Source organism: Microvirga sp. GN3, from assembly GCF_055792825.1.
Genome location: NZ_JBVVAK010000052.1, coordinates 1 through 54,336 on the forward strand (window position 1 = coordinate 1; position 54,336 = coordinate 54,336).

At 59.0% G+C, this 54,336-nt stretch carries 54 protein-coding genes, 2 pseudogenes and 1 CRISPR repeat array; of the genes and pseudogenes, 27 read left to right on the plus strand and 29 right to left on the minus strand.

Annotated elements, in window-relative coordinates:
* Positions 1-136: pseudogene (locus ACS5Q1_RS23100) on the plus strand (IS481 family transposase); the annotation flags it as partial.
* 13 nt (positions 137-149) lie between these two features.
* Here ACS5Q1_RS23100 and ACS5Q1_RS23105 read toward each other — a convergent pair.
* A protein-coding gene (locus ACS5Q1_RS23105) for an IS5 family transposase (RefSeq protein ID WP_473100413.1) occupies positions 150-859 on the minus strand; the annotation gives its coding sequence in 2 pieces (ribosomal slippage) (positions 150-580 and positions 580-859; 711 coding nt in all).
* Positions 860-1,222: 363 nt separating this feature from the next.
* On the opposite strand from ACS5Q1_RS23105, the gene ACS5Q1_RS23110 reads away from it, so the two are divergent.
* Complete coding sequence (locus ACS5Q1_RS23110; protein ID WP_203443355.1) at positions 1,223-1,360, plus strand: hypothetical protein; 138 nt, start codon at positions 1,223-1,225, stop codon at positions 1,358-1,360.
* A 196-nt stretch (positions 1,361-1,556) separates the two neighbouring features.
* Here ACS5Q1_RS23110 and ACS5Q1_RS23115 read toward each other — a convergent pair whose 3' ends face one another.
* Entirely contained in the window at positions 1,557-2,006 is a 450-nt protein-coding gene (locus ACS5Q1_RS23115; protein ID WP_473100364.1) for a LuxR C-terminal-related transcriptional regulator, read from the minus strand.
* Between the two features lie 693 nt (positions 2,007-2,699).
* Between ACS5Q1_RS23115 and ACS5Q1_RS23120 the strand changes: the two genes are divergently transcribed.
* Both ACS5Q1_RS23120 and ACS5Q1_RS23125 read left to right on the plus strand, forming a co-directional pair.
* Complete coding sequence (locus tag ACS5Q1_RS23120) at positions 2,700-2,963, plus strand: hypothetical protein (protein ID WP_473100365.1); 264 nt, start codon at positions 2,700-2,702, stop codon at positions 2,961-2,963.
* 431 nt (positions 2,964-3,394) lie between these two features.
* Positions 3,395-4,414 (plus strand): M10 family metallopeptidase C-terminal domain-containing protein, encoded by a 1,020-nt coding sequence (locus tag ACS5Q1_RS23125; protein WP_473100366.1) that lies wholly within the window; start codon positions 3,395-3,397, stop codon positions 4,412-4,414.
* Positions 4,415-4,520: 106 nt separating this feature from the next.
* On the opposite strand, the gene ACS5Q1_RS23130 is transcribed toward ACS5Q1_RS23125, so the two are convergent.
* Positions 4,521-4,916 (minus strand): hypothetical protein, encoded by a 396-nt coding sequence (locus ACS5Q1_RS23130; RefSeq protein WP_473100367.1) that lies wholly within the window; start codon positions 4,914-4,916, stop codon positions 4,521-4,523.
* A gap of 95 nt (positions 4,917-5,011) precedes the next feature.
* The gene (locus ACS5Q1_RS23135) at positions 5,012-5,179 is read right to left on the minus strand and encodes a hypothetical protein (protein WP_473100368.1); all 168 of its coding nucleotides are present in this window, start codon (positions 5,177-5,179) and stop codon (positions 5,012-5,014) included.
* A 252-nt stretch (positions 5,180-5,431) separates the two neighbouring features.
* Between ACS5Q1_RS23135 and ACS5Q1_RS23140 the strand changes: the two genes are divergently transcribed.
* On the plus strand, positions 5,432-5,647 hold the full coding sequence (locus tag ACS5Q1_RS23140) for a NepR family anti-sigma factor (protein WP_473100369.1): 216 nt from the start codon (positions 5,432-5,434) through the stop codon (positions 5,645-5,647).
* Positions 5,648-5,777: 130 nt separating this feature from the next.
* Here the strand turns inward: ACS5Q1_RS23140 and ACS5Q1_RS23145 are convergent, their stop codons facing one another.
* A complete protein-coding gene (locus tag ACS5Q1_RS23145; protein ID WP_203443348.1) occupies positions 5,778-6,146 on the minus strand; it encodes a hypothetical protein in 369 nt (122 codons plus the stop codon).
* 122 nt (positions 6,147-6,268) lie between these two features.
* Positions 6,269-6,664, minus strand: a complete 396-nt coding sequence (locus tag ACS5Q1_RS23150; RefSeq protein ID WP_473100370.1) for a response regulator — start codon at positions 6,662-6,664, stop codon at positions 6,269-6,271.
* Between the two features lie 376 nt (positions 6,665-7,040).
* Here ACS5Q1_RS23150 and ACS5Q1_RS23155 point away from each other — a divergent pair, with 376 nt between their 5' ends.
* A complete protein-coding gene (locus ACS5Q1_RS23155; RefSeq protein WP_473100371.1) occupies positions 7,041-7,280 on the plus strand; it encodes a hypothetical protein in 240 nt (79 codons plus the stop codon).
* A 112-nt stretch (positions 7,281-7,392) separates the two neighbouring features.
* Positions 7,393-7,542 carry a hypothetical protein gene (locus ACS5Q1_RS23160; protein WP_203443345.1) on the plus strand — a complete coding sequence of 50 codons (150 nt, stop codon included), beginning with the start codon at positions 7,393-7,395 and terminating at the stop codon, positions 7,540-7,542.
* A gap of 735 nt (positions 7,543-8,277) precedes the next feature.
* Here ACS5Q1_RS23160 and ACS5Q1_RS23165 read toward each other — a convergent pair.
* The 5 genes from ACS5Q1_RS23165 to ACS5Q1_RS23185 all read right to left on the minus strand — a co-directional run bounded on the left by ACS5Q1_RS23165 (position 8,278) and on the right by ACS5Q1_RS23185 (position 13,036).
* Positions 8,278-9,486 carry a porin gene (locus ACS5Q1_RS23165; protein ID WP_473100372.1) on the minus strand — a complete coding sequence of 403 codons (1,209 nt, stop codon included), beginning with the start codon at positions 9,484-9,486 and terminating at the stop codon, positions 8,278-8,280.
* A gap of 270 nt (positions 9,487-9,756) precedes the next feature.
* Positions 9,757-10,047, minus strand: a complete 291-nt coding sequence (locus ACS5Q1_RS23170) for a hypothetical protein (RefSeq protein ID WP_473100373.1) — start codon at positions 10,045-10,047, stop codon at positions 9,757-9,759.
* Positions 10,048-10,167: 120 nt separating this feature from the next.
* On the minus strand, positions 10,168-11,724 hold the full coding sequence (locus ACS5Q1_RS23175; RefSeq protein WP_473100374.1) for an AMP-binding protein: 1,557 nt from the start codon (positions 11,722-11,724) through the stop codon (positions 10,168-10,170).
* Between the two features lie 18 nt (positions 11,725-11,742).
* On the minus strand, positions 11,743-12,249 hold the full coding sequence (gpt, locus tag ACS5Q1_RS23180) for a xanthine phosphoribosyltransferase (protein ID WP_473100375.1): 507 nt from the start codon (positions 12,247-12,249) through the stop codon (positions 11,743-11,745).
* Positions 12,250-12,289: 40 nt separating this feature from the next.
* Complete coding sequence (locus ACS5Q1_RS23185) at positions 12,290-13,036, minus strand: competence/damage-inducible protein A (protein ID WP_473100376.1); 747 nt, start codon at positions 13,034-13,036, stop codon at positions 12,290-12,292.
* A 120-nt stretch (positions 13,037-13,156) separates the two neighbouring features.
* On the opposite strand from ACS5Q1_RS23185, the gene sfsA reads away from it, so the two are divergent.
* Positions 13,157-13,876: a DNA/RNA nuclease SfsA gene (gene sfsA / locus ACS5Q1_RS23190; protein ID WP_473100377.1), complete on the plus strand. Its 720-nt coding sequence runs from the start codon at positions 13,157-13,159 to the stop codon at positions 13,874-13,876.
* A 241-nt stretch (positions 13,877-14,117) separates the two neighbouring features.
* On the opposite strand, the gene ACS5Q1_RS23195 is transcribed toward sfsA, so the two are convergent.
* A complete protein-coding gene (locus ACS5Q1_RS23195) occupies positions 14,118-14,945 on the minus strand; it encodes an FkbM family methyltransferase (RefSeq protein ID WP_473100379.1) in 828 nt (275 codons plus the stop codon).
* A 145-nt stretch (positions 14,946-15,090) separates the two neighbouring features.
* Between ACS5Q1_RS23195 and map the strand changes: the two genes are divergently transcribed.
* The 3 genes from map (at position 15,091) to ACS5Q1_RS23210 (ending at position 17,445) form a co-directional block, all read left to right on the plus strand.
* The gene (gene map / locus ACS5Q1_RS23200; RefSeq protein WP_473100380.1) at positions 15,091-15,906 is read left to right on the plus strand and encodes a type I methionyl aminopeptidase; all 816 of its coding nucleotides are present in this window, start codon (positions 15,091-15,093) and stop codon (positions 15,904-15,906) included.
* A gap of 444 nt (positions 15,907-16,350) precedes the next feature.
* Positions 16,351-17,037: a RadC family protein gene (gene radC / locus ACS5Q1_RS23205; RefSeq protein WP_473100381.1), complete on the plus strand. Its 687-nt coding sequence runs from the start codon at positions 16,351-16,353 to the stop codon at positions 17,035-17,037.
* A gap of 57 nt (positions 17,038-17,094) precedes the next feature.
* Positions 17,095-17,445, plus strand: a complete 351-nt coding sequence (locus tag ACS5Q1_RS23210; protein ID WP_473100382.1) for a hypothetical protein — start codon at positions 17,095-17,097, stop codon at positions 17,443-17,445.
* Here ACS5Q1_RS23210 and ACS5Q1_RS23215 read toward each other — a convergent pair.
* Positions 17,442-18,038 (minus strand): exopolysaccharide biosynthesis protein, encoded by a 597-nt coding sequence (locus ACS5Q1_RS23215; RefSeq protein WP_203443334.1) that lies wholly within the window; start codon positions 18,036-18,038, stop codon positions 17,442-17,444. The genes ACS5Q1_RS23210 and ACS5Q1_RS23215 overlap by 4 nt on opposite strands.
* Positions 18,039-18,122: 84 nt before the next feature.
* Positions 18,123-18,392, minus strand: a complete 270-nt coding sequence (locus tag ACS5Q1_RS23220) for an usg protein (RefSeq protein WP_473100383.1) — start codon at positions 18,390-18,392, stop codon at positions 18,123-18,125.
* Positions 18,393-18,709: 317 nt separating this feature from the next.
* On the opposite strand from ACS5Q1_RS23220, the gene ACS5Q1_RS23225 reads away from it, so the two are divergent.
* The gene (locus ACS5Q1_RS23225) at positions 18,710-19,558 is read left to right on the plus strand and encodes a methionyl-tRNA formyltransferase (protein ID WP_473100384.1); all 849 of its coding nucleotides are present in this window, start codon (positions 18,710-18,712) and stop codon (positions 19,556-19,558) included.
* Positions 19,559-19,577: 19 nt separating this feature from the next.
* Here ACS5Q1_RS23225 and ACS5Q1_RS23230 read toward each other — a convergent pair whose 3' ends face one another.
* Both ACS5Q1_RS23230 and ACS5Q1_RS23235 read right to left on the minus strand, forming a co-directional pair.
* The gene (locus ACS5Q1_RS23230) at positions 19,578-21,947 is read right to left on the minus strand and encodes a PAS domain-containing sensor histidine kinase (protein WP_473100385.1); all 2,370 of its coding nucleotides are present in this window, start codon (positions 21,945-21,947) and stop codon (positions 19,578-19,580) included.
* A 561-nt stretch (positions 21,948-22,508) separates the two neighbouring features.
* Positions 22,509-23,036 (minus strand): flavin reductase, encoded by a 528-nt coding sequence (locus ACS5Q1_RS23235; protein WP_473100386.1) that lies wholly within the window; start codon positions 23,034-23,036, stop codon positions 22,509-22,511.
* Between the two features lie 302 nt (positions 23,037-23,338).
* Between ACS5Q1_RS23235 and ACS5Q1_RS23240 the strand changes: the two genes are divergently transcribed.
* From ACS5Q1_RS23240 to ACS5Q1_RS23270, 7 genes and pseudogenes are all read left to right on the plus strand, one after another.
* Positions 23,339-24,259: a branched-chain amino acid ABC transporter permease gene (locus tag ACS5Q1_RS23240; protein ID WP_473100387.1), complete on the plus strand. Its 921-nt coding sequence runs from the start codon at positions 23,339-23,341 to the stop codon at positions 24,257-24,259.
* 13 nt (positions 24,260-24,272) lie between these two features.
* On the plus strand, positions 24,273-25,685 hold the full coding sequence (gene livM / locus ACS5Q1_RS23245; protein WP_203443328.1) for a high-affinity branched-chain amino acid ABC transporter permease LivM: 1,413 nt from the start codon (positions 24,273-24,275) through the stop codon (positions 25,683-25,685).
* Positions 25,685-26,497: pseudogene (locus tag ACS5Q1_RS23250) on the plus strand (ABC transporter ATP-binding protein); the annotation flags it as partial. The gene livM and the pseudogene ACS5Q1_RS23250, both read left to right, overlap by 1 nt.
* Positions 26,498-26,523: 26 nt before the next feature.
* Positions 26,524-27,300 carry an ABC transporter ATP-binding protein gene (locus ACS5Q1_RS23255; RefSeq protein ID WP_203443326.1) on the plus strand — a complete coding sequence of 259 codons (777 nt, stop codon included), beginning with the start codon at positions 26,524-26,526 and terminating at the stop codon, positions 27,298-27,300.
* A complete protein-coding gene (locus ACS5Q1_RS23260) occupies positions 27,300-27,662 on the plus strand; it encodes a DUF6867 family protein (RefSeq protein ID WP_473100388.1) in 363 nt (120 codons plus the stop codon). The genes ACS5Q1_RS23255 and ACS5Q1_RS23260 overlap by 1 nt, the downstream gene beginning before the upstream one ends.
* Before the next feature lie 126 nt (positions 27,663-27,788).
* Positions 27,789-28,916 carry a branched-chain amino acid ABC transporter substrate-binding protein gene (locus ACS5Q1_RS23265; protein ID WP_473100389.1) on the plus strand — a complete coding sequence of 376 codons (1,128 nt, stop codon included), beginning with the start codon at positions 27,789-27,791 and terminating at the stop codon, positions 28,914-28,916.
* Between the two features lie 90 nt (positions 28,917-29,006).
* Entirely contained in the window at positions 29,007-29,393 is a 387-nt protein-coding gene (locus ACS5Q1_RS23270) for an ACT domain-containing protein (protein ID WP_473100390.1), read from the plus strand.
* Here ACS5Q1_RS23270 and ACS5Q1_RS23275 read toward each other — a convergent pair whose 3' ends face one another.
* Positions 29,394-29,861, minus strand: coding sequence for a DUF1203 domain-containing protein (locus tag ACS5Q1_RS23275; protein ID WP_473100391.1), 468 nt, complete (start codon positions 29,859-29,861; stop codon positions 29,394-29,396).
* A gap of 71 nt (positions 29,862-29,932) precedes the next feature.
* Entirely contained in the window at positions 29,933-30,661 is a 729-nt protein-coding gene (locus ACS5Q1_RS23280; protein ID WP_473100392.1) for a cytochrome c biogenesis CcdA family protein, read from the minus strand.
* Between the two features lie 96 nt (positions 30,662-30,757).
* Here ACS5Q1_RS23280 and ACS5Q1_RS23285 point away from each other — a divergent pair, with 96 nt between their 5' ends.
* Positions 30,758-31,762 carry a P1 family peptidase gene (locus tag ACS5Q1_RS23285; protein WP_473100393.1) on the plus strand — a complete coding sequence of 335 codons (1,005 nt, stop codon included), beginning with the start codon at positions 30,758-30,760 and terminating at the stop codon, positions 31,760-31,762.
* A gap of 2 nt (positions 31,763-31,764) precedes the next feature.
* On the opposite strand, the gene ACS5Q1_RS23290 is transcribed toward ACS5Q1_RS23285, so the two are convergent.
* Positions 31,765-32,892 carry a hypothetical protein gene (locus ACS5Q1_RS23290; RefSeq protein ID WP_473100394.1) on the minus strand — a complete coding sequence of 376 codons (1,128 nt, stop codon included), beginning with the start codon at positions 32,890-32,892 and terminating at the stop codon, positions 31,765-31,767.
* 128 nt (positions 32,893-33,020) lie between these two features.
* Positions 33,021-34,262 carry an NAD(P)/FAD-dependent oxidoreductase gene (locus ACS5Q1_RS23295; RefSeq protein ID WP_473100395.1) on the minus strand — a complete coding sequence of 414 codons (1,242 nt, stop codon included), beginning with the start codon at positions 34,260-34,262 and terminating at the stop codon, positions 33,021-33,023.
* A 209-nt stretch (positions 34,263-34,471) separates the two neighbouring features.
* Between ACS5Q1_RS23295 and rpe the strand changes: the two genes are divergently transcribed.
* Positions 34,472-35,143 (plus strand): ribulose-phosphate 3-epimerase, encoded by a 672-nt coding sequence (rpe, locus tag ACS5Q1_RS23300; RefSeq protein ID WP_473100396.1) that lies wholly within the window; start codon positions 34,472-34,474, stop codon positions 35,141-35,143.
* Positions 35,144-35,441: 298 nt separating this feature from the next.
* Here rpe and ACS5Q1_RS23305 read toward each other — a convergent pair whose 3' ends face one another.
* Together ACS5Q1_RS23305 and ACS5Q1_RS23310 are read right to left on the minus strand one after the other, a co-directional pair.
* Positions 35,442-35,768, minus strand: coding sequence for a hypothetical protein (locus ACS5Q1_RS23305; RefSeq protein WP_473100397.1), 327 nt, complete (start codon positions 35,766-35,768; stop codon positions 35,442-35,444).
* Entirely contained in the window at positions 35,768-36,019 is a 252-nt protein-coding gene (locus tag ACS5Q1_RS23310) for a hypothetical protein (protein ID WP_473100398.1), read from the minus strand. Before ACS5Q1_RS23310 ends, ACS5Q1_RS23305 begins: the two co-directional genes overlap by 1 nt.
* Positions 36,020-36,232: 213 nt before the next feature.
* Between ACS5Q1_RS23310 and ACS5Q1_RS23315 the strand changes: the two genes are divergently transcribed.
* Positions 36,233-37,792, plus strand: a complete 1,560-nt coding sequence (locus ACS5Q1_RS23315) for a VapE domain-containing protein (RefSeq protein WP_473100399.1) — start codon at positions 36,233-36,235, stop codon at positions 37,790-37,792.
* Between the two features lie 270 nt (positions 37,793-38,062).
* On the opposite strand, the gene ACS5Q1_RS23320 is transcribed toward ACS5Q1_RS23315, so the two are convergent.
* The 5 genes from ACS5Q1_RS23320 to ACS5Q1_RS23340 all read right to left on the minus strand — a co-directional run bounded on the left by ACS5Q1_RS23320 (position 38,063) and on the right by ACS5Q1_RS23340 (position 47,559).
* Positions 38,063-38,662: a recombinase family protein gene (locus ACS5Q1_RS23320; protein WP_473100400.1), complete on the minus strand. Its 600-nt coding sequence runs from the start codon at positions 38,660-38,662 to the stop codon at positions 38,063-38,065.
* A gap of 2,428 nt (positions 38,663-41,090) precedes the next feature.
* Positions 41,091-41,532: direct repeats of the CRISPR family, unit length 33 nt; unit sequence AGTTTCAATCCACGCACCCGAGCGGGGTGCGAC.
* A 187-nt stretch (positions 41,533-41,719) separates the two neighbouring features.
* Positions 41,720-42,631: a type I-C CRISPR-associated protein Cas7/Csd2 gene (cas7c, locus tag ACS5Q1_RS23325; protein ID WP_473100401.1), complete on the minus strand. Its 912-nt coding sequence runs from the start codon at positions 42,629-42,631 to the stop codon at positions 41,720-41,722.
* Positions 42,618-44,531: a type I-C CRISPR-associated protein Cas8c/Csd1 gene (gene cas8c / locus ACS5Q1_RS23330; protein WP_473100403.1), complete on the minus strand. Its 1,914-nt coding sequence runs from the start codon at positions 44,529-44,531 to the stop codon at positions 42,618-42,620. The genes cas7c and cas8c overlap by 14 nt, the downstream gene beginning before the upstream one ends.
* On the minus strand, positions 44,528-45,214 hold the full coding sequence (cas5c, locus tag ACS5Q1_RS23335; protein WP_473100404.1) for a type I-C CRISPR-associated protein Cas5c: 687 nt from the start codon (positions 45,212-45,214) through the stop codon (positions 44,528-44,530). Before cas5c ends, cas8c begins: the two co-directional genes overlap by 4 nt.
* Positions 45,211-47,559, minus strand: coding sequence for a CRISPR-associated endonuclease Cas3'' (locus ACS5Q1_RS23340; RefSeq protein WP_473100405.1), 2,349 nt, complete (start codon positions 47,557-47,559; stop codon positions 45,211-45,213). The genes cas5c and ACS5Q1_RS23340 overlap by 4 nt, the downstream gene beginning before the upstream one ends.
* A 403-nt stretch (positions 47,560-47,962) precedes the next feature.
* Between ACS5Q1_RS23340 and ACS5Q1_RS23345 the strand changes: the two genes are divergently transcribed.
* A complete protein-coding gene (locus ACS5Q1_RS23345; protein ID WP_473100406.1) occupies positions 47,963-48,298 on the plus strand; it encodes a hypothetical protein in 336 nt (111 codons plus the stop codon).
* 62 nt (positions 48,299-48,360) lie between these two features.
* Here ACS5Q1_RS23345 and solA read toward each other — a convergent pair whose 3' ends face one another.
* Positions 48,361-49,503 carry an N-methyl-L-tryptophan oxidase gene (gene solA / locus ACS5Q1_RS23350; RefSeq protein ID WP_473100407.1) on the minus strand — a complete coding sequence of 381 codons (1,143 nt, stop codon included), beginning with the start codon at positions 49,501-49,503 and terminating at the stop codon, positions 48,361-48,363.
* Positions 49,504-49,679: 176 nt separating this feature from the next.
* On the opposite strand from solA, the gene ACS5Q1_RS23355 reads away from it, so the two are divergent.
* The 4 genes from ACS5Q1_RS23355 to ACS5Q1_RS23370 all read left to right on the plus strand — a co-directional run bounded on the left by ACS5Q1_RS23355 (position 49,680) and on the right by ACS5Q1_RS23370 (position 52,662).
* Positions 49,680-50,204, plus strand: coding sequence for a DUF6398 domain-containing protein (locus tag ACS5Q1_RS23355; RefSeq protein WP_203440611.1), 525 nt, complete (start codon positions 49,680-49,682; stop codon positions 50,202-50,204).
* A 38-nt stretch (positions 50,205-50,242) separates the two neighbouring features.
* Positions 50,243-50,569 (plus strand): hypothetical protein, encoded by a 327-nt coding sequence (locus ACS5Q1_RS23360; protein WP_473100408.1) that lies wholly within the window; start codon positions 50,243-50,245, stop codon positions 50,567-50,569.
* 641 nt (positions 50,570-51,210) lie between these two features.
* Positions 51,211-51,843, plus strand: coding sequence for an SGNH/GDSL hydrolase family protein (locus tag ACS5Q1_RS23365; RefSeq protein WP_473100409.1), 633 nt, complete (start codon positions 51,211-51,213; stop codon positions 51,841-51,843).
* Between the two features lie 471 nt (positions 51,844-52,314).
* Positions 52,315-52,662, plus strand: coding sequence for a hypothetical protein (locus ACS5Q1_RS23370; protein WP_473100410.1), 348 nt, complete (start codon positions 52,315-52,317; stop codon positions 52,660-52,662).
* Here ACS5Q1_RS23370 and ACS5Q1_RS23375 read toward each other — a convergent pair.
* Positions 52,593-53,837 (minus strand): esterase/lipase family protein, encoded by a 1,245-nt coding sequence (locus ACS5Q1_RS23375; RefSeq protein ID WP_473100411.1) that lies wholly within the window; start codon positions 53,835-53,837, stop codon positions 52,593-52,595. The genes ACS5Q1_RS23370 and ACS5Q1_RS23375 overlap by 70 nt on opposite strands.
* Positions 53,838-54,336 lie beyond the last annotated feature (499 nt).

A 54,336-nucleotide genomic window follows, 5' to 3' on the forward strand; every position in this document is an offset into this window, starting at 1 on the left:
GGCTTACAACTTCGGCCGAAGGCTGAAGACCCTCAGGGGCCTCACACCCTACGAGTTCATCTGCAAATGCTGGACACAGGAGCCCAAACGCTTCACCTTTGACCCGGTCCATCAAATGCCGGGATTAAACACCTAGAGCGCGTTGACATTCACTTGGTCCAGATGAACGCGCTGACGAGGCACAGGATTGACATGAACGCCCGTGGGGTCTGTTCGTAGCGGGTGGCGACGCGTCTGAAGTGCTTGATTTTCAGGAAGAAGTGCTCGACGAGGTTGCGCTCGCAATAAAGGGCGTAATCGCAGGAGACTTGCGGCGATGTTGCCCTGGGCGGAATGACCGGCACGGCATCCTGGCTTTCGATGAGGTCCCGCAATGGCTTGGCATCGTAGCCCTTGTCACCCAAGACATGGCCGGCGGGAAGATCAGCGATCAAGGCCTCAGCCTGAGTGATATCGCTCGCCTGTCCCGGCGTCAGGATGAAGCGGAGCGGATTGCCCAGAGCATCGACGACAGCATGGATCTTGGTGGTCAGGCCGCCGCGGGAGCGTCCGATCGCATGAGCTTCAGGCCCCCCTTTTTGCCCGCCGCATGCTGGTGCGCCCGGACAATGGTTGCGTCGATCATGACGTATTCGAAGTCGGGCTCATCGGCCATGGCGGCAAAAAGCCGATCCCAGACGCCGCTCTTGGACCAGCGCGAGAAGCGAATAAAGGCGCTGTTCCAGTTGCCGAAGAATTCCGGCAGATCTCGCCACGGTGACCCAGTTCGGGCCAGCCAGAGCACTGCTTCCACGAACAGCCGGCTATTGACCGCCGTTCTGCCAGGATCCCTGCGTTTGCCCGGCAAATGTGGTTCCATCCGGTCCCACTGGTGATCTTTCACAATCAGACGAACTCCGCTCACCCAAGCCTCCGCTCCCAAAAGGAGCTTGAATCAGATTTGCGAGTCCGTAGAAAGCCTGAATGTCAACGCGCTCTAGAGCGTAGAACCCAAAAGTGGATCCACTCTTACGCACGATGCTCTAGGCAATACTCTCACGATAGCCCGTGGCAGCATATGGGTACCCCAGTCACAATCGCATCCTGCATGTCCTGGTGCCTAACCTGTCGCTCTCCCTCACGGCCTCGCAGAAAGTAAGTGCAGCTGTGAAGCAGCTCACAGCATCAATGGCCAAATTGCTTCACCTTGCAGCCTCTCTGATAAGGCCGAAAGGAAGAAGCCATGAAGAAAGCGGACTATCTCCAGAGGGAAGGGAAACCAGAATCGCGGCGCATTCCCGTATCGGTTGCGCTGCTTTTTATCCTCGTCAGTATCAATATAGCAGCAACTGTCGCATTGCTTGCGTCATTGCCAGGATGACCATCCCCCTATTGTGGGCAAGCACACCAGAAGGTCAACAGACACTACTGCCCGAACGACAAAGGAGACTGTCAGAGGCTCTTTAACCATGTTTTTCAATAAGATCACCCGGGAATTGGGGTCCTTTGCCGTTCATATGAACCTTCTTGAAAACCCTTATGACGAAAGCCGCCAAAGGGCAGTTCCCGGTGATATTTCAGCTCAGTCGCCGCGCCTCGTGCATCTCTCCCGCAGATGGACCGATCTCTCTGAGATTTCCCGTTGCCCACATGGCAGCCTGAGTGCGGTTGGCGACGCCGATCTTGCGCAGGATCGCCTTGACGTGAACCTTGATCGTCGCCTCGGTGATATCGAGCTTCCGCGCGATGACCTTGTTCGGATCGCCGCCCATCAGCGATTGCAGGATCACGGTCTCACGGGGTGAAAGCTTCTGAACTTTCGGATCCGGCGCACGGCATTCTGCCAGTGGGATGATCTCGGCAGAATTGGAAAGCGCGAGTTCCTGGTTGAGGAGCTTTCGAATGAGCGATCCGGGCAGGATCCTTTCACCCAGCATCGTGAGTTCGAGAGTCTTGATCAGAACCTCACGGGCACTTGTTGCAAGACAGAAACTGTCGACGCCCGCAGAGACTGACGATTGGACCATCGGACAATCGAGCTGATTGGCGATCGCCACGACTCGAGCAGCAGGATACTGCCTCTTGGCGTCTTGGATGAAATCGAGTGCTTGCTCAGATGAGCCAGTGCCATCGACGATGCAGAGGGCAGGTTCCGTTTGAGCGTGTTCTTCCGCCCTCGCGATCCCTCTCGACGCCGGGTTGAGGACAGTGAAGCAGGTGGCCGACAAGAGCTGCTCGAGACCGGCCTGCAGCAGCGCGTTTCCGCAAAGCAACTTTGTTACTACAATTTGAGTAGAAGCAGCCACAGGATCAATTGCAGACATTCCAGACGTTGCGTCAGATTGAAAATGTTCCTTGAACATTACTTGCCCCCTTTTGAATAAACTCTACGACATCAGCCTCCTCCCTCTATCAGCACTCAAAGAATGGACTTGATCAAGGGATATACATACCGTTCTAATCACTAAGGAGTATATGCTACTCCCTAAGGGCATCGGCGAATAAAGCTTGCGTTAAGGATTTTCAGATCCAGGCGGCATGGCCCCTCATAGCGGCGATTGACTCCTTGACGTGAATATGAGCCTGAGAGTTCTCTTCCTCCTTGGGATTACTAATTCCGGGCCAGGCGCTTAATCCGCAAGCTTAGATTGCACTCGTTGCCGGCGAAGCTGCCGGAACGATATTATTCCCCCATGGACTCAGAAGGCTGGAGGGGGAACATGCCAGTCACCAAAGAACCTTTGACGCAACAGCTCCTCACGAACGAGCCACAGCGAGGCATGATAACCGAGAATGACTTGAAGATACTTTGGGTGGCGCGGACGCTCACCAATATAGATTTCCAGTATGGGGAGGACATCCTCAATCTCGACCGCAGTGGCATCGAAAGTGAGCAGAAGCAATACATCGAGAAGCAGTTGCTCCTGAAGTATCGCGAGCGGCGGGAGCCCTATCAGCGGCTTCTGGAGAGCCTCAGAGCTTAACGCCCTTGCCGAGATCCGTCCCAATAAAAGAGGCCCCGAAAGGGGCCTCAGTTTCTCAGAGGGAGCAACCAATGCTGTCGGCCACGCATCAGTCTCCCGCCGCCAGGCACAATGGTCAATTCACGTATCCTTACGGATCGTGACGATCGTGATCGTAAGCGCATCAGGCAAAACACAGATCCGATTGTTCGCGCCATGCTAGCGCATCATACGGAAAAGTGGACCCGGTTTTCGCTGACGCGGCCCTTCGGGTCCGCATCGAACGATGCGCTCTTCAAAGAGTGGAGCATCGGACCCAAAAGTGGGTCCACTTTTGGGTCCGATGCTCTAAGCGCGCAGGCGCCCCATGGAACAGCGAAGCCCCAGCAAAGTTGATGATGGAGGAACAAAAGCAGCCACCGGGGCAGTTCGATCTGCTCAAGGAGTCATCTATGCCGACTGTCATTGCCATCGAAGCCAAACCCCTCGAATTCGAAGACATCGACAGCGGCCTTTTTCATCTCTATCTCGTCAAGACGGAAACCGATGCCAGGGGTCGTATCTTATCCGAGAAGGTAATCAGGGGATCCCTCGAGGGCATCGACGATCTTGGAACGCTAGCAGGAGCTGATCTTGCTTCTTCACCCGACAGAAGAGGCTCTGACACGCCGGAAGACCGTCATCGCACATTGCTCGACCTCGGCTCAAGGAATGCCACCGATGTTTGGAAAGTGATGGTCCAACACGCAGCCAACATCGACAAGGCCGGCCTCCATTACAGCTTCGACATTTTTCGAGAGTTTTCTGGAGGCGATCTGAACAGCAACTCAGTCATTTCCTCGGTGATTCATACCGCTGGCCTTGATTGGAGGACGAGTCTTCCAGTCGGCGTCAGCAGATCGGAGGCGCCCCTTTATGGTCAGCTTCAGTACATGAACGTGAATGACACGCTCTCTGGCACCGCGAATATCGATCGCATGCGGGGAGGTGTCGGCAACGACGAGATCAAGGCTGGACAGGCGAACGACACGATCTTCGGCGAGGACGGCAACGATCGCCTGTGGGGAAGTTCAGGCAATGACAGCCTCTCCGGCGGAGACAATGATGACCGGCTCTATGGTGGTTGGGGTGCCGACATTCTGCGCGGAGGATCTGGGAAAGACGCCTTCGTGTTCTACGCGAGGCCTAACGGAACCACGAATATCGACACGATCCGGGATTTTTCTGTTGCGAGCGATACAGTGTGGCTCGAGAATACGATCTTCACAAGCGTCGGTTCGACAGGCCGCTTGAAGTCGGCGGCTTTCTGGACTGGCGATGCCGCCCACGATGTGACGGACCGTATCGTCTACGATCGCAACGACGGCGTTCTCTACTACGATTCCGATGGCACTGGTGCAACCGAACAAGTCGCCTTTGCGAAGCTCACGATAGGATTGAGAATGACCTCTGCCGATTTTCAGATCGTGTAGATCACTCCTGAATTGGTGCGACGATCGACAGTACCAGAGCGGAATGAGCGCGAAAGCACGCTGAGCAATCGCTCAACTGTCCTCTTCCTCATATCCTGAACTGCCTTCAGCGGTTAGCGGACGATTGCTCCGCCGTTGTCCCAGGTCGTTGAATTTTGTTCTCATGGAAGCGGCGAACCATGTCGGTACTCATGGTCGCTCTCACAGCACTCATAAGCTGATCACGGTTCGGAGCATGACAATCCTGCATGGCGAAGTTCTCATTGGCCTTCGGATTGTAGAACATCTTCTCCGTGCGGTTGTATGTCCATGGCTCATCGCCACAGTTACGTCCAAAAGCCCCGACTGTGTTCTCGACCGCTGTCCATTTGAGGCTGGAATTGGGGCATTGGCCTTCATATTGACCGCTATAGGCGCCTATGCGCGGGTAGCAGCTCGTCTGGGCTTGGGCAGCGCCGAGCCCCGACAAGAGGATTGCAGCAGACAAAATCACTCTGGCCATTGGTTCATCCGCAAACGTTACGGCTCAGATTAACAACATAATTGACGGAGGGAAAAGAGCGCGCCAGTCACGACTGGCACGAAAAAGAGCGCCTCTTAGCGGCTGGTCCAGGCTCGCAAGGCCAGGATCGGAGTTAGAATCGGCCAGCCGAAGCCAGCGATCAGGATATGGTCGAGGCCTATCCCTTCCTCGCCATCGATTGTGGTCGATACTGCCAGCAGCAGGATCACACCGCACAGATAGACCATGAGAACTTCACGCATGAACCCAGCCCGCCTTCGTCTTTAAGGTCGAGCTTTGGCGCAGTGTTCGAATGAATCCAATGCGACCGGCGGTCGCCTCATTCTTTGGGGTGGGATTTTCAGACGACGATCAATCTAGAAGGAAGCTCGCCCCATCGTAGGGAGCATACGCTCCGCTAGTCAAAAGAATCTTCTTTTTCAGAAACTTAACCGCAACCCAATCCAATTTTATCCGTTCTCAGGCTCAAGGATGAGCAAAGAGGGAGCGTGTGGATGCCAAAGCGGCACCATCCTTATGCCGCAGGGAGCCATAGAGGTTGGAGCATCGGATCCAACAGCCTGACTCCGACCGGTCAGTTCGAACTCTTGAAAGATCTCGGGAGGCAGCTGCAACAGAACTACCAGAATATCCTGAAAGAGCCGGCTCCCGATCGCATCAAGCAGCTGCTGGAGAGACTGGAACGAGCCCGGCACCACAAAGAGGATTAGGATCGCTAGAGCCTCGTCCGGTGCGAGCCGGCGACCTGCGTCAGTGAAACCTGGCTCCGCTTTGCCGCACGACGAGTTGGAGTCCGACCGACTTCTTGTGCGACCCCAGCCACTCTCGCAATGATGACCATCAGCGCCCGCGACGGCTCCCATGACCGGAATGGCCGTTTGTGGCCTCCCGCGGAATAAGATTGTAGATCAGAAATCCTGCCAGAATTCCCGCCCCAAACAGAATGAGTGGATAGGACTTGGCCGCATAGGCCACTTCGGACGCTTTCTGCCGCACAACGTATAACGGCGCGGAATCGTGGATCAGACGCTCGGCCCTTCTGAGGTTTTCGCGGCGGGTATGAATTTCCAGGTCATATCCGTCGTCCTCCTCGTGATGGCGGAGCGAGATGCTGTTGCGGGCAAACCCACTAGACACCAGACGCTGAACGGCCTGATTGGCCTCCTTGCGAGATGAGAAGGTGCCTGTGGCAATGGACGTATGCGGCATCAGTCAAATTCCTTTTCAAACTGCTGACGCCAATTCCTGGCAAGCGCCAAGGTTCCAGATTTCTGCTGGATAGCTGGGATGAGACGTTGGGAGTGAGACCAGTCTGCCTGTTTGATACCGCTTTAGTTCCTGCGGTAGGCCTGAGCAGCCCTCTCGGCTTCCATCAGGACTTCGAGCGCTCTCCAGGGCTTCTGCATGAACCGAACGTCACGGGGAACGTCAACGGCCCGCTGATCAAGAGGCTTGCCAGAGGTCAGCACTGTCCGAACCCATGGCCATTTGAGGCGCACGGAGCGGACCAAATCCAAACCGTCCATCAGGCAGGGAAGACGGACATCCGCAAACAGGAACGCGACCTCCTCGGAATGCTGCTTCAGATAGTCCAGCGCCTCTTCCGCGCTCGACGCCTCCACGACCTTGAGGTCGGTCTCCTCAAGAAGTGCTGCCGCTAAGCCCCTGACTTCAAAATCGTCCTCGACGATGAGGGCTATACGATAAGGCTCCATCCTCTCTCCCATCCGTCCATCTCCTCTATCCGGTTACTGTTCTTGGAGCCCATTGCGAGCGCAACGACCCTTGAGGCTCTGTGACCATTGAAAGACCGGCCCGGAAACGCAAAGCGGGTGGTCGGCATGATAAAGAAGGCGCAATACTTAGGCTGCCTCCCGTCATGCAGCTCTTCGAAATGGTTCGCCTTGAAACTATATGCAAAACCCACATCCCCCGATGGCGTGGCCATCGGGTGAAGGCCCTCATCACAGAACGGTGAACATTGAGCTCTGTTTCAGCTTGGCCGTTAAGAAATTTGCCGGAACCTCTTTTTGCCCTAGAGGAACCCGCCTTCACGCGGTAACCTAGGCTTGGAACTGACTGTTCTCATGTGAGACCTCTGCCGTGTTCAAGGAGACCCAGCTTCACCAAGAATTCTTGGATCTGGAGCACCATATGCGGCTTCTGGACCGACAGCTCGCGGATGCCCTTCAGCGCATTCGTCATGGCTCTTCCCCGGATCTCGTTGAAAAGGCCAAGCAAGACGAGAAGCAACTTCTTACGGAACTCGATCGCCTGATGACCCGGATGCGCGCCATCGAGGGACAGCTTCTGCAGATTCAGAAGGCCGCCACCCGACACTGAAATAAAGACGAAAGCAGGCTGCGCTATGTGTGGAAGCACACGTCACACGGCGCATTTGCGGTCCATGGTGGCGTGCAACTAACGCAAGGTCAGGCTACAAAGAGGATGAGACATGGCCATCAAGGGTTCTCATCTCAAATCGCATACCGAAGCCGCCTGCGATCGAGCGGCGCGGCGGCTTGGCATTCCTTTGGTTCCGACATTGCTCGGCGCATTGGCCGTCGTGAATGTCGCGTCGGTCGTCATGGTTCTGATGGAATAGGCCTCTTCACTGATAACCCTGCAGCACCGAGGTTACATGAAGGGATATTGGGAACCGCAGGGCGCCAAGCAGAAAGCCACCCTGCAGTTTCTAGATCATCGAGTGGGCGGAGAACCGAATCCGCTTTCGCTGTCGTGAGCCTTCGGTTCCGCACCATACGCTAGAATGGCTTAGCGCAACCCGAGGAACGACAAGATCGCGAGGACGACCACGATCGCCCCGATGAGCCAGATGATGTTGTTCATGATGATGCTCTCCTGACGGTGGAATTGACCCCATGCCAACGGTCAAGGTGAGCCTTCGTTCCTTCGGTCAAGGTATACGGGGTTAATTGGAAGCACAGGCAGTCACGTCTTCGCCGGCTGCGCTTCTCGATCGACCGATCCGCCTTCTCGATACGGTCGTGCAAGCCTCTCGCGTGAAGCCTTGGCTGGTATCCGCCTGAACGCGGCTGTCATAGACACGCTCCGTCTCATAGCCCGGCCCGGCTTGGTATTGCCAAGTGGAAACGCCGGCGGTTCCCACGCATCCGGTTAACCCAATGGCAAGAACGACAGCGGAAGCCAGATTTCTGACGGCTTTAGACATTGCTTTACCCGATCATTTTGAAACTGAACGATCAATCAATCGCGGGCGTATAGGTAGCCTTTTCGACGCAGCAATGCACCGGCCAAACTCCAAAAGAAAACCCCGGTGTTGCCACCGGGGTTTTCCGATTCAATCAGGACAAGCCGATTAGAAGTCGCGCTGAACGCGCAGACGGCCTTCCCAAGCGTCGTCGTCGTCATTGCCGATGACGCCGCGCGGGTCGAGGTTGGAGTAGAGAACTTCAACACCGATATCGAGACCGGAGACCGGAGACCAGATCAGGTTCGAACCAGCGCGCCACTCGTTGAAGTCGCTTGCAGGGGCCGGAGCATTGGCACTGTACTCGACGCGAGCATACGAACCGAAGACGCTCTGACGGATGGTCGGGGTCCAGTAGTGGTTCAGACCACCGGCAATCGACCAGCCGCGGCCGGTCTTGATGTCGCCATCGGTGCCGATGTAAGCGTCGACAACCGTGCTGGAAGCCGATCCTACCCCGACATCGGGATCGAAACCGAGATAACCGAGAGCGCCGTCCGCATAGGTCGCAGCAAGCCAGAGAGCATCGCCCTCGGCAAGCATCGGCAGGTTGACGGAGCCCTGAGCCGTAACGGCCCAGCCGAGCTCGCTGTCAGGAATTGTGCCAGCGAACGGAGCGGCGGTGAGCACATCGCTGCGCAGCTGATGGAGCGCGCCGCCGAGCTGAGCCGAACCCCAGGTGCCGGCGTATTTCACGTTGGCGACGAGGTCAGGCATCGTCTGGCCACCCTCGGGGAAGAGGCTCGTGGCATAGGTGCCCTCTTCAATCGCCAGCGTGGCCGAGAAGCCGTTGCCGAACGAGAAGGTGTAGGCGAATGCGTTCACCGTCGGGGCATCATAGAAGCGGAGCGTACCCCAGTTCTCGTTCGGAAGGTCGCTGTTCATGAAGAACGAGATGGTGCGACCGGCGGTGAGGCCGCCGAACTGGATGAAAGCCTGATCGACGTTGGCCGTCGTGGCGCTGAAGCCATAGACGCCGGTGTCGCGAGTCATCTCGAAGCGCACGAAGGTGCGGAGCAGACCGTAAGCGGTGGCGGTGCGGGCATCGAGCTGGATGCGGCCACGAGCACGGAAACCGATCGCGTCGTCTTCACGATCCACCGGTTCGAGGTACTGGAACTCGGCGCGAACACGGCCGCCGACGCGGAGGCAGGTTTCGGTGCCGGGGATGTAGAAGAAGCCTGCGCCGTAGGTGGAGCAGACGCGCACGTATTCGACAGCAGCGGCCTTCTTCGCGGGGAGATCGGCGGCCTGTGCCCCTGCAACAGCCGCGAGACCCGCGACCGATCCAAGGAAGAGGCTCTTAGCGAGCTTCATGGTTTTCTCCAAAATGCCTGAGTCCATGACCCATGTACAAGCGTGACCATAATCAAGCCCCTGTCTGACGCAACCGAGGCGAAGGCCAAGCCCGCTCAATAGACTCGCAATGTGCTGAAAAGATAAGCATTTTCGGCAAGGGCAAGTGTTTATCTGAGTCACTGTGACATAATTTCAACAAGCCTAGGCCACGCTGCGCAGAACATGACGAAACGTCAGGCGCCACTCGGGTCACCACTGCCAGGGAAGACTGACAGACCGCGCTAGAGCCTAATCGTTGAAGAAATAATCCGCATCCCGGCAGAGATATCCCACAGGGCATTGAGGCGTGTCCTTCGTCGGCACAAAACCGGGCTGGATCGTCTCGTTGATCTCGCAGAAGCTGCGGTCCCGGACGTAGCGGTCGTAGGTGTAGGTGCCTGTGCCAAGGACCACGGCGCCGCGCGAGAACACGATTCCGCGTGCCTGATTGCAGGTCATACTGGGCGTAAAGGGCCGGGACTGAGCCAGTGCGCTCGACGTGTAGGCCAGGGCGACCAGAACAAGAGCAATTCTTCTCATCTCTGAACCCTTTAGATAGACCCGGCCATAGGGGCTAACAGTCCAAAGAACAACGTGGAAAGCCGAGCTTGGTTACCGGCAAAGTTTAAGGCTGCTCTTCAAAGAAACGAGAGCTCGGGCCTAGAGCATCGGTTGCAACCTGCGGGCTAGTTCAACGGCGGCGGCGTAATCGGTCTTGCCAGAACCCAGCACTGGAATACCGGATACCAATATGGAACGGGGCATCCAAAGCTCGGGAAAACCCTGGGTCTTGGCATGAGCAATCAGCATATCCCGATCCGCATCGGCCTTGTCCGTAATGAGGACAATTTGCTCGCCCTTTCGCGGGTCCGGAATGGCCACGACCACATGGCTGTTGTCAGGCCACAATCCCTGAACGGTCGCCTCGATGGCGGCCAAGGATATCATCTCACCGCCGATCTTGGCGAAACGCTTCGCCCGCCCCCGGATGGTGACGATCCCGTCATCTACGGTGACGATGTCGCCGGTGTCGTGCCAGCCATCGGTGGGAGGACGGATGCCTCCCGGAGCCTCAGAATCGAGGTATCCCTTCATCACGTTCGGGCCGCGCACATGCAGGCGCCCGCCCTCATGGATCCCCTCGACTAGGTCGAGACGCCATTCGATCCCCGGGAGGATCGGCCCGACCGATCCCGGCCTGTTGCGATCCGGCAGGCTGACGGCGATCACCGGCGAGCATTCGGTTGCTCCGTAGCCTTCCAGGATTACGGTACCGTGCTTGGCCCAGAGCCTGCGCGTCTCATCCTTCACCCGCTCCGCGCCCGCGATGACGTAACGGACGCTCGCCAGATCGCTCTCGCCGGCCGCGCGGGCATAACCCTGCAGAAAGGTGTCGGTCGCGAGCATGATCGTGGCCCGTGTGCCGGCGACGAGCTTCGGGATCTGCCTGTAGTGAAGCGGGCTCGGATAGAGCACCGACTTCATGCCGTTGAGAACGGCTGTCAGGAGCCCTGCCGTCAGGCCGAAGGAGTGGAAGATCGGCAGAGGGTTGAAGAAGACGTCATCATCTTTCAGCACATCGCCCGCGAGCGCTTTGACCTGATAGGCATTGGCGATCAGGTTGGCATTCGAGAGCACCACGCCTTTCGGGACACCTTCCGAGCCTGACGTGAAAAGGATGACGGCGGGATCGTCGGGCTCGACTCTGGCTCGGGCATGAACGCGTCGAGCCATCCAGGAATCGAGCAGCCCGCGCAGTTTGTCGAGGCTCGTCAGCTTCGCGCGAACGTCCTCAAGCCACAGGATCCGCCGTCCCTCCCCCAACGCCGCGACGATGTCATCGAGCTTACCCTGCTCGACGAAGCGGCGGGACGTGACGATGGTCCTGATCTCGGCGAGATCGCAGGCCGCCTTCAGATTCTTGAGCCCGGCCGTGAAATTCAGGAAAGCCGGAACGCGCCCGAAAGCATTGAGCCCGAATAGGGTGACCGCAATGGCCTGGACGTTCGGAAGCAGCACCCCGACAGGCTCGCGCTCATCCGTCAGGCTCGCCAACTTGCGCCCGAGAACAAGCGAACCCAAGACAAGGCGGCCAAAGGTGATCGGTTGGCGTTCGAGATCCTCGAGCGCGACCTTGTTCCGGCCGAACCGATCCCTCGCATCGAGGAGAGCGCTGAAGAGGCTCTTGCGCGTCCGCGCGATATCGAACTCCGCCACGGGCGCTCCTCTATTCGTTCAGCCTGCAGAGCCTTCGCGGATCGGAGCCTGATAGGCCAGGCCCATATCCCAGGGGAAGTAGATCCAGGTATCCTGGCTCACTTCTGTCACGAAGGTATCGATCAGAGGTCGTCCGGCGGGCTTGGCATAGACGGCAGCGAAATGGGCATTGGGAAGCATGTCGCGCACGATCTTGGCAGTCTTGCCGGTGTCCGTCAGATCGTCAATCACGAGAACGCCCTTGCCCTGTCCGTCACCGATCGCCTTGATCGAGGGAGCGACGTCCTTGAGCACCATCAGTTCGCCCTGGTTCTTGTAGTCGTGATAGCTCGCGATGCAGACGCTCTCAATGAGCCTCAGGTCGAGCTCGCGCGCCACGATGGCCGCCGGCACGAGGCCGCCACGGGTGATGCAGACAATCGCCTCGAAGGGACCGGCCGAGGCCAGACGCCAAGCGAGAGCCCGGCAATCGCGGTGAAACTGATCCCAGGAGACGGGGAAGGCTTTAGGAGAGGTCGGGGACATCGTTTTGCTCTTCTATGCGTTCGGGTGAAGAAGATAACTCTCATAGGGGCGCTTGGTCACCCTTGAGGCGACCGAGAAGCTCACGAACTGCGGCACTGGCCTTCGCAACCGCATCCGGATCTTTGCCACGAACGACGATCTGGTTGCGGAAGCCGCTTGTCGAGAACGAGGGATAGGATCCGATGGAAACGCTGTCGTTCGACGAGGCGATCTGGCTCAAGCCCTCGGCATAGATGCCCTCGGCCAGCCCCTCCGCCTCAATGGTCTCGATGATCATGCGGGCGCCGGTCCGGAGAGATGGCGCGATGATGTCGAGCATGGCCTGCATGATCGACGGCACGCCTGCCATGACGAAAACGTTGCCGATCCTAAAGCCGGGAGCCTTGGAGATCGGGTTCTCGATGAGATCGGCGCCTTCTGGGATCCGGGCCATTCGAAGCCGGGCCTCGTTCAGTTCGCGCGGCTGATAGCGCTCCCGCAGCAGGGCGACTGCGCGCGGGTCGACGCCGATGGCGACGCCAAAGGCCTTGGCGACGGAGTCCGCAGTAATGTCGTCATGGGTGGGGCCGATGCCGCCGGTGGTGAAGAGATAGGTGTAGCGGCTGCGCAGGGCGTTGACCGCGGCCACGATCTCCTCTTCCACGTCCGGCACGATGCGCACTTCGCGTAGATCGATGCCGATCCCGGTCAGGTACTCGGCGATATAGCCGATATTCTTGTCCTTGGTGCGCCCTGTGAGGATCTCATCGCCGATGATGAGAAGGGCAGCCGTGACGGAGATTGCCATGTGCAGCGATCCTTTTGAGGGCCTTTAGCGTCAGAAACGGCAATTCTCAAGCAACGGTTCAGTTGAACCCAGGCCTTCTCCCCTGCTACCAGGGTTTCTTCGATCAAGCGTTGGAATTTGATGCGTTTTCAGGAAACCCTGCTCGAGGGCCGTCTCATCGAGCGCTACAAGCGATTTCTGGCGGATATCGAGCTCGACACCGGCGAGGTAGTCACGGCCCATTGCGCCAATCCCGGTGCGATGCTGGGGTTGAAGGAACCCGGCAGCCGGGTCTTTCTCTCCCGGGCGACGAACCCAAACCGGAAGCTCAAATACAATTGGGAATTCGTAGAAGTCGCGGCAGGTGGCGGTCCGCTCCAGCTGATCGGCATCAACACCTCCCGCCCCAACCTCCTGGTTGCTGAAGCCCTGCGGGAGGGACTCCTTGCGCCCTTCGCCCGCTATGACCGGGTCAGGCCTGAGGTGAAGTACGGCAAGAACAGCCGTGTCGACTTCCTGCTCGAAAAGGAGGGCGAGCCGCCCTGCTATCTGGAGGTGAAGAACTGCCACCTTATGCGCGAGGCAGGCTTCGCCGAGTTCCCGGATTGTGTCGCGGCCCGCAGCGCCAAGCACCTCTACGAGCTCGCCGACATGGTGGCGGCGGGAACCCGAGCAGCCCTCGTCTATGTCATCCAGATGGATGCCGAGCGTTTCGATGTGGCCCGCGACATTGACCCGGCCTACGACAAGGCCTTTCGGCATGCGTTGGCGGCCGGTGTGGAATCATATGCCTATGTCTGTCGGATTACACCGGAGGAAGTCGTCATCGACCGGCCGATTGAGATTGTGACGCCGCGATAGAACTACCCAACGGCTGGCTCATAAACCTACGTCCTAATCCTGAGAGACTGACCGGAAAAGCGCTGACAACCCTCCTCCCCCTTGTGGGGAGGAGTTGGAGGTGGGGGTGTGAGCGATCGCCTATGAAGGTCTGGCGCCGACACCCCCACCTGGTCCTCCCCACAAGGGGGAGGGAAGCCCGCGTTAATCTTTTCAGGCCAGACTTTGAGGGCTCAGGTGAATGCCGATTTGGGTTGGGCTTTCAGGAGCGCTCGAACGCGAGATTCATCTTGGTCTCGAGGATCTGCCGGTAACCCTTGTTCTTCAGGAGCTTCACCACATCGGTCTGCCAACGCTCCGGCACATTCGCGATGATCAGAAGCGAAGGATAGAGGGAGACAGGCGCATCCCGGAAGAACGGGTCGAGGACTAAGTCCTCGGCGCCTTCCACGTCGAGCTTGATTGCGTCGACGCGAGCCAGGCCTTCTCGATTCAGAAGTTCCAGCATGGTCACAGCCGGGACGCGAATCGCGTCCGTCTGGCTTGAGTTCACGATCTTCAGGCTCGCTTCGCCCCGGTTGAGGGGATCGAGGAACAGGGTGAGTTCGCCGGTCTTATCCGCCACCGCGCAATCCACGGCCTTGATCGTGCAGGAGGGGTTTTGGCGGATGTTGTAGATCAGGCGGTCGAAGATCTCCGGTTGCGGCTCCACAGCCAGGATCCGCGTCGGAACACCCCTCGCCTCCCGCGCGACGGAGAGGGCATACCAGCCGACATTCGACCCTACATCGATGAAAGTGAAACCATCCGTGATCTGGGAGATCAGGATCCTGATCTCATCAGCGTCGAAATATTGGGGGGTGAACAGGATCCGCCGCTCACAGACGTTCTTATAAGGGTAGAGCCTCATGCGGACGCCGAAGGTCTCCAGGTCGAGCGGCAGGCCCGTCAGGGTTTTCATCGCCAGGCGGCGCAGCATCAGGGCCAACCGGCGGCCGGCCCATCCCTCGGGCAGCCCGCGCGTGCGGTCGATCACCCAGCGGGCGAGTCCTGAAGGCGCAAAATCGCCAAAAGGGCGAGAATCATTCATTAAGCGGGAATCCAAAGCCGTCGAATGGGATGAACAGGGTTGCTCATGACACCCTCGGGCGCCATTCGCAAGCGGGGCATTAAGGTCTTTGCTTGCGTCGCGCGCAGCGATCCTTACATTCCGGGCATCAGATCAAGGATCGAAAATGACTGAAACCGACATTGTCGAGCGCAAGCGCGCCGCCGAGATCCCGCTCCACGGGTCGGAGGCCTTCGAGGCCATGCGGTGGGTATGCCGCCTGACGGCCGAGTGCCTCGACATGCTGACTGACTATGTGAAGCCCGGCGTCACGACGGAATTTCTGGACAAGCTCGCCTTCGACTTCATCCGCGACCATGGCGCCTATCCGGCCTGCCTGCATTATCGCGGCTATACAAAGACGATCTGCACCTCGATCAATCACGTGGTCTGCCACGGCATCCCCAACGACAAGCCCCTGCGCGATGGGGACATCATGAATATCGACGTGACCCTGATCCTCGACGGGTGGCACGGGGATTCGAGCCGGATGTACTATGTGGGCGAGGTTCCCCGCCGGGCCCAGCGGCTTTGCGAGATCACCTATGAATGCCTGATGCGCGGCATCGCCGCAGTGAGGCCGGGCGCGACCACGAACGACATTGGTGCGGCCATCCAGTCCTATGCCGAGGGAGAGCGCTGCTCGGTGGTCAGGGATTTCTGTGGCCATGGCCTCGGCCGCGTCTTCCACGATTCGCCGACCATCCTCCATTATGTGGAGCCGGCCTATAACGTGGAACTGAAGCCGGGCATGCTCTTCACAATCGAGCCCATGATCAATTTAGGGCGGCCCCAAGTGAAGGTGCTCGCGGACGGCTGGACCGCGGTGACCCGCGACCGCTCCCTCTCGGCCCAGTTCGAGCACACGGTCGGCGTGACGGAGACCGGCGTCGAGGTTTTCACCTTCTCGCCGAAGGGGCTGGACAAGCCGCCTTACAGCTAATTGTTGTCACTGAAGACCTGATGCGATTGCCCGTCGAAATCATGATGAACAACGCATCTCGCGTTCACCAAAATCTTCTCACCAGATAGCTGTAAGTGAGAAGAAAGGTCTTTAGGAAAACGAAGGCCAAACCGGAAACCACAATTACTGGTCCCAACCAGGAACTGAATATAGCGCGCAAGAACTCAGCATCAGAGAACGAAAGAAAAACTGACAGAGCGAAGACGACGAATTTTGCTGCAGCCAATGCCAGCAGGCCAGCTACCACAGCAAGTATGACAAATAGCCAGAATTTATATGATCTCACGCCTAGCTCGCATTCTCATGGCCTAGCTTGACTCTCGCTTCAGCAATGGCCAAGCCTACAAAGTAACACTTCAACTCTCAATGGCTCGGTGAAGCTCGGCCGATAGAGATTGAGGCTGCTAGACGGTACGGGTGGGCATGAGCGGCGACGAGACTCCCCATTATCACGGTCATCGCGACCGGCTGCGCGCCCGCTTCATGGAGGTGGGCGGCGATGCACTGCCGGATTACGAACTGCTGGAACTCGTCCTCTTCCGTTCGATCCCGCGCCGGGATGTGAAGCCCATTGCCAAGGAACTTTTGAAGCGCTTCGGCACCTTCGCCGAGGTGCTGGCGTCCTCCCCCGCCCGACTCATGGAGGTGGAGGGGATCGGCGAGAGCGTGGTCGCGGATCTCAAGATCGTGGAGGCTTCCGCCCGCCGGCTTGCCAAGGGCGAGGTGGCGAAGCGCCCCATCCTGTCCTCCTGGACCTCGGTGATCGATTACTGCCCCACCGCCATGGCTTTCATGGACAAGGAGCAGCTCCGGCTGCTCTTCCTCGACAAGCGCAACGCGCTCATCGCCGATGAGGTACAGCAATCCGGCACCGTCGATCACACACCAGTCTATCCGCGAGAAGTGGTGAAGCGCGCCCTCGAACTCTCAGCCTCTGCCCTGATCCTCGTCCACAACCACCCCTCCGGGGACCCGACACCCTCCTCCGCCGACATCAAGATGACCCGCGAGATCATTGACGTCGCCAAGCCTTTGGGGATCACCGTGCACGACCACATCATCGTCGGCCGCGAGGGCCATGCCAGTCTGAAAGGCCTGCGACTGATCTGAAGTGTGTCTCAGAACTAAAAACCCTTGCGTTGAGTTACCCTGTTCGTCGAGGCTACATTGAAACAATGTTTTACCTCGCATAAGCTCGAGGCCATGCATCTGAAGGCCTGCCTCAACACAATCGCTGGCATCTATATGCTGGTTGCTCTGCCGGCGACCACGGTGGCAGCAGAACTGCCTGCCAAGAATGTCTCAGCCGTAGCCTGGCATTTCGGCCCGGCCTGCCTGATGGCTGACGGTGTCCTTACCTGCCAATGGGACCGCCTCACGCACGGCTCGATTTTCATGGAACCAGCTCAGAAAGAGATCGAAGCCTTCGCGCAGCTTCGCCTGCGGAATTCCTACTCGGGCACAATTTCACACGGGATTCCGGTGCAACCCCTCACCTGCCCTGATCAGCTCTGCTAGATCAGCGTCTCGATCCCGGTGAAGATCGCGTAGACGAAACCCAGGCTCAAGGTCAGGCCGATGGAGCCGATGATCAGGCCGCCGATGATCACCAGGCCATCGCGCTCGACCAGCCCGAGACCCACCAGGCACACGGCAAGCCCCAACGGAATCTGCCCCACGAAAGGCGGCGCGAAGAGGAGGCCCAGGGCCAGGACCAGAATGATTGCGCCCATGAGCCGCATGGAGAAGGGCGTGTCGAGAAAGGTCATGCGCGGGCGCGAGATGCGCTCCAGCCGGCGGAAGACCGGTATCGCCCGCTCGACCGCCCGCTCCACATCAGTGCGGGCAACCGACCGGTTCATAAGCTGGCGCGGCAGCCAGGGGGCTTCCCGACCGAAGGCGATCTGAATGGCGACGAGCGCGAGCAGCAGGCCGCAGACCAACGGAATCGGCGGCGGCATGGGAAGGCAGTTGGGCAGACCCAGCAGGACGATTAGGAGCGCGAAGGCCCGATCTTGGAGCACCGCCATGATCTGGCGCACGGTCAGGCGCTCGCCTGGCTGGGAGGCAAGAGCGAGCAGGATTTGAGAAGTGCGCGCGTTGGAAAACAAGAAGCCCTGGCAGGTTCTGGGATGCTCAGGGCGCCTCTCTACCTGACTTAAGGTCCGGGGCCAAGGCACTGAGCCCCGCACAAATCAATGAATGTTGATCTCCCCCTGGATTGCCCGGAATTCCGCGGGCTTGATCAGCTGGGCATGGGTGATGGTGACCGAATGCAGCGGCCCGGCAAGCTCGCGTTTCCAGAAATCGAGAAAGCCTATGAGAACGGGAAAGCGGGGAGCCAGATCATATTCCTGCCAGATATAAGTTTGCAGGAAAGATGGGTGATCCGGCATGCGGTAGAGAATTTTGGCGGTCGTCAGCCCATAGCCTTCCATCTGCCGGATAAATTCCTTGGATACCATGCGAACTCCCTCTCTCAAGCTCCAGCGAGCCTTTCCGACAGGTATCCGCCCCAACGGCACAGGCGGTTTCCTGCCCTATGCTCAAGGCTAAATCTTGAGTGCACATCGAAGTTCCTGCAAGCGCATTGGACCCAAAAGGGAAGACTACTTTTGGGGTTAATCCGATGCTCATCTCGTAGTGAGCGCATCGTTTATTGCGGAAAACCAGGGCTACTTTTCCGCACGATGCGCTGGCGGACTTGCACATCCACGCGATCTTGCGTTGATTGCCTGGGCGAGAACCTGGACGGGAACATCGGATAAGGAGATCACCGGGAATGCGCTTTGCCTTCGCGGGAATCGATTTTCTCGGAGATGTTTTCGAGACGTTGCTCGCTAAAGGCTGGGAGCCGGTCAAACTCTTCAGCCGCCCCTGCGACAGCATCTACGACTTCAACGACATCACGGTTGCACGCGCACGCGCATTGCGGCTGCCGGTCCAGACGTCGCGGATCCATTCCGCGGATCTCGCGGGCCTGAAAGCCATGGGTTGTGAGGCTCTGGTGGTGGCGGGCTATCCCTGGCTGATCACGGGTTGGGAGCGGCATCTGCCCTACGCTGTCAACTTCCATCCGTCTCCCCTGCCGATGGGACGCGGGCCCTACCCGCTCTTCCAGGCCATCCTGGATGAGCTTCCCGAATGGGGCATGACTGTCCATGTGCTCGAGCCCGCCTTCGACACCGGGGCTATCGTCACCCAGAAACGGTTCTCCTTAAACGGCACGGAAACGCACGATACGCTGCTCGCCAAGTGCCAGATCGCCGCCAAGGAGATCTCGCTGCAGCTCGCCGACCACCTGCCCCGGCTCTGGGCCGAGGCAAGGCCCCAGGGTCCGGGGACCTATTGGCCGCGGATCACGCAGGCACAGCGGACCGTCGACTGGTCTGGAAGCATCCGGGATGTGCTGCGCACCATCCGCGCCTTCGGCTCCATCGAAGCCTTCGCCCAGATCGATTCCCGCTACATCTATGTGTGGGAAGCGACCGGCTGGCAGGAGCCACACCGCTACCGGCCCGGCACGCTCGTTCATAGGCACCGCAAGCACATGGTCGTCGCTGCGCGCGACGGCTTCATCCAAGTTACGGGCTGGAGTCCCTATGCCCCGGGACCGGCGCGAGGGTCTTAGACATTCGGCACGATCCGGTCTATGCCAGCGGCGCATCCACCGTGCAGACGATCCCTGTCGGCCGAAACTCGATCTGGGCTGCTCCGTTGAGCTCCTGAGCCAGACTGCGCTCGATCAGCTTAGAACCGAAGCCCCGACGGCTCGGCGCTTGCACGGGCGGGCTCCCGCTCTCCTCCCAGGTCAAATGAAGGCGAGGAGGATGAGTCTGCTCGACTTTCCAAGAGATCCCGATCTCACCGGTGGAATTCGACAGGGCGCCGTATTTCACGGCGTTGGTCGCAAGTTCCTGAAGCGCCATGGCGAGCGCCAGAGCCATGCGAGGCGACAGGCGAACTTCGGCTCCCTGCAGGTGCAGCCGGTCTTCTCCGCGGCCGGCATAAGGCGCAACTGCCTGGGCGACGATTTCCCTGAGCTCCGCCCCTTCCCAGCTTTCCCTTGTCAGTACGTCATGCGCTCGGGCCAAGGCGATCAACCGACCTTCGAGAGCCTCCTTCGCATCCCGCATGGTCGGAGCATTGCGCAGGGTCTGCGAGGCGATAGATTGGACCGTGGCAAGCGTATTCTTCACCCGATGGTTCAGCTCGTGGATCAGAAGGGTCCGCTGGTCCTCCGCCTGCCTACGGTCTGTGATGTCGCGCTGGATTCCCCAGAGCCGCTTGAGCTGACCGTTCTCGACAATTCCGGTCATGCTGTTGTCGAAATGCTTGTGGTTTCCTGCAGCGTCCAGCTCGACGGACTCCACGCCGGTCAGGTTGTAACCGGAACGAATGACCCCGGCGAGAAAAGCCCTTGCCTCCGGGTCAGACGAAGGCAATGAAAACTCGAGCGTCTTGCCGATCAGATCCTCCGCCCGCGCGAGGCCATACATTTCGGCCATGGCATCATTGCATTCGACGAAGCGCCCGTGGCGATAAGCGAGCTCGACCTGCCTCTCGACTGATAGGGACACGTCGAGAGGGGGATCGAATTCCAGAAGCCAGATCCCCTCCGAGCTGTGCGCGATGAACGAACGATAGCGCTCCTCGCTCTCGTGCAAGGCTGTCTGCGCGTCCTTTTCCGCCGTGATATCCCATTGGGCGCCGAGCGAACGCACGAAGCGTCCCTTGTCATCGCGAAGAAGTTTGGTTCGCGCGGTGATCCAGCGCATCTCGCCATTATCAGTACGAAGAATGCGGAATTCATAGTCGAGTTGATTGCGAGAGGGATCGGCGACGGCAGCCCGCGTTTCGGCTTCGATCCACGGCCGGTCTTCCGGATGCACAAGGGCGATCCAGTCGTCGTACGAGAAGAAGCCGGAGAGATCCTCGGGCAGTCCGTACAGTTCCAGGTATTCCGGCGAAGTGATGGCCTTGTTGGTTCGGCGGTCGAACTCGAAGCTGCCGATTCTTGCGGCCTCCTGCACCTGCCTGAGCCGCTCCTCGCTTTCGCGACGGGCGTTTTCGGCTAGTTTTCGCCCGGTGATGTCATCAAACAGAATTGCGACGCGGCGCTGTTCCGGATTGCCGATCCGGTAGGCGAAGACATCGTACCAGCGGTCCAGAGCAGCCGCTTCATGCTCGAAACGGGCCGGTTCGCCGGTCAACGCGACCCGGCCATAGATATCGAACCAGTAATCCTCGTGCGTGGGTTGCAACGAACGCATGCTTTTGCCGGCTGCATCATACAGACCCGTCTGTTCTTCGAAGATGGGATTGACCTCGACGAAGACGTAATCAACCGGTCGGTTCTGTTCGTCGAAGATCATTTCGACGATGCAGAAGCCTTGATCGAGCGCTTCGAAGAGGGCGTGATAGCGCATGTCGGTCTCACGGAGCGCGACCTCCTGACCTTCACGCAGGGCATCTTCGGTGAGGACCTTGTCCGTTGTCTCTGTTGCGGCGCAGTAGAACCCGGCAACGCCGCCGGCTTCATCCCTGATTGGTGTCCAAGAAAAGGTGAACCAGCTCATGGGCCGACCCGGACGGCCGGTCAGAGGAACCGGACGGTCGATGAAATGCTGCGCCTCGCCCGCCATCGTCGCCGCGGCGATGGGGCGGTATTCGTCCCAAATCTCCGGCCACACCTCAGAATAAGGCCTTCCCAGGGTCTCTGGGTGTTTGATGCCGAGAATTGGCAGGTAATTGTCGTTGTAAAGCGACGTGAGCTGGGCTCCCCAGGCAACGTAGACCGGCTGCCGTGAGGCAAGCATGAGATCGACGATAGTCCGCAGGCTCTGGGGCCAAGTCTGTATTGGTCCTAATGGCGTCACAGCCCAGTCATGAGTGCGGATGCGCTCTCCCATCTCGCCCCCCGTCGCGGGCCACTGGGATGCCCCGAGCGCCTGCGAAGCAGTGCTCTCCTGATATCCCGAACGCTGGGGAGAGGCCCCGTTCAAGGCGACATCGTTCATCGCACGGATGTCCGACGACAAGAGTTTACCGCCTCGGTTGCCTGACAGGAACGAACCCGATGAGCAGCGTCCGAGGTCAAGACAAGAATGGATCTTTGCGGATTCGCGGACATTCCCTGCCTCTTGGCTCGACGGATTGCGTCGTGATGCAACCTGGAAACATAAGGCCCATGGGTAGGCGATCAAGAGATGACGGGATTGCCCGCAAGCGCCGGACCGGTCCCTGCCGGGATTCGCATGCTGACTGAGGATTTCGAGGCCATCTGCCTCAGCCCCGGACGGATTCTTCGCCCATCACCTGCGGAACTAATATCTCCTGACAGCATTACTTCCTCACGAAGACCAAATGCCCCCAGGTCTTCGAGACCCTCAAAGCCCTTCACCGCCCCTCGTGAAGGGCTTTTTCTTTGTTCGGACTTAGCTGGCGGCCAAGCTGAAACTCTCCACCCTCCCGATCATTGCCCTTCTGAAGGCTATCCTGTTGGCCTTCAGGACCGGGAGGCCTCCTCATTTGCCGGAAACGGCGGGTGGGGAGGCCTCTCTGTTATGTGTCCACAGATTTCAGAGCTGGTGGTAGTGACGTCCCTGATAGACCAGGGTGGGCTTCTGTTCGCCAAGCCGGATGCGGACGATCTCGCCGATGATGACATGGTGGGTCGCAACGACCCGGGCATCGCTGATGCGGCAATCGAAGGAAACGAGGCTCGTCGTCAGGGCGAGAGATCCCGTCTCGAGCCTTTCCCACTGACCGACGGTAAAGCGCTCCTGCCCTTGAAGACCGGCCCGGCCCGCGAAAACGTCGGCGAGCGCCAGATCGTCAGCGCTCAAGGTATTCACGCAGAAAACCCGGTTGGCCAGGAGCGCCTGCGCCGACCGTGAGGCGGTGTTGACGCAGACCAGGAGCGAGGCTGGGCTGTCCGTCACGGGGGTCACCGCCGTGGCCGTAAAGCCCGCGCGGCCGGCTGGACCGTCGGTCGTGACTACATGAACCGCTGCTGCAGCACGGCTCATGCCCTCCCTGAAGAGAACGGCATCGGGGCTGGTGTCATCTGCGGCGGCTGAGTTGGGAGTGGCTTGAGACTTCAACATCGTGATCCGGACAAGCCTCTTCCACTCTTTTCAGGCCGAGCACAAGGCTGCTCAGAACCATATGGGCCTCGGTCTTATCCTTTGGAAGCAGTAGGCAAAATTGGACTTGCCCAGTATTGCAGCTGTTCCTGCCGCTTGTTCCATCATAAGAGGTAATAGGAAACTTAACAGAAAGTTGTCGAACGAAAATCCGTTTGCTAGAGACACGCGCACCTTACGTCAGGCTTGGCGACGTTCGCACGTCGTGCTTTCCTGCGGTGTTTCCCAAGAATGACCCCATTCCAGAGGGGCAAGGGTAGGACATGGAAATCTTTGTGCAGCAGCTCATCAATGGGCTGACTCTGGGGTCGATCTACGGCCTCATCGCCATCGGCTATACGATGGTCTTCGGTATCATCGGCATGGTGAATTTCGCCCACGGCGACGTCTTCATGCTCTCGGCCTTCATCTCGCTCATCCTCTTCCTCCTCCTGACCGTGTGGCTCGGGATCTCGTCCGTCGCGTTGGCGCTTCTCGTCGTACTCGTCGTCGCGATGGCGCTCACGTCCCTGTGGGGCTGGGCCATCGAGCGGATCGCCTACCGGCCCCTGCGCGGCTCGTTCCGTCTGGCGCCGCTGATCTCGGCCATCGGCGTCTCGATCTTCCTGTCGAACTTCGTCCAGGTGGCCCAGGGCGCGCGTAACAAGCCGATCCCGCCGATGGTCCAGGACGTGATCGTGCTCTTCCAGGGCGAGAGCGGCTACAACGTCGCCCTCTCCTACAAGCAGATCATCATCATGGTCAGCACCGCGGTGCTGCTGACGATCTTCTGGTATCTCGTCCAGAAGACCTCCCTCGGACGTGCCCAGCGCGCCTGCGAGCAGGACCGCAAGATGGCCGCTCTCCTCGGCATCAACGTGGACCGGACGATCTCCCTGACCTTCGTCATCGGCGCCGCCCTCGCCTCGGTCGCGGGCACCATGTACTTGCTGTATTATGGCGTGGTGAGCTTCAACGACGGCTTCGTGCCGGGCGTGAAGGCCTTCACGGCAGCGGTTCTGGGTGGCATCGGCTCGCTCCCGGGCGCCGTTCTGGGCGGGTTGATCATCGGCCTCATCGAGACCTTCTGGTCGGCCTACTTCTCGATCGAGTACAAGGATGTGGCCGCGTTCTCGATCCTCGCCATCGTCCTGATCTTCATGCCCTCCGGTATCCTCGGACGGCCTGAGGTCGAGAAGGTTTAGGGAGCCTAAGAGCATGAACGCTCCTTCCATCACCACCGCGGGCCAAACCCAGGCCGCGACGCGGACCTTCGATCTGCGCGCTGCCTTGAAGGATTCCTTCAAGACCGCACTGATCATGCTGGGCCTCTCGATCCCGATCCTGGCCTACAGGACGGATCAGTCCGGTGCCGATCTCTTCCTCACGCCCCGCTGGGGCCTGGTTGCGATCATCTGTGCCATCGTCTTCGGCCTGCGCCTGTTCCTGCACGCCTTCACGGCGTCGCGGGCCTATCGCCAGGCGACGCCCAGCCCACGTCAGGCGACGGAACCGGTTCATGCCGAGCCAAGCGCCTTCCAGCACGTGTCACGCTTCGCTATCCCCTTCTTCCTTGGCATAGCGCTCGCTTTTCCGCTTCTGGTCTACCTGATCCAAGGCGGATTGAACGAATCCCGTTACTGGGTCGATCTCGGCATTCTGATCCTCACCTATGTGATGCTCGGATGGGGTCTGAACATCGTGGTGGGGCTCGCTGGCCTGCTCGATCTGGGATACGTGGCCTTCTACGCGGTCGGGGCCTATTCCTATGCCCTGCTCTCGACCACGTTCGGGCTGTCGTTCTGGATCTGCCTGCCGCTCGCCGGCATCCTCGCCGCCTTCTGGGGCATGATCCTCGGCTTCCCGGTGCTGCGCCTGCGCGGCGATTATCTCGCCATCGTCACCCTGGCCTTCGGTGAAATCGTCCGCCTCGTCCTCATCAACTGGGTGGATCTGACCAATGGCGGCGCCGGCATCTCCTCGATCCCGCGCGCGACCTTCTTCGGCATCCCGTTCACAGCGGGTGAAGGCGGGTTTGCGCAGACCTTCGGGCTCGAATTCAACGGCATGCACAGGATCATCTTCCTCTATTACCTGATCCTGGTGCTGGCCCTGATCACCAACTTCGTCACCATGCGCCTGCGCAGGCTGCCGATTGGTCGGGCCTGGGAAGCTCTGCGTGAGGACGAAATCGCCTGCCGGTCTCTCGGCATCAACACCACGAACACCAAGCTGACGGCCTTTGCCATCGGCGCCATGTTCGGCGGCTTTGCCGGCTCGTTCTTCGCGGTCCGCCAGGGCTTCGTCTCTCCGGAAAGCTTCAACTTCCTGGAATCGGCGATCATCCTGGCCATCGTGGTGCTCGGCGGCATGGGCTCGCAGATCGGCGTGGCGATTGCGGCCATCGTGCTCGTCGGCGGCCCCGAAATCCTGCGTAACCTGACCTTCCTCCAGGCCATCTTCGGATCGGGCTTCGATCCGAACGAATACCGCCTGCTGCTCTTCGGTGCCGGCATGGTGGCGATGATGGTCTGGCGTCCGCGCGGTCTGATCTCGGAACGTGAACCCTCGGTGATCTTGAAAGAGCGCAAGGCCATTTCTGGCTCGCTCGTGAAGGAAGGACACGGCTAATGCGCTGGCTGCAGGATCCCATCCTCGATGTACAGCATCTCACGATGCGCTTCGGCGGCCTCGTCGCCGTCAACGACCTCTCCTTTCAGGCCGGGCGCGGCGACATCACCGCGCTCATCGGTCCCAACGGAGCAGGCAAGACCACGGTCTTCAACTGCATCACCGGCTTCTACAAGCCGACCGAGGGCATGATCGCCCTTCGCAAGCCCGACGGCTCGCATCTGCTGCTGGAACGGCTACCGGGCTTTGACATCAACTGGAGGGGCAAGGTTGCCCGTACCTTCCAGAACATCCGTCTGTTCTCCGGCATGACCGTGCTCGAGAACCTGCTGGTGGCCCAGCACAACCCGCTGATGATCGCCTCGGGCTTCACCTTCCTCGGCGTCCTCGGCCTCGGCGGCTATCGCAAGGCCGAGAAGGAGGCCATCGAGAAGGCCAAGTTCTGGCTGGAGAAAGCCCGGCTGATCCACCGGGCGGACGACCCGGCGGGCGACCTGCCCTACGGCGACCAGCGCCGTCTGGAGATCGCCCGCGCCATGTGCACGGACCCACTGTTGCTCTGCCTCGACGAGCCTGCGGCGGGCCTCAATCCGCGCGAGTCGCATGAGCTCAACGAGCTCCTGCTCTCCATCCGCAAGGATCACGGGACCTCGATCCTTCTGATCGAGCACGACATGTCGGTCGTGATGCAGATCTCGGATCACGTAGTGGTGCTCGATTACGGCACCAAAATCTCGGACGGCGCGCCCTCCGAGGTCAGGAACGATCCCAAGGTCATCGCCGCCTACCTGGGCGTGGCGGATGACGAGGTGGAGAAAGTCGAAGCGGAGGTGGGCGCATGAGCACCGCTGGAGCAAACATCGCGATGCAGAGCCCTCAAGGGGCCACCTCCCGCCAGCCCCTGCTGAGCGTACGGGGCGTGAAGACCTATTATGGCAACATCATCGCCCTCAAGGGCGTCGACATGGACGTCCATGAAGGCGAGATCGTCACCCTGATCGGCGCCAACGGCGCCGGCAAGTCGACGCTGATGATGACGATTTTCGGCAACCCGCGCGCTCGCGAGGGCACGATCACCTATGGGGGCCAGGACATCACCAAGATGCCGACCCACGAGATCGCCCGCCTGTCGATCGCGCAATCGCCCGAAGGCCGGCGCATTTTCCCGCGCATGACAGTATTCGAGAACCTTCAAATGGGCGCGTCCATGCACAACATGGCTCATTTCGACCAGGATCTCGAACGGGTCTGCACCCTGTTCCCGCGCCTGAAGGAGCGCCTGCAGCAGCGCGGCGGCACCCTCTCGGGCGGCGAGCAGCAGATGCTGGCCATTGCCCGCGCGCTCATGAGCCGGCCCAAGCTTCTCCTCCTGGACGAGCCGTCCCTCGGCCTGGCACCCCTGATCGTGAAGCAGATCTTCCACATCATCAAAGAGCTGAATGAGAAGGACGGCATGACTGTCTTCCTCGTGGAGCAGAACGCCTATCACGCCCTCAAGCTGGCCCATCGCGGATATGTGATGGTGACGGGCAACATCACCATGAGCGGTTCCGGCAGGGAATTGCTTGAAAATCCGCAAGTCCGGGCAGCCTATCTCGAAGGGGGGCATCACTGATGCAGGGCATCCTCTACGAAGAGCCGTCGATCTGGCTCTTTCTCCTCATCACCGTGGTCATGGGCGGATGGGCGGCCTGGATGACGGGCCGGGCCATCGCCGTCACCTGGCGGCCGTTCTGGACCCTGATCCTTTACCTGTTCATCCTCGGCGCGGCGGTGCGCTTCATTCACTTCGCGCTGTTCGAAGGCACGCTGCTGTCGATCCATTATTATGCGGTCGACACCATCGTCCTTCTGATCATCGGCGCGCTCGGATTCCAGTACCGCCGGGCCCGGATGATGACCACCCAGTACCGCTGGCTCTACGAGCGGACCGGCCCGTTTTCCTGGCGGGAAAAGGCGTCTGCTACCAAGGGCTAAGCCCAAAAGATTCCCAGGTGACATCCGCTTAAAAACCAGCATGATGCTGCCTTGGATGACGGGCATCCCGTCAAACCGGCCCCACAAGGAAGAGGGGCCTATAAAACCACCCAGAGGAGTGACCTCATGAAAAAACTGCTGTTGACCGGCGTAGCCCTCGGTCTTGGCCTCGCCTTCTCCAGCGCAGCCAGCGCCCAGATCAAGATCGGCGTTGCTGGCCCCATCACCGGCCCGAACGCGGCTTTCGGCGCCCAGCTGAAGAACGGCGTCGAGCAGGCCGTCGAAGACATCAACGCAGCCGGCGGCATCAATGGCCAGAAGCTGCAGATCGTCATCGGCGACGACGTGTCCGACCCGAAGCAGGGTGTATCGGTGGCGAACAAGTTCGCCGCTGAAGGCGTGAAGTTCGTCGTCGGCCACTTCAACTCCGGCGTCTCGATCCCATCCTCGCAGGTCTACGAGGAAGCCGGCATCGTCCAGGTCACCCCGGCCTCGACGAACCCGCAATTCACCGAGCGCGGCCTGTGGAACACCTTCCGCACCTGCGGTCGTGACGACCAGCAGGGCCTCGTTGCCGGCGGCTACCTCGCCGACAAGTTCAAGGGCAAGAAGGTCGCCGTCGTTCACGACAAGACCCCCTACGGAAAGGGCCTTGCCGACGAGACCCAGAAGGCCATGAACGCCAAGGGTCTGAAGGAAGTCGTCTATGAAGGCGTGAACCCGGGCGAGAAGGACTATTCCGCTCTCGTTTCGAAGCTGAAGCAGGCTGGCGTCGACGTCGTCTACTTCGGCGGCCTCCACACCGAAGCCGGCCTTATCATCCGTCAGATGCGCGACCAGGGCCTCAACGCCCCGCTCATGTCGGGTGACGGCATCGTGTCGGCCGAGTTCACCTCGATCGCCGGCCCGGGCGCCGACGGCACCCTGATGACCTTCTCGCCGGATCCGCGCAAGAACCCGAACGCGAAGGACGTCGTGGCCAAGTTCAAGGCCAAGAACTTCGAGCCGGAAGCCTACACCCTCTACTCCTACGCCGCCGCCCAGATCCTAGCCGAGGCTGCGAAGCAGGCCGGCAGCACCGATGGCAAGAAGGTTGCCGACGTCATGAAGGCGGGCAAGCCCTTCAAGACCGTCATCGGCGACATCTCCTTCGACAAGAAGGGCGACATCACCCGCCCGGACTACATCATGTACGTCTGGAAGAAGGGCGCTGACGGCAAGATCGACTACTCCGGCAACGAACTCGCCATGTAATCGATTGGCCTGAAAGCCAATGATTGGAAACCCGCCCTGGCGACAGGGCGGGTTTTCTTATGAAAGCTCCCGTTCAAAGCAGCCAGGATCATGCCAGCTCTGACTTTTTCGCTGCTCGAGACCACCTACGCGGTCTGCCGCTTCCCGGCAGGCATGCCCGTTATGGCCCCTTCGCCGGGGGCCTTCTCGCTCCTGGTTCAAGCCGCTGAGGAAACGACCCTCGTCTGCCCGCTCGATGAGGCCCCATCCGATGCTGAGGTCGATGCAGGCTGGCGCTGCTTTCGGATCGAGCAGAGTTTCGATTTCAGCGTTCCGGGCATCCTGGCCTCCGTCCTCACCCCCCTGGCCAAGGCTGGCATCGGCATCTTCGCCACGTCCACCTTCAGCACAGATTACGTGCTGACGAAGGCGGAAGATGCGGAGAAAGCAGTGGCTGCGCTCAGGGGCGCCGGACACGGGGTCAGAAGCGAGGATTGATCAGGCCCGTTCGACCCGGGCGGCAAAACAGCCACGCCGGGCGAAATGGGCATCGATATGCGCCACCTCGGGATTGGCGAAGAACCGCTCGATCACCTGCAGAACGTCATCGCTCTCCGCGACCTCCGCATCAACGATGAAGGCGTTGGTATCGTAGGCCCGTAAGGACAGCAGCCTGTCGCGCAGCATCGGCGGCAATTCATCCTGGTAGGTGCCCGTCTTGGCATAGCGGCTAACGAAGATTGGTCCCGCCGCGCGGTACGGTGAGGTCGAGGTCGTCTGATGGGCGTGGTTGAGCAGCAGGAGCTCCTCCCCCACTGCAACCCGGGTCAGGGACACCCGGCATGGATAAGCATCGGCCTCATCGGCATAAACGCGCTTGGCGCCGATGTCCCTAAGGTCAGCTTCATTCAGTTCGAAGAGCGGTGCGAAAGGTTCGGCATCGAGGCCGCAGACTTGGAAGGGCATGGGTGATCTCCGTGTGAGATCACCAGGATGGCAAGTCATACCTCGTCGAACGACCCGATTCCTGTGACAACCTATCCCAACCGCCCGAGCGCCGGAAAGGTCTCCAGAAGCCAGAATGACATGTTGGTGATCCAGCCGGTGAGAAACGCGATCCCGGTGAGGACGAGGAGCACACCCATGACCTTTTCGACCATGGCAAAGCGCGAGCGCATGCGCTTCAAAAGAGCCACGAAAGGCTTCATGGCGAACGCCGCGAGCAGGAAGGGAATGCCCAAGCCCGCCGAATAGGCCGCCAGCAACAGCGCTCCGTGAGCCACGCTGTCCTCCGACCCCGCCACGGTCAGGATCGCTGCCAGAACCGGACCGATGCAGGGCGTCCAGCCGAAGGCGAAGGCGAGGCCCATCACATAGGCGCCCCAGAGGCCGACTGGTTTCGCCACATTGAACCGGGCCTCCCGGTAGAACAATCCGATGCGGAACAGCCCGAGGAAATGCAGGCCCATCACGATGATGGCGATGCCCGCCATCGTGCTCAACACATCGAGATATTGGCGGATGACCTGGCCCAGGGCGGAAGCGGTCGCGCCGAGGAGCACGAAGACCGTCGAGAAGCCCGCCACGAACAGGAGCGCCGCCAGCATCGCGCGCTGGCGGACGGCGCGGTCGTCGCCCGCGCTCAGGCGGTCGAAGGTCGTGCCGGCCAGGAAGGACAGATAGGGCGGGACCAGCGGCAGAACGCAGGGACTTAAGAAACTGATGAGGCCGCCGAGCGCCGCGGCTGGATAAGAAACACTGAGCATGACAGCCTTCTATCCGTTCGCGTCCGCTTGAGAAAGGCGGTGGAAGGCGGGTTCTCCAGCTTGTGAAGACCGCCGATTTTCGGTTTGCTTCGCCTCATGACACAGCGCCGCAATCTCATCACCGACGTCGCCGGCCTTCGCATTGGCAATGCTCACGATGCTATCCTCGGTTCCGGCGTGACCGTCGCTCTCTTCGATGAGCCTGCGGTCACCTCCGTCTTTGCCATGGGCGGAGCCCCGGCTACCCGCGAGACCGATCTGCTCGACCCGGACAAGATGGTGCCCGGCATCCACGGCGTCGTGCTCTCCGGCGGTTCCGCCTTCGGTCTCGATGCGGCCAGCGGCGTCCAGGCTTATTTACGGGAACAGGGGATCGGTTTTGCCGTGAGGGACGCTCTCGTTCCCCTGGTCTCGCAAGCGTCCATCTTCGATCTCATCAACGGCGGCAACAAGGATTGGGGCCGTTACCCGCCCTATCGGGAACTTGGCTACGAGGCAGCCCAACAAGCCGGCCTGGACTTCGAGCTTGGCACGTCAGGCGGCGGATACGGCGCCACGACGGCGAACCTGAAGGGCGGTTTGGGCTCAACGAGCGCCACGACCTCCACCGGTCATATGGTCGGCGCTCTTGTCGTGGTGAACAGCGTCGCTTCGGCCGTGATCGGCAACGGCCCGCATTTCTGGGCCGGCGCCCTGGAGGAAGGCGGCGAGTTTGGCGGGCACGGGCACCCTGTGCGCGTCGATCCGGAGAAACGCAAGCTCATCTGGAAGGGCGGACCACAACTGGCCACCACCATTGCGCTCATTGCCACCGATGCCGTTCTGACGAAGGCTCAGGCCAAGCGGCTTGCCATTGCCTCCCATGCGGGGCTAGCCCGAGCCTTACGCTTCTCCCACGCCCTCTTCGACGGCGACACGATCTTCGCCGCAGCCACCGGCCGCAAGCCACTCAAGGATGAAGCCGCGGAGTTCACGGAACTGACGGCCCTTGCCGCGGACTGCCTCACCCGCGCCATCGCGCGTGGCATCTACGAGGCGACGGCCCTGCCCTCTCCTGGCGCGCAACCGGCCTGGCGAGACCGCTTCGGAAAAAGCGAATAAGACTAAGACAAGCAGAGTGGTTGTCTTCCTGCGGGGCCGTATTCCGGATCGTCGCCGAGTCGCCACAGGAAGCTTGCCATGCGAGCTTCCAACCCGCTTTGCGTATTCCCGAGTGTGCGGTCGAGAGCGGCTTGAACATTCTCTGTCGAGGCTAGAAGTGCAGCCGCCAGACGTGGCGATGCTGCCGCGATCAATCGCCCCCAGCGCTGAGCTTCGCCTGCATCGATGGCGAACCGGGTCCGCACCAGATCCATGAGCCGGTTATCCGAATGGGCAGGCCGGATGATGAGAAGCGTGCTCTCGCAGCCGAACAGGTCCTGGGCAGCCCCACGGAGCGGAAGCAGATAGGCGACCGCTGGCCCGTGCTCCTCCATTGCCGGAAGGGGGATGGGGCCGCGCAATTGGTCGAACAGCCCGGCGGTGATCCGTGCAAGGCTCTCGCCCAATGTCCGTTGGGCCTCGTCATCCGTGAAGGCAACCCGATCGCCCGCTCTCACACTGATCTGAGCCAGCCGGGACTCCATTGCGGTGTTGCAGGCGAGAAGCCGGCCGTTTCGGTTAAGGACTGCGGCAGGGATCTCCATGAACTGCAGGGCTGAGACTGTTGATCGGGCCTGCCGCATTCCGAGCTTCGTGAACAGGAATGCAGCACGCGCCAAGTGTGGCCGGAGCAGATTCAATCTCGTCCTCAGTTCGGGCTCCATAGGACCATGATGGTAGGGACGCTCGAAACGAATGGAAACGATGCCGCCGCCAGGGACCTGCATGAGGGCACCGGCGGACCAGCCGCCGCCTCGCGGACGGATGAAGTCCCGGTACATGGGAATTGAATCGAGCTCGCCCGGAGAGAAAATCTCAGTCTCGTCGAAGAACTGGAGGCGCTTCCGCCGGCCGCCCCGTTCGGCCCAGGTATTTCGCAAGTGCCAGCCTTCGGCGTACCAATCGCCCAAAGCAGAGCGGAAGCGCTCAGTGGCTACCCAGGATCTTGCACCTTCTCCCGTGACGGCAGTCATCGAGCCGCCATTGGCTCCGGCAAAGGCTGAGATCTGCTCAAAGACCTGAAACCATCGCTCAGGAATGACCGCAGCTTCATAGATGTCACCGATCAGCGACCGGTCGCCCCCCAGCATCCGCCTCCCCCGTAACGTTGGAGCGGATCATAAACGTTCTAACCTCTCATTCAAGCATTTTCCCCTCCAAACGGATAGGATACCTATCTTGCAAGGAGGGGTCTAAGGGCCACGAAAAGGAAAGCGGCTTAAAACCGCTCCGCCCGATACGGCTTCGGATCGACGACTGGCGTCTCGCCCGTGATCATCTCGGCGAGCAGCCGGCCTGTCACCGGGCCGAGCGTCAGGCCATGATGGGCGTGGCCGAAGCCGAACCAGAGGTTCTTGTGCTTAGGCGCTGGCCCGATAATCGGCATCATATCCGGCGTGCAGGGGCGCATGCCCATCCACGGCTCCGGATCGACCCGTTCGCCCAACGGGAAGAATTCCCGGGCGATCGGCTCGGCGCGCTGCAGCTGGACCGGTGTCTTCGGCGCATCGCGATTGGCGAACTCCGCGCCTGTCGTGAGGCGGATGCCATTCGTCATCGGAGCCAGGAAATAGCCGCGGTCGAAATCGAGAGTCGGCCGATTGAGCACCGCATTGCCCGCGGGCTTGTAGTGCATGTGGTAGCCGCGCTTGACCGCAAGTGGTAGATCATAGCCAAGCTTTGTCGTTAGCACATCCGCCCAGGCGCCCAGAGCGATGACGACAGTTCCGGCCTCTACCGGCCCCTTCTCCGTCTGAATGCGCCAACCGGTTGCGGTTTCTTCGAGCGTGTTGGCATCGGCCACCGCCAGCTCGCCGCCGAGGCGCTCGAACAGGCCCACGTAGCCCAGGGTCAACATGTGGGGGTCGGAGACCGAGGCCGGGTCCGTCCAATGGATGCCACCCTTGGTCTCGACCTTGAGATGCGGCTCGCGCTCCGCGACTCCCTTGGTGTCGAGCGCGTCGAAGTTGACGCCGAAATCGCGCTTCACCTCCTCCGCGTCCTTGAACTGCTCGTCCATGCTCTGCTGGTCGCGGAACACCTTCATCCAGCCGGTCGGGCGGATCAGTTGCGTGGAGCCGGATTCTTCCGCCAACGCCATGTGCTCGGTGACGCTGCGCTCGATGAGAGGCGCATACATCCGCGCGATCGCCTTGTGCTGGGCAGGACGCGAATGCATCCAGTACTGCCACAGGAAGGGCGCGAGCTTCGGGATCGCGGCCCAATGGTAATGGGCATCGACGGTGTTGTTCAGGGCATAGCGCAGCAGGGCGCCGAAATCATGCGGGAAACCATAAGGATAGACACCCTCGCGCTGAATCAGGCCCGCATTGCCGAAGGAGGTCTCCTCGCCGGGCTTGCGCTTGTCGACCAGCAGGACTGACCGACCGCGCTTCTGCAGGTGCACGGCAATCGACACGCCGACGATGCCGGCGCCAAGAACAACCACATCCTTACGCATCAATATCCTGCCCCGTTTCCAATCGCCTCTCAGGCCGAGCGATGACGTTCATGCCTTTTGACGAGGCATCTTTACTCCCGTTGGCTCAAGGCCGTCCATGGAATTCCTGTCGCAAAAGAGCCTCTCCCCAGCCAAGTGGTCTTCAATTGGTTGGGCTCGCGCCTGAATGTCCCGTTGCGATGGAAAAAGGCTCGTGCTACCGGCGCGGCATGACACGCCCACTTCTCATCGCCCCCTCCATTCTCGCCTCCGACTTCTCCAAGCTCGGAGAAGAGATCCGCGCCATCGACGCTGCCGGTGCAGACTGGATTCACATCGACGTAATGGATGGGCATTTCGTGCCGAACATCACCATCGGCCCCGATGTGGTGAAGGCATTGCGCCCTCACACTTCCAAGCCCTTCGACGTGCATCTGATGATCGCCCCCGTCGATCCCTATCTTGAAGCCTTCGCCAAGGCGGGCGCGGACATCATCAGCATTCATGCGGAGGCGGGCCCGCACCTGCACCGCTCGCTCCAGACCATCCGGAAGCTCGGCAAGAAGGCCGGCATTGTCCTCAATCCCGGCACCCATGAGGGCTCCATCGAGCCGGTGATCGACGAGGTCGATCTCATTCTCCTGATGACGGTCAATCCCGGCTTCGGCGGTCAGGCTTTCATCCCCTCCGTCTGCACCAAGCTGCGCCGGATCAAGGAGATGGTCGGCAACCGGAACATCGATATCGAAATCGACGGCGGCGTAACCCCTGAGACCGCGCCGCTGGTGGCCGAGGCCGGAGCCAATGTGCTCGTCGCCGGTTCCGCCACGTTCAAAGGCGGCCCCTCGGCCTATTCCGCCAACATGGCTGCCATTCGCGAGGCGGCGGCAAAGGCGCGTTGAGATCAAGGGGTGATCGTGCTACCGCGCGGGCATATCACCCGCGTGGAAGTGGAAAGCCATGATCCCCCGTCAGAGCGGTCAAGCTCCACGTTGCTGTTTGGGATCAATCCTTTAGGTCTGCACCCGAACCGAGGCAGCCATCTCCCAGTCACCGAACACGAACCCTGTCCCCCGTTTTTGGTGGAACTGAGGGGATTCGTTGTCGTGCATGACCGACCTTCGTGGTTGCGGCACGAAGGCTGAAGGCGTGACCGCCTGCGGTCAAGCTGGCCTGGGATGCTCTCCCAGGCCATGGGGTTTAGGGGCTTGATGGCTGGGGCGGTACGTTCGCGTGGAGCGCTTGCTTCAACCGCGTCACCTCGGCTTGATCCTTGATGCCACGGAACTCAAGCTCGACATCCCCGTCCGGGTCGATGCTCCAGGTGCTCGTGAAGTAGTCGATACCCGCCTCATCGGCGATGTCGCGTGCTTTCCAGACCTCGATCTGAACGGCGAGATCATCCAGGTGCAGTTGATCACCCGCAATGCCAGCCGTCAGCAGAGCGCCTTCGATCACGGGCCTGATGAGCTTCTGGGTCACCCAGATATCACCCCCTGAGATGGTGTAAGTGAGGGAGCAGGTCATTAGATGTACTTGCTCCCCATGCTTCCGAGATGGATCGGGGGCGGGAGCAGGCGCTGCCAGTAAGCCTCGAATTCCATCACGTCATCCTCGCTGGCGAAGCCCAAGAGGGTGAAGTTGTCGGGATGGCGCTCGATGTTCCAGGTCGGTCCAGGATCACCGAACATGTCGTAGCACGCGTCCTCGGCAAGGGAGTGGGCAATGTCGGGGAAGTAAACAGAGGTGATGTTCAGATAAAAATTAAAATGCTTCATAATCAAAAAAACTCTTTGGTCTGGGCCGTGACCCATTGATGTCACCGTAATTGCCCGATTCTCAGAAAGTCAAAATTATTCTGCGGCTGGTTACTGGCCGGTTTTTTGAATGGGTGCGTTTTAATTTTGACAGAAGGCACCCGGATCGGTCTTCATGATGAAGCTCTTCAAGAGCCGCCCTGTTTTAGGGCTTCATCTATTGGAATTAATTTTTTGACCGACCTTATTCATTTACCCCCTCAAGCCCTCACGCCCCAGGAGGAGTACGACAACTTCATCCAGGAGTGCATTGCTGACTGGGCAAAGCGCATGGCGAGTGGCGAGATCATCACCGCAGAAGCCATCAGCATCGTTGTGGACCCATCCATGAACAATCACCGGCTTCGTGACTGGGTCAGGAAGTTCCTGCCGCATCTCTCAAAGGCAGACTTCGAGAAGGCTCTCCAGGCAGTCAAAGTGAAGGCCGAGCTTGGCTTTTTGCCCAACAACGCAACCGACTTCGTGAAGGCGTACGTTGCTCGTGAGAAGATCACCTGTCGCTACGATGGCACGCTTCATCGTGCGACTACGCCATTCCTGCTCGACGAGAAGACCGGTCAGAAGGACTACTTCTCCCCCGATCTACTCGAAGGGAACAGCATCACGGCGACCTACTGCGCCTTCATGTTCCCTCCTGAGATGGACATGCAGGAACTCGGCCTGGAACTTCGCGTCTTGAGCGAGAAGCTCAAACTCAACTTCAGGTCGGAGAGCATCAACGATGCCGTACAGTACTGGTATGAAGCGGCGAGGCGTGTACGTCGCTTCGAACTCTTCTCCAGCATAGAATACCTAAGCCCAAGCAGGCGTGACGAGATCGACAAGGTGTGGCTGGACCTCGCTTCAAGGGTCTTCGACACGAGCGATACGCCACCCGAGTTCATCGTCGCCATCCTCAAGAAGTTCATCCATCAGGTGAAGACGAAGTTGCGTGGCAAGGAGGTGAAGGATCACCTCATGGTGGTCATCCTGGGTCCGCAGGGGATCGGTAAGACGACCTTCGTCGAGCAGATGACGAGCCCTCTTAAGGAGTTGAAGCTTGATGTAGACTTCAAGATGATCGAGGACGCTCGCAACATCGACATCTGGCGCTCATACATCCTGTTCCTGGATGAGATGGGGTATGCCTCGAAGTCGGACATTGACGACATCAAGAAGGCAATCACGGCCAAGACCCTGACGCGGCGTCCGCTCTATACCACCACCAAGGTCCAGATTGCGCAGAATGCGACCTTCATCGGGTGCAGCAACAAGGAACTGGAGCAGTTGATCAAGGACCCTACGGGAATCCGCCGCTTTATTGGCCTGCGCTTCCTCAACAAGCCATGCTGGGACACGATGAACAGCATCGACTGGGCTGATCTGTGGAGTTCGGTTGATATCGAGGCCGAAGACCCGATCAAGCCGTTCGCCCACTTATTGAAGGAGAAGCAGGAAGCGACCCGCGACCCAGGGCGTATCGAGGCGTGGCTGCGGGCGTTCGATCCGGATGACGACGAGACCTATGGTCAGCGCGTCAATCGCAAGACCCAGAAGATCGCGGCGATAGACCTCTATGATTCGTTCCGGGCGTACGAGGAGCGCGCTTATCCTGGTTCGGTGAAGACCACGAAGACGGAATGGGACTACGAGATGGGGCGCATTGCCAAGAACCATCCCGAGAGCATGCCCTTCGACAAGACTCGCATCGAGAGCGGGGTTGCATATCGCTATTGCGGTCCATCCGCCGTGTGAGCGGGGGACGCCCCTAGCAGGACATACAGCAGGATACAGGGCTCAATGCCTTGTGAGACAAGGGATTTGTAGGTCCTGTATCTCCTGTATGCCAAAACTAAATTAGAAAGAAGAAATGGATTGAGATCAGGAAGAGATGGAGGTCTGCATCCAGTCCTTCATCTCCTACAGGTCTACAGGTCCCATGGGTCTCGGCTTCGCCTCGCTCCCCTCACCGACCTGATTAATCCTGACACCTTCCACCTCCTCACCAACTCCAGGATCAGCAGGTCATGCGGCTTCGATCACCAACTCGTGGGCCTGCTGCCGCCCCGCGCGCAGCGCCGAGTAGTAGCTCGATCTGCTGATACCCAGGACGCGGCAGGTCTCGGGCACTCTGGTAGCCGGATCGTCATGCGCGAGCAGCACCTGCCGGATCGTCGCCTGAGTCAGCTTCGTCGGTCTGCCGAAACGCACCTGCCGTTGGCGAGCAAGTTCGATCCCGGCCTTGGTTCTGCTGAGGATGAGTTCGCGCTCCATGGCCGCGAGGCTTCCCAGGACGCCCAGGAAGAACCGGCCCATCGGCGTGCTGGTGTCGATGTTCTCGCGCAGGCTCACGAGCTTCGCGCCCTTGGCCTCGATCTCCTCGACGATCTGCAAGAGGTGAAGCTGGGACCGAGCTAGTCGGTCGAGGGCGAACACGTACAGGGTCGTGTCCTCCCGCAGCAGGTCGAGCACGCGGCGGAGTTCCGTTCGATCCCGCTTCACGCCGGATGCTTTCTCCCGGAAGATGTCTCGGTCATCGACCCCGGCCTGGGAAAGCGCCTCGACCTGGATCGCCCAGTCTTGGCTCGATGTTGAACACCTCGAATAACCGTACATGCGCCCCATGCGTCCAGAAACTCCCGTGCAGATTGGTTGAATTGTTGCACGGACTTTTAGAACTGCAAGGAAACGGCTTTGCGCTCACCCAGGGCGGTGTCCGCAAAGCCAAGACTTAATGGACTGTGACAGAGCCAGCCACGCAGCACGTTGAGCCCTGGTGACAGTCGTCGCGCGACATCCATCCAGATGCAGGCGATCTGGACATCACCTGGGTGACGGCGTGGAGCAAAGTGCATCCGTAAGCATCTTCGACAATATTCGTTCGAGCGGGAGCGGAGCATTCTCCCGAAGCATGACTGTGTCCTCGACCATAGATCAAGATCGTTTTGACTTGGCCATCACGCTCCGCAGTCGGCATTCACGATGATGAGCCCTGGCGGATTCTTCCGCCAGGGCTCCGGGATGGATCGTCCAGTCCCCATCCGAGGATTTCAATCCACGCACCCGTACAGGGTGCGACTTGACGATAGCCCGAAGGGTTTCCGCCTTGTTGTCGTTTCAATCCACGCACCCGTACAGGGTGCAACTCGGAGTAGCGGTTCTGGGTCAGGTACTCAACGAAGTTTCAATCCACGCACCCGTATAGGGGTGCGCCATGGAGAAGGCCATGGGCCTTGCCCCGTCTACGGTGTTTCAATCCACGCACCCGTACAGGGTGCGACCGAACGGCTTCGTGTGCATCGTCGTACACAAGTAGTTTCAATCCACGCACCTGTACAGGGTGCGACTGGTACTTTGCCGAGTACACTAAGGGCGGCATTCTGTTTCAATCCACGCGCCCGTACAGGGTGCGACCGTGCATCAGGATCGCGGTCTGGCTCACAGCCTTATTTCAATCCACGCACTTCGTACGGGTGCTCCCGAGGACCTTGAACACCTACAGGCCCTTGGCCACGGCTCAATCCACTCACCCGAGAGGACACGATGGTTGCCGTAGTCCGTGTTGTCCGACTCGCTCCAGTTTCAATCCACGCGTCCGCAAGGGCGCGACAAGGGTGTCACGTACAAGATGCCGACCCCAATTATGTTTCAATCCACGCACCCGCGAAGGTGCGACGCAAGGGCGACAAGAAGCCGATCCGCGCTCTCTGGTTTCAATCCACGCACCCGTACGGGGTGCGACAGTGTGGTGGTCGAGGACATCGGAACCATTCAGAAGTTTCAATCCGCACACCCATACAAGGTGCGACGCTCCCCGGCTCGGCATTGGTCGCACAGCTATTCAGTTTCAATCCACGCACCCACAGAAGGTGCGACAGGTGACAACGACGAAGGGCGGTTTGCCGTCCGGGTTTCAACCCGCGCACCAGTATAGAGTGCGACTCGCGAATGTCCGTCACGGAGGCCGCGCCATTAATGTCTCAATCCGCGCCCGTGAAGGGTGCGACCATGCGGCCCTGCTGATGCACTCGCTGGGCTGGTGTTTCAATCCACGCACCCGCCATACAGGGTGCGAACTCGGAGATACCAGAGGCTTCGTCCATGATGACGTTTCAATCCACGCACGCGGACGGGGTGCGACCGGTACACGGTATTACTTCTGGAGAAACCAAGGGATGTTTCAATCCACGCACACGTACAAGGTGTGACTTGAGCGACATCCATTTCGATTTGACGGTAATTAGTGTTTCAATTTACGCACCCGTAGAGGGTGCGACACTCCCATTCAGCGATCCGTTCGATCTGCTCAGGGTTTCAATCCACGCACCCACACTGGGTGCGGCCTTTGATGGGATCGGCAAAAAAGGCGACGTTTACATGTTTCAATCCGCGTACCCGTAGAGGGTGCGACACGTGGCAAGGGGTGAAGCTCTCCGCTGACGATTGGTTTCAATCCACGCACCCGTACTTGGTGCGACGCCTGCTGATCGCGGCTTATGAAGACCTCTTGGAGTTTCAATCCACGCACCCGTACTGGGTGCAACTACTCGGTCTGGAACCGCACTGTCTGGCGGCGATAGTTTCAATCCACGCACCCGTACGGAGTGCGACGCCACGGTCACACCGAAAATGAAGCCCGGTTCTTTGTTTCAATCCACGCACCGCTACTGGATGCGACTGTCGATCACCCGGATGCACTTCTGCGCCGTGTCCACGCTTCAATCCACGCTCCTGTCCAGGGAGCGACCTTAAGCCGTGATCGAGTGTGTCGCGCACGAAGGTCTGCTTTCAATCCACGCACCCGTACTAGGTGCGACCCGTTCATCCTGTGGACCTATCATACGGGCTTCCCGTTTCAATCCGCGCACCCGTACAGGGTGCGACTTCAACGCAACTTCCCCGTCGATGACCGCTTGGTCGTTTCAATCCGCGCACCCGTACAGGGTGCGACCTGGAACTCCAGCGACGACACATCAACAGGATCATGGTTTCAATCCACGCACCGTACGGGGTGCGACCGTCAGGGCGAAGTTCACAAACTGATCGCCGTAGACGTTTCAATCCACACACCCGAACGGGATGCGACCTTTACGCGGCACCGAGGGTTTACGGGGCAGCGCCCGTTTCAATCCACGCACCCGAACGGGGTGCGACTTGAAGGCCGCCGAGAAGCTAATCCGGCAACTAGAGTTTCAATCCACGCACCCGAGCGGGGTGCGACGCTATGGATGAGCGCATGGCTCAGCACCCGCCAGAGTTTCAATCCACGCACCCGAGCGGGGTGCGACTGGCAAATGCCGTCGTTACATCTGCACAGATCATTAAGTTTCAATCCACGCACCCGAGCGGGGTGCGACGCCGCGCGCTGGGTCTCTTGCCTCCAGGCGACAGTGTTTCAATCCACGCACCCGAGCGGGGTGCGACATTCCAGTAATTGCCGCCGCTGGCCGTTTGCGCGACGATGTTTCAATCCACGCACCCGAGCGGGGTGCGACTGCCTCTTTTCCAACCTGCTGACTCGCTGGTGAATTCGAGGTTATTTGCGCGAACCTTCTTTGACTCGGCAAAGAAGCGCTACGCACCAATGAGCGCAATCAAAAAACCGCAACTTATCAAAGAGCTTAAGCTCTGCGCGAACCGTCGAAGGACTAACATCCTGCTCCTGGTTCGCGCAACAGGTGATCACGCCGCCTCGTCCGCGCGGCCCAGGACGAATGGCTCTTTCCAGACTTGGAGTGTGACGCCCTTCGGCAGATCATCCTGTGTGGGGACGGTCACCTCGTAGTCGCTGAATGAGCGCGGGTGAACAACACCTTCACGGCGGCGAATCTGGATACTTTCGAGCAGTTCGACGCCGTTGGCCCGACGCGTACCATTCGGACTCTCGTGTTCGAACGCATAGATCGCCCGCATGGCCATCGTGCCGCGCTGCGTCGAGCGGTCATTCTCGAACAGGTTCTCACATGCCTCTTTGAGGAGTTCGAGGTCGTCCAGGCTGAGACCCGTCTGGGCCGCACGCACAGGGTCGATGAACCCGTAGGCGACATAAAGGCCGTACGGTATCGTATGATGAACCCCCATGGTCTTGTTATCCTTACCCTCGCGGGCATTCTCGGCGGCACAGCGCGTGATCGTGTGATCGTCAGGCGTTACCTTGTCGATACTTTCCGCGAAGGTGATCTGGAGTGGGCCAGTAATGCTGTCAGCTTTCGAGTCACTGTTTTTATTGGCGCTCAGAAGACCACCGCACAGCCGCACATCATAGTAGCGGCGACACATTTCCTTCGCTGGGTCCTTCGGATGCTCCTTGACCACAGCAGCTTTGCGCTCGCCCAGGACAGCATCCTTTTCGATGTAAATTTGATAGCCGTCCACGCCTTCCATACGACGGGAAACGTAGTTCCTGATCTTGCGCTTGAGGCAGACCGGCGTCACGAGTCCATGACCCGTATGCCGATCCGTGCGGGGAGCATTGGCTCGGTCGGGATCGCCGTTCGGATTGCCGTTCCGCACGTCGAATATCAAAACGAAGTCAGTCTTTTTGATCGGGGACGCAGAAGGTTCGGTGGTAACTTCTGACTTAGGCTGCTTCATGGACGGTCTCCTCTGGGTTGGTCTCGTCAGTGGCGGATTTGGTGAACAATGCTCGCTTCTGCTGCCAGTAGCCCATGGCGAATTCGCCCTGTTCTTCGTCGGTCAGCACCTGCGGGAAGGGATACGGGTTGGCGTTCTCGCCGAGATTCGAAAACACTTCGCCGATGAGGCGTTCCAGCCAGATGCGCAGTCCTGTATCAATCTGCGGAAGGTGTTTCGAGTTGAGCTTCACAAGGCTGGGGAACTCGGCAGCAGGACTCTCCATGGCTCCTGACAGCCGACTGAGAATTGTCGTGCCGATTTCGGAAACTGCGAGGGCCTGGGCTCGCTCGAACAGAGCGAACAGCCGCCCGAGATTGTAGGCGAGGCGTCTGTTGTTGGGATCGACAGACACAGGTTGTACTCCTTGGGTTCGCGTGAGAATGAGTTTCGCAAGGGCGGCAAGACGGAACTGATACAGGTCCAGGAGGAAGCTGCCGCGCACGTCCTGGATTGAGGCTTTGAAGGCCCGGAGAACACCAGCCAGTACTTCCGGATCAATGGGCTCGCCCGTCAGCGCCGACCGGAACAGCGAGACCTTCAGGCGAGCTTTGTCCTCGCTTGTCAGGGCTTTCATCGGTTCCAGAAAGTCCAGGATCGACACGTAGCGACTCATAGGGGTCTTCCACTGCCTGGGTGGGTTCGGGAGAACCATGTCCATCTGGTCAAACCAGCGCACGACGTTCTGGTACGTTGTGGAGGCTGAGTTCTCGTACCAGTCGGTAATCGCCAGACGCGCGGAATTGGCCCGGAAAGTCACGGCGTAGATGTTTCCCTGGACGGCGCGCGGCTGCTCGCCATGAACCGTTGTGCGGTCGCGCAGGTATCTGTAGTTCCTGACGCTCTCCTCGCGGTCTGTAATTGCAAAAATGCCCTGCTCGGCGATGTCAGCATCAAGGTCAGGCGGAATACCTACGACTGTGGCCGGGATCGTGGTGAACAGGTTGTCGTCTCCCCAGATCACGATGCTGCCGTCGCCCGGATGCTTTCCGTTGCCGATCCGGATATGATGATCCTGATCCTTCAGGAGATAGTTGAGCCCGCGCCCGTAGCCGCGAGTCACTCGCCGAAGCATTGGCGCATTTTCAACGTCACGAAGCCCGAACGAATTGAAGGATTTCTTGTTGAAGGATACCAGCACGGCTCCGGTGTCGTTCGCTCCCACGACACCACGGATCATCGTGTGGTTGTCTCCAAGCAGCCCAGTCTCGCCGGTTATGCAGCATTGGCCAATCGTTTCTGGCTGCCCCAGGCTCGACGGCACCAAGTATGGTTCCAGGTCGGGTGTATTGAATGCCGGATAGTCTGTCCCGTCGAGGCGGAACGCGATCCACACAGACGGCGGAACCTTCATGATCACCTCTGCGAAATCCTCTGAGGCAAGGAATTCTGCAAAGAAACTGCCGTCCTTGGCGGTATAGAAATTCCATACAGCCTCAACCTCCGGGAAGGTGCGCCCGTCTTCCCGAGTTTTCTCCCGTATCAGGGCAACCTTCGACTTGAAGTTTTCCAAGCGCTCAAGGCAGCGGGCCGCCTTCTTCGCTCTCTCCTTGTCGAGCTTCTCGCCGGATTTGCCCTTCTCGTCGATCTCGGCAGGGATGCCGAACAAGTACTCCCGGTTGTCGTAGAGGAGGTTTGCCTCGGTGCCGCTCGTCCGGTCGGTGATGGGAGCCCGATACATGCGACCACCCGCGTTCGGCGACTTCGGCTCGGTCCGCCAATCCGTGATGCTCACGACCTGCCCTGATGTCTTCAGGTTGATGAAGAATGCAAAACGGCGCTCCTCGTAATCGTCCACTGGGTGCAGCTTGTCATCGGCGATCAACTTCGACTGGACCCCCATCAGCGCTGTCAGTCTCATCGGGGAAGCTCCGGAACCTCGATGACGCCATTCTTCATGACAGCATGGAAGAAACAGAGTTTTTCAATATGAGTGCTGCGGCGGGTGCCGGGATGGGTCTTGTCCGACCATTTGCGGTAATGAAACATCTGCCCGAGGTCGCGTGTCTCGCTGATCGTTTTGATCTCCTCGCGCGGTGACACCATCCCGTATTTCCCGACATACTCTCGGCAGCCCAGGTAGGGGGTATGCCGGTTCTGGCCGTTGGCGAGGCGGCGCGTTATCATGTTGAAGACCTTGTTGTTGTCCTCGCCCGTGACTTTGACCTCAAGGACGTAGGATACGTCACGAAGAAGGGTCGTGGTCCGCTGGATGCGTCCCGAGACGGGGTCCTGAGACATCATACCGGATGGCCGCTCGACCTCGTTCATGGTCAGGCTCATGAACCGGACCGGCTTCTCGACATAGATGCGCCGAACCTCGTAGACGACGCCCGGATGCCAGAAAACGCTTTCCAGGAATCCCACCGCAGCGGATGGTGTGATCGTGTCGTAGGAACGCCGTTCGGCCTTGTATTCAGGTCGAGTGAAGCAGGCGTACCGTCCCGCCATGCGAACCCGAAACACGTTCCTGGGCAGCCCGTGCTGAAATTCAGAGAGTTCCTGGTCGCTGGGCTCACTGACATGGGTCCATGCGTAATTCATGGAGTGTTCTCCTTACTGGTTTGAGACCGGTCGTCCTCGGAGGGTGCAGTATCGTCGAAGCCCAGGTCAGGGTCGTATCGGGACGGATCGGCCAAGTAGTAGACATCGAACTTCGGGAGATGGCCGAGGATACCTGCTGCGATCAGGGGCTCCGCCTTCTTGCGGAAGATGGAAATCGTCAGCCCCTGGATCATCTCGAAAAGTCCGGGAACCGGCTGACCCGCCTCCGCCGCCTTGAACGCGTTGATCGCATCCATGCCTTCCTGGCCGTACGGTACAATGACGGTGATCTGATCATCTGGAATGAGCCGGAATGCCCGTTCGATGTCGCGGAAGTTCGGCGGGAACTTCATGATCATTGGCGTGATTTTGTTGCGATCCAGATACTTATCCGCGTAAAGCCGGTCGAAATATGCCTCGAATGTTGAGGGAAGATAGAGATCGTCGGGGTTCGGCGTCGTGGCCAAGAACTGACCGCCAATCCCCCTGTCCGCGATCAGCTCTGGGACCCAGGGTTCACACGAGGGGAAGACCACGAAGTCCCCGAGCCCCGGAAGGGCAGCCTCCCGATTGCAGCGGCCTGCTGCTTGAACCATCGAATCGAGCGGTCCGACAGCGCGGAATACGCAAGGAAAGTCGATATCGACCCCTGCTTCGATCAGGGGTGTACTGATCAGCCAGAGCGGGCTTTTGCGCCGCTTGTTTGCGAGCTTGCGTTGTACGTTCTTCAACACGTCGGCGCGATGGCGGACGCACATGTAGGACGACAGATGAAACGCCGTGCGCTTGGAACATTGGCCACGCGGCAGCTTGGCGAAAAGATCGGCGGCTCCGCCCTTCGTGTTGACGATGCAGAGGGCAGTCTTCCGCTTCTGCAACTCCGTGGCGACTTCGCCCCATTCCAGGCCCTGTCCCCGCCCGAGCGGATAGATGGTCGTGGTTGCTCGTTTGGTTCTCTGAATAACGCTGGTGGGATTGCGAGCGATCTCGGTGCTGCCCGTGATGCCGACGAAGCCTTCCCAGGGTTTTGGTTTGAGACTCGGCTGTGTTGCCGTGGAGAGAACGATGGTGACGCCGTAGTTCGCCACCAGTTCGTTCAACACGGCCACGAGCGGTCTGAGTAGTTCGACCGGCATCGCCTGGGCCTCGTCGATGAAGATCACCGAATTGGCGATGTTATGAAGTTTTCGACAGCGGGTCGGACGGGCTGCAAACAGGCTTTCAAAAAGCTGGACGTATGTGGTGACGATGACCGGCGCGTCCCAGTTCTCGCGTGCCAGGGCTGCGGCGGCAGCGATTTCCTGAGCCTCTTCGGTGTCTCTCGGATCACGCACGCTGCTGTGATGTTCGAGAACATTCCTGGCTCCGAACGCAACGCGCAGAACCCTGGCAATCTGGTCGGTGATCGAAATGAACGGCGCGACGTAGATGATCCGACGCTTCCCGTGCCGGATCGCGTGCTCGATCATGAAGCCTGAGCCCGATATAGTCTTGCCGAGCCCCGTGCCACCTGTGAGAGTAAAAACTCCTGGTGGAAGTGCGGACTTCGCGATGGAGTCCTGCCAGAGGTTTTCGCGCTCCTGATAGAGGATGGCCTGTAGCGGCGTCCTCGGTCGGCGCTTTCTGCCGGTCAGCTTTTTCCGGAACCTCAGAAGATGAGCCCGCAGGTTTTCGAGCGGTTCATATTGCGAACGAAGGGGCGCTGTCGCCGGATCGGTCTCTCTCTCGGAAACCAGTCGATCCGCATCAATAAGGCACGAGAACAGCATGCGGATCGAAAGCTGAGGGTCACCCAGATTCTCTGGAAGAATCGGGAAATTATCATGGAGAGTCGCGATGCTGATGGGAGTCCGCGACACGGCCTCCGGATGGCGCTGTACCTGACCCGGATCAGTCATGCGCGCCTGAAGCGTACTTTTGACTGTAGGACTGTCCGCATGCTCGCTGAAATTGGCAAGACCGCTGTGGTGCCCAGCGATCACGTACGCCAATGCTACTGCGCCTCGGTGGTCGATTCGGTTTTGCCGGTAAGCGGCCTTGAATTGCTCGTTGGCGTGGATGGCTCCGACAATGGAGTGCTGGACGCTGCGCACCTTCTTTCGCTCGTCCCGCGAGAGCCCAGCGAGGGATTGGATATACGCCTGCCATTCAGGATGATACTTGCCAAGGTCATGCCAGAGGCCCGCCAAGTACGCGAGACGACTGAAGTCTCGATTCTGGAGCGTGGCGGCAAATTCCGAGGCTTTCTGGGCGACGGCAGTCACATGCGCATCAAGCGTCGGCGCGGCACCGGCCTTTGAGGCTGGGCGCGCAATCGCCTGCTGCACACTGGTGTGCTTGTTCACCGCGAAACTTTCCTCGAATGGGAAAGGCCAAGGCTATGGTTCGTGAAGGGCGGCGGTCAATCACCTATTTTCCTACTGGAGGTGCCGCATCCGCAAGAATCGCGGCAATGAGAGCACATCGCCCGCTAAGGGCTGCCGTGAAAAATGGAATCATGATCTAATGTTGCAGCGAGGCCATGGATCGACACAATTCCAATGTTTTTGGAAAGCCGTAGGGCACTGCAAAACGCGTCGCGCATAGAACACGCATCTAGTAGATGGACATCGACTGAGGACAGCCTGCGCAATGTTTCCCAGGACGATAGTTTGTGACTTCACGGACCGCTAGTCGTGGCTTGGAATCCTTAGAAATTGCTGAGACGGGTTGGATAAATACCTCGAAACATCAAACCCGAGGCCTCCTGTGCGCTTCCACGAACTCACCGGCCATTCTGCCAGACGCGACAAACCGGACTGCATTGCCAGCCTCACCGTCTACAGTGACGAATGGGCCGACATGAAAGCGGTCTGCGCCAAGTACGGTCCGGTCCAGATCATCTCTACCGAGAAGGTGCCGATGATTCCCGTTCACCAGATCGAAGTTCTCTGCCAAGATGCTCAAACCACCCGCGCCCTGGATGACGAATGGTGGGCTTATACCGAGACGAGCCCGCACCGCCCGCACTCGATGGAGGAGGCGCTGGCCTGGGGAGAGCAGTTCAATCCCTTCCCGAACATCCAGCCCGATTGGAGATTCTGATCGAATATTGAAACCAACCTGTGGGAAGCTGACACGGCAGAGACTCTTGGTAGTCGTGCCAATCAGGGCGGTTGAGGTTGCTCAAACCGGTCGATGTTAAACAGCGAAAGATCAAGCTTGCTGGTCCCCTTAGTGGCGAGGTCGGCCAGAACTTCTCCGATCACACTGGCGAACTTGAAGCCATGCCCCGAGCATGGCGAGGCAACCACGACCTCTGGAGCACCTGGAAGGGTGTCGATCACAAAATGCTCGTCCGGGGTGTTGGTGAACAGGCAGGCGGCAAGCCGCAGCGTCGGGCCATCGGCGTCAGGGAACATGTGCCGGATGCCCTTGCGAAGAGCCTCTTCATCGGCAGGCGTTGGCTCGCGGGAAAGCTCGTCGGCGTGGCCGGTCTCCTGGAAATGGTGGTACAGACCGATCTTGAAGCCGGGAATGCCCCAGGTCGGGAATTGATAGAAGTGTCCCACCTCACTCAGGATGTTCGAGACCGGGAAATTATCTGGCCTGAACAAGTCCGGTTTCTGCGGCAGGAACCAGCCCAGCACTTGGCGTTCCGGCACGGCTTTGGTTTTCAGGGCGGGGATCAGATCGGAAATCCACCCGCCCGTTGACACCACGACCCGCCCTGCCTCGTAGCGATCCTGATCGGTGACGATCACTACCCGCCCCTGGGAAGGCTCAATAGCAAGCACCTTCTCACGCCCGTGGATTTCCGCCCCAGCCGCTACGGCAAGGGAGGCGTGGGCCAGGATGGCACGTTCCGATGCGACAAAGCCCGCGTCGGGCTGATAAACGACCGCATACTGATCGGGAAGCTTATAGCCAGGAAAGCGCTGCGTCGTTTCACGAGCCGTCAGCACCTCATGAGGGAGGCCATGTTCTCGGCATGCCGCCAATGCACCCTGGACGATCCGGCTGTCTTCCGCTCCCGCATCAATCCCACCGGTCACGAACAGAAGCTGCTCCCTGGTAAGCTGCTCGGTTTCGCGCCAAAGCTCATAGGCCCGCCGCAGAAGAGGCACATAGTTCGGGTGCTCGAAATACGCGAGGCGGATAATCCGGTTCAGACCATGGGACGAGCCCATATTGTGGCCGAGATCGAACCGTTCAATCCCGAGCACCTTCTGACCCCGGCGCGTCAAATACCATAGAGCCGCCGAGCCCATGCCGCCCACGCCAATCACGATGGTGTCAAAACTTTTCATCCTGAAGTGACCCCGTTCGCGAACACCCTGGTTCTGTGTGGGTGAGTTTATCTGCTCGTAGCCCCGGCGCAACGATCCTGCACGATTGGGTTATCCGTGTCATGATAGATGACCCATGGGGCTGGTCCGACGTTCGAGGCCAGCAGGCGTGACGCAAAAAGGTGCAAGGGTCTGACATGACGAAAGTCTCCCGCTCTAGGTCTGTGCCGAAAGCCATGCAGGTGACCTATGACACCATCACCGCTCTGACGAACGCGTTCTGCCGAGACCGCCTGAATGACGACTACCTTGAACTGGCACAGGACATGGCGGCAGCACTATGCCGGAAGCGCCCCAGTCCAGTTACCTCTGGCCAGCCGCGTACCTGGGCCTGTGGGATCATCTATACGCTGGGTCAGATCAACTTTCTCTCGGACAAGTCGTTCGAACCCTATATGCCTATGGCGGATGTCTGCGCCGGGTTCGGGGTTGGCCAAAGTACGGCGAGCGCCAAGGCGCAGGTGATCTCGCGAGCGCTTGATGCCCACCGGCTGAACCCGAAATGGTCGTTACCGAGCCTCCTGGAACAGAACCCGCTAATCTGGATGGCCGAGGTGAATGGTCTGCTGGTGGACCTTCGTGACATGCCGCGAGAGGTTCAGGAGATTGCCTTTGAGAAGGGTATGATCCCCTATATTCCCGCTGATCGGGAACAAGGTTAGATTGTTGCTCAAAACCCATTGATTTGTGGCGCGACCGAATGACCGATCTCCATCAACAGATTGCTGATCTCGAAGCTGACATCGACGCCCTGTCTGATGTGGCGGAGCGATGCCGAAAGAGCATGATCGTTGCGAAGGTAGCAATCGTCGGCGGTTTCCTGGTGTTCGGAGCGACGCTTTTCGGAATGATCTGGTCTGACCCGGTTGCCCTCCTGATTGGGATTGCCGCCACACTCGCCGGAATAGTCTTTTACGGATCGAGCAGGAGCACACGCGAGCAGATCGCAGGGAAAATCAAGCTGTGTGAAGCCCGTCGAGCCGAAATGATAGATGGAATGAGCCTCCGGGCGGTGGAGCCACACTAGATGGTAGGGCCGGATCGAATCCGTGCCCTCACCTTATCGAGCGGATGATGAACAGGTCTCATCACAAGCTGCACCGCCCGCAAGGCACCGGCATCGACCGGCTTCCAACATTCCTTTCGCATCAGGTTTGATCGAGAGCCGCGATTGATTAGGGGGCCGATGTGACGGTTGGCAGTTTTCGTGACCTGTTTGGGCTTCTGGCCATTGTGTTTGGATGGCTGGCGATTCTTCCGCTCGGAGGCGGCTGGTACGCCCGCAACAGGTTCCGAGCCCTGCTAAAAGCCCCGCTTACGGAGGAGGTCGAGCATCTGACCCATGTCTGGGAGAAGCGGGTCTCCCGTTGGACAGCCATAGGGTTGTCCATGTCCGGATTGTCGATCCTCTGTTTCCTTGCATGGTTGGTCTCTGGGGTCACCAATGGAGTGCATCCGAGTTAGTAAGCTCAGGTGACGCTGCGGCATTCGACTAGCGAGGCAACCTGGGAACGGAGCGCTGAATTCCGCACTGATGTCTGGAGGCGTGCGAGCGAAGTTGATCCGTGAGTTTCATTGTGAATCCCAACTTCGGGCTTATTATTGAGGTGGCAGACCTAAGTGAGGTCGTGTGATGACCACTCGCACCAACGGAGTCCTCGAACGCCTATGCAGCATGTTGTCCTTCTCGGCGATTCTGTTCTGGATAATGCTGCCTACGTTCCAGGCCACCCAGCCGTGATCCAGCAAGTCCGGGCGAAGCTACCGCCAGACTGGCGCGCCACATTATGCGCCGTGGATGGGGCCGTTACCCGCGATGTCGAGCGCCAGCTTCGATCCCTTCCAACTGATGCCAGCCACATCGTTGTGAGCGTCGGAGGCAATGATGCCTTGGGCGCAGCACATGTATTGTTCGAGAACGTCCGATCCGTTGCGGTGGCCCTCGTGAAACTCTCTGCCATTAGAGAGCAGTTCGCCAGGGACTACCGGCGAATGCTCGACACCATCACGGCACGGAAGCTCCCGGTCGCGATCTGTACGATCTATGACGGGTGTGCCGATGACGAGATACAACAGCGGATCAATACAACGGCACTCACCATTTTCAACGATGTCATTACGCGGGAGGCATTCCGGCGCGGTCTGATGCTGATCGACCTTCGCCTGATCTGCAATGAGCCGGGAGACTATGCGAATCCAATCGAGCCATCTGCGCAGGGCGGTAACAAGATCGCTGCGGTAATCGCAAATATGGTGACAGGGAGCAGCACCATGTTGGGGTCGCAGGTCTATATAGACTAACGGCTGCGAGGTATTGACATACCATGGCCCAGGAAGCCCGTCGCCGCCCTTCGTGGAAGCACGACCGTCGCAATGCCTGTATATCCAGACTCCACGTTGACCCGGTATTCGCAGCTATGCTCATCGAGGCTGCTCAGGGGGCGACCGTGCAGATGCCCGAACTAACTACTGGAGATGAGATTCTCGAATGGTTCTCGCTCTCTTGGAATGAAGCGATCCGCCGAGACCATTCCTTTGCGCAACGGCATCTACACCGGCCAGTCACCTTAAAGTCATCAGTTTCTGGGTGTCCCGCAGGGACGGCAGGCACTGTGGTCAACGTCCGGGTCAAGCCGCTTCCGACCTTTGTGGTCGAGACCCCAGGCGGTCATCTTCTCATAGTAGGGATTACCGATCTGTCGTTCAATCCGCTCCAATAAATCCCCTGAAATCGGCCAGAAGCATTAGCGGCTGAGGAGAGACAAGCCCAGAATGTGGATCACGTTTGGAGTCATCGGAGGCGTTATTGCAGTGCTCCTGAGCCTCCTGTTCCGCCATGCTGGGTTTGTATTATTCGCTCTGTTGGCATGGTGGCTGTACGGCTGGCTCACAACCGACCCGATCCGCGAACAGCATAAGATCGAATTGCGCCGTGAAGAATATGAGCGGGTCAAAGACCAGGAGCGCCGGGTCACGGCATCCGAGGTTCAGGTCAGATTCGAGAAGTATGGATATCGCGAGATCGCAGCGACGATGATTCAAGGGGACGGTCAGGACGAGTCATCAGCGTTCTTAAACACGAAATCAGACACTGCGGAAATGACGCCGGGGTCGTTGTAGATCATTGAATGTCGTAGGTTGAATAGTGGCTGCCACCCTAATTTTGATAAATCGACATACACAGTTTTAATCTTGCCATCTGCACGGAAGGGGATGGGCGAAACCTTAATATCGACAAGCCACTCGTCAAGGATAACTTCCCCACCGAATCCGTAACGGCCAGCCCTGAGTCTGCTTAGCAGCCATGTTACGGCACCTCCAAGTATAAGCCAGAGTGAAAAGAGCACGCCTGTCACAAAATATATCAAGTTAATACTGGAAAATAAAAGGATACCTAATGGAGAAAAAAATATCATGCCGAGTTCGAATCCAAAAAATTCTGTACTTCCAAATATAATTGAAGCAGCGAACAGCCCAAATAACGTCAAGCGGAAGAAAACTTCAACAGTATAATATCCAGGTAGTACCGCATATACATCGCCTGAAGCGAATCGACTTTCTCCAAACGTGTATGGAATGCCAGAAATTTTATATAAAAGTCGCAACCATACCGAAGCCTCATCGGCAGCTATTCTCGCGATAAGAATGGGCAGTTGCGTTTTGAACGCCCGAAGCTCGCGGGACCGACATAGCTGGTAATGTACGACGGTATTCAAGAAATGTGTCCTGCATTTCAAATGATAACCTGGGATTCTGGCCCACCACATGGCAATAGTAAGCGCCAGAATTAGTATCACAGGAAACTCAGCAAAATCTCCGAAAAGAAACCCCAATAGTACCGTGATTAGAATACACATTGGCGCTGCGGTTATTAGAAGCCTGAGTATGCTAAGAATAAGACCAAAAGCGAGAATAAAGCTTGGAATCTCGCGGGGTGCAGCGTCAATGAAGGGGGTGCCCATGCAAACGATGCCACCTATCTTGCTCGCTATAGCCTGATCTCTTAGTGCATAGAGAGCTACGTTCCCTCCATGGCTATGCGAAATTACGATGTGACGTGCAGACGGGTATTTGGCAATCACGTTCCGCATAGCCGACCGAAGCTCGCGACCAGCTTGCAGGCGTTCCAAATGACTATTCTGGCCAGACCACTCGAAACGCACGAAATGCAAAGGCCGGGATGCTGCTCTTGCGGATAGCGCAGAACATAAGAGCGAGTTCGGATTAGTCCATGCCGCTCCACGTGCGAACGTGCCATGAACAAGAGTGATCACGAAGTCTGAATCGGAAATCATTGCATGATTACCCGTGCGACCAGCCGGTAGTTCTGTAAGCCTTTAGATTATCCTATTTCCACTTTATACTAAAGCTCTTGTAGCGGCATAATCACGTCGTCGCTTGGAACAACTTTTCCGATTGCATCTTACCTATCGTTTAATAAAGGGCTCAACATTTCAACCTGACGGGATGCAAGTAAGGAATGTGGGCAGTGACTTAGGATGGATAGTGAGTGCTGCCCTCGGCATCGGGAAAACGCACTACGTCAATAAAGTGCTATTGGCAACCATCGGTGAACAGCCACACAGTATGGCTCGTCCATGCTGGCCAATCAGGTCCTGAGCAGTCACCACGAACAACGGTGCCAGGGTATCATAGCTTTATCCAAATTCTCTTGGCTTTGCGGACACCGCCCTGGGTGAGCGCAAAGCCGTTTCCTTGCAGTTCTAAAAGTCCGTGCAACAATTCAACCAATCTGCACGGGAGTTTCTGGACGCATGGGGCGCATGTACGGTT

Excerpts from the sequence above, each read along its gene's own strand:
- ACS5Q1_RS23360 (WP_473100408.1), top strand. The coding sequence starts at position 50,243 with ATGACCGATCTCCATCAACAGATTGCTGATCTCGAAGCTGACATCGAC.
- ACS5Q1_RS23275 (WP_473100391.1), bottom strand. The coding sequence starts at position 29,861 with ATGCCCTTCCAAGTCTGCGGCCTCGATGCCGAACCTTTCGCACCGCTC.
- ACS5Q1_RS23140 (WP_473100369.1), top strand. The coding sequence starts at position 5,432 with ATGCCAAAGCGGCACCATCCTTATGCCGCAGGGAGCCATAGAGGTTGG.
- ACS5Q1_RS23225 (WP_473100384.1), top strand. The coding sequence starts at position 18,710 with ATGCGCTTTGCCTTCGCGGGAATCGATTTTCTCGGAGATGTTTTCGAG.
- ACS5Q1_RS23120 (WP_473100365.1), top strand. The coding sequence starts at position 2,700 with ATGCCAGTCACCAAAGAACCTTTGACGCAACAGCTCCTCACGAACGAG.
- gpt (WP_473100375.1), bottom strand. The coding sequence starts at position 12,249 with ATGTCCCCGACCTCTCCTAAAGCCTTCCCCGTCTCCTGGGATCAGTTT.
- solA (WP_473100407.1), bottom strand. The coding sequence starts at position 49,503 with ATGAAAAGTTTTGACACCATCGTGATTGGCGTGGGCGGCATGGGCTCG.
- cas7c (WP_473100401.1), bottom strand. The coding sequence starts at position 42,631 with ATGAAGCAGCCTAAGTCAGAAGTTACCACCGAACCTTCTGCGTCCCCG.
- ACS5Q1_RS23165 (WP_473100372.1), bottom strand. The coding sequence starts at position 9,486 with ATGAAGCTCGCTAAGAGCCTCTTCCTTGGATCGGTCGCGGGTCTCGCG.
- ACS5Q1_RS23260 (WP_473100388.1), top strand. The coding sequence starts at position 27,300 with ATGCAGGGCATCCTCTACGAAGAGCCGTCGATCTGGCTCTTTCTCCTC.
- ACS5Q1_RS23110 (WP_203443355.1), top strand. The coding sequence starts at position 1,223 with ATGAAGAAAGCGGACTATCTCCAGAGGGAAGGGAAACCAGAATCGCGG.
- ACS5Q1_RS23195 (WP_473100379.1), bottom strand. The coding sequence starts at position 14,945 with ATGAATGATTCTCGCCCTTTTGGCGATTTTGCGCCTTCAGGACTCGCC.
- ACS5Q1_RS23130 (WP_473100367.1), bottom strand. The coding sequence starts at position 4,916 with ATGGCCAGAGTGATTTTGTCTGCTGCAATCCTCTTGTCGGGGCTCGGC.
- radC (WP_473100381.1), top strand. The coding sequence starts at position 16,351 with ATGAGCGGCGACGAGACTCCCCATTATCACGGTCATCGCGACCGGCTG.
- ACS5Q1_RS23115 (WP_473100364.1), bottom strand. The coding sequence starts at position 2,006 with ATGGTCCAATCGTCAGTCTCTGCGGGCGTCGACAGTTTCTGTCTTGCA.
- livM (WP_203443328.1), top strand. The coding sequence starts at position 24,273 with ATGAACGCTCCTTCCATCACCACCGCGGGCCAAACCCAGGCCGCGACG.
- ACS5Q1_RS23150 (WP_473100370.1), bottom strand. The coding sequence starts at position 6,664 with ATGGGAGAGAGGATGGAGCCTTATCGTATAGCCCTCATCGTCGAGGAC.
- ACS5Q1_RS23280 (WP_473100392.1), bottom strand. The coding sequence starts at position 30,661 with ATGCTCAGTGTTTCTTATCCAGCCGCGGCGCTCGGCGGCCTCATCAGT.
- ACS5Q1_RS23145 (WP_203443348.1), bottom strand. The coding sequence starts at position 6,146 with ATGCCGCATACGTCCATTGCCACAGGCACCTTCTCATCTCGCAAGGAG.
- ACS5Q1_RS23235 (WP_473100386.1), bottom strand. The coding sequence starts at position 23,036 with ATGTTGAAGTCTCAAGCCACTCCCAACTCAGCCGCCGCAGATGACACC.
- ACS5Q1_RS23170 (WP_473100373.1), bottom strand. The coding sequence starts at position 10,047 with ATGAGAAGAATTGCTCTTGTTCTGGTCGCCCTGGCCTACACGTCGAGC.
- sfsA (WP_473100377.1), top strand. The coding sequence starts at position 13,157 with ATGCGTTTTCAGGAAACCCTGCTCGAGGGCCGTCTCATCGAGCGCTAC.
- ACS5Q1_RS23290 (WP_473100394.1), bottom strand. The coding sequence starts at position 32,892 with ATGCTGGGGGGCGACCGGTCGCTGATCGGTGACATCTATGAAGCTGCG.
- cas5c (WP_473100404.1), bottom strand. The coding sequence starts at position 45,214 with ATGAATTACGCATGGACCCATGTCAGTGAGCCCAGCGACCAGGAACTC.
- ACS5Q1_RS23375 (WP_473100411.1), bottom strand. The coding sequence starts at position 53,837 with ATGATTTCCGATTCAGACTTCGTGATCACTCTTGTTCATGGCACGTTC.
- ACS5Q1_RS23265 (WP_473100389.1), top strand. The coding sequence starts at position 27,789 with ATGAAAAAACTGCTGTTGACCGGCGTAGCCCTCGGTCTTGGCCTCGCC.
- ACS5Q1_RS23365 (WP_473100409.1), top strand. The coding sequence starts at position 51,211 with ATGCAGCATGTTGTCCTTCTCGGCGATTCTGTTCTGGATAATGCTGCC.
- ACS5Q1_RS23185 (WP_473100376.1), bottom strand. The coding sequence starts at position 13,036 with ATGGCAATCTCCGTCACGGCTGCCCTTCTCATCATCGGCGATGAGATC.
- ACS5Q1_RS23135 (WP_473100368.1), bottom strand. The coding sequence starts at position 5,179 with ATGCGTGAAGTTCTCATGGTCTATCTGTGCGGTGTGATCCTGCTGCTG.
- ACS5Q1_RS23160 (WP_203443345.1), top strand. The coding sequence starts at position 7,393 with ATGGCCATCAAGGGTTCTCATCTCAAATCGCATACCGAAGCCGCCTGC.
- ACS5Q1_RS23125 (WP_473100366.1), top strand. The coding sequence starts at position 3,395 with ATGCCGACTGTCATTGCCATCGAAGCCAAACCCCTCGAATTCGAAGAC.
- ACS5Q1_RS23285 (WP_473100393.1), top strand. The coding sequence starts at position 30,758 with ATGACACAGCGCCGCAATCTCATCACCGACGTCGCCGGCCTTCGCATT.
- rpe (WP_473100396.1), top strand. The coding sequence starts at position 34,472 with ATGACACGCCCACTTCTCATCGCCCCCTCCATTCTCGCCTCCGACTTC.
- map (WP_473100380.1), top strand. The coding sequence starts at position 15,091 with ATGACTGAAACCGACATTGTCGAGCGCAAGCGCGCCGCCGAGATCCCG.
- ACS5Q1_RS23320 (WP_473100400.1), bottom strand. The coding sequence starts at position 38,662 with ATGGGGCGCATGTACGGTTATTCGAGGTGTTCAACATCGAGCCAAGAC.
- ACS5Q1_RS23240 (WP_473100387.1), top strand. The coding sequence starts at position 23,339 with ATGGAAATCTTTGTGCAGCAGCTCATCAATGGGCTGACTCTGGGGTCG.
- ACS5Q1_RS23370 (WP_473100410.1), top strand. The coding sequence starts at position 52,315 with ATGTGGATCACGTTTGGAGTCATCGGAGGCGTTATTGCAGTGCTCCTG.
- ACS5Q1_RS23295 (WP_473100395.1), bottom strand. The coding sequence starts at position 34,262 with ATGCGTAAGGATGTGGTTGTTCTTGGCGCCGGCATCGTCGGCGTGTCG.
- ACS5Q1_RS23310 (WP_473100398.1), bottom strand. The coding sequence starts at position 36,019 with ATGAAGCATTTTAATTTTTATCTGAACATCACCTCTGTTTACTTCCCC.
- ACS5Q1_RS23355 (WP_203440611.1), top strand. The coding sequence starts at position 49,680 with ATGACGAAAGTCTCCCGCTCTAGGTCTGTGCCGAAAGCCATGCAGGTG.
- ACS5Q1_RS23270 (WP_473100390.1), top strand. The coding sequence starts at position 29,007 with ATGCCAGCTCTGACTTTTTCGCTGCTCGAGACCACCTACGCGGTCTGC.
- ACS5Q1_RS23220 (WP_473100383.1), bottom strand. The coding sequence starts at position 18,392 with ATGGTATCCAAGGAATTTATCCGGCAGATGGAAGGCTATGGGCTGACG.
- ACS5Q1_RS23230 (WP_473100385.1), bottom strand. The coding sequence starts at position 21,947 with ATGAACGATGTCGCCTTGAACGGGGCCTCTCCCCAGCGTTCGGGATAT.
- cas8c (WP_473100403.1), bottom strand. The coding sequence starts at position 44,531 with ATGAGACTGACAGCGCTGATGGGGGTCCAGTCGAAGTTGATCGCCGAT.
- ACS5Q1_RS23305 (WP_473100397.1), bottom strand. The coding sequence starts at position 35,768 with ATGACCTGCTCCCTCACTTACACCATCTCAGGGGGTGATATCTGGGTG.
- ACS5Q1_RS23255 (WP_203443326.1), top strand. The coding sequence starts at position 26,524 with ATGAGCACCGCTGGAGCAAACATCGCGATGCAGAGCCCTCAAGGGGCC.